The sequence below is a fragment of the Streptomyces aurantiogriseus genome (assembly GCF_014649375.1).
Lineage (GTDB): Bacteria > Actinomycetota > Actinomycetes > Streptomycetales > Streptomycetaceae > Streptomyces > Streptomyces aurantiogriseus.
Genome location: NZ_BMSX01000010.1, coordinates 173,014 through 230,684, shown reverse-complemented (window position 1 = coordinate 230,684; position 57,671 = coordinate 173,014). Strand labels below are relative to the sequence as shown.

Sequence of the window (57,671 nt, the reverse complement as noted above, 5' to 3'; positions counted from 1 at the left end):
GGTGCTTGCCGCGAATCCCAGCTCTGCGGCCAGGGAGTTGCTGTTCTGCGGCCGGTCGGCCACGGTCAAGTACGCCCAGATGAGGCGGGCGTGGGCCGACAGCTCCTGGTCCGTCAGTACCTCACGGACCTCCTCGGCCTCCACCGACTCGGGGGTCAGGCGGGTCATCAGGCGCCCCTCCGGATCATCGAGAAGATCTCGGCCTCGGTGGGCTCGGAGGCGATGGTGCGGAAGGAGACCGGGGCGGCCGGCTCGGCCTTCTGCCTGTTCAGCTTTCGGAGGATGGCCTCACGTCCTCGCGGGGTGACCTTCAGCGTGGTGTGCCAGCAGTCCTCGCAGTTGCGGTGAGGGTTGAGGCCCTCGCTGAGAGAGAGGTAGTCCGTCTTCGACGCGTACGGGCTGTACTGGACGGCTCCGCACTCCGCCTGGGTGACAAAGACCCAGCCCCACTCGTGAACGAGCTTGTTGCGCAGCTCGGTCTCGGTGATGCCCCTCCCCTGCTGCTTCAGGATCTTGACCGTGTCCCGGAGGGTTCGGTCTATCCCGTTGTCGATCAGACGGTCGTAGACCTCGATCTTCGGGGCCGCCGCCTCCAGGGCCGCAGTGGCCTGCTCCAGCTCCCGGGCCTGAGCGGCGGCCAGCTCCAGCGCCTCGGCGAAGGACCGGGGGATCTGGAAGGTGGTCTGCTGCTCCTCCACGTCCAGGAGATAGGTCCGGATCGCCTTGGACACCTTGGACTTGGTGAGGAGCTGGCCGACGTTGAGGACGGCCTTGCGGGTGAAGAGGGCGAGGGACCGGGCCATCGGGCTCAGCCCCAGATTTGCGGGTCCCCCGAAGGGACTCGCAAATTCGGTCAGCTCCGCGCCCTTGAGGACACGGTATCCGCGCTCCTCCAGCTCCGTTCGGTGGTCCTCGACGACGCTCTTGATCGTCTCGACCGGCACCTCGAAGTAGTTGGCCACCATGTCCGTCGTGACGTGGAAGCCGTTCGGCAGGGTGATGAGGGTCTTGACCTTGTCGAGCACGTCCGTGCGTTCGATCGTCTGGTCGCGCATCGAGCGGGACTCGGTGAGCGCCAGCTCGTTCGTGGAAGCGATGGAGGCCATCGGCATTCCTTCCAACTCAACGCTCGGAGGCCATCCCCGAGCGGGGGCCTCCAGCGGAGTCGTATCGCCTCTGGGCGATGAGATGAATATAGCGAATGCCGAGTCGAATATCCACCTCGTGGAGGATTCATTGGCCTCCTCCATTTCTCCAAGAATTCTGTGTGCGAAGGAATCCTGGAGTGAATCTGAGTGTTGGTCAATGCGCTACACGCGTGCGTATCCTGAGCCCAGACACGACGAAACCCCCGGCGGGAACCAGGGGCTCGTCAGCGGCTTTTTAAAAAGCCGGGTTGGTCCGAGAGGGTCCTACACCTCCGAGACCGGCAGTCCCCACGCCACCAAGCGAGATAGGAACCACCTTGAAGCACTTCGCCGATTCTACCGGCCAGGCCGCCTCGGGTCACGTTGACCTTGACGCCGTAAACTCCGCCCACCTCATCGATCTGACCATGCGCTCCGTCGGCCGTCCCGAGGTCCTCGTAGAGACGGCCCTCGCCTGGACCGCCATCACCCGCCCGTACGTGTCCGGGACCCGTGGGATCGCCCGCTGGACCGGGACCACCGACAAAGTCGTCCGGGAGATCTCCGGCCCCACGGGTGGCCTCTCCGCCTCCAGGTTCCTCTGGACTACGACCAGGGGCGTCTCCTCGGCTGTAGCGGAGGACCGGGACTCCATGGAGCTGAGGTACTCGGATACGCGCACTCAGAACCGCAGTACCTCTTCTAACTACCTCAAGCCCTCTGGCCCTGGGGCCCTGGCCCTGGAGGACAAGGAGGTTCTGGAGAAGATCAAGAGCAATGCGGTTCTCAGTGCGCGTATCGGCGACAGGGCCCGAGAGGTCCTGGTCAAGGGCATGAAGACCCTGGCCACCCTGACCGAGATGAACGTCCTCACGGGTCCTGGACAGATTCTGGCGATGCTCGACCCGGGCTTGGACGTCTGGGCCGAGGTGGAAGAGGGCAACGAGGTGAAGGCCGCGGTGCCCCCGCTGGGCCGCCGCGCGTGGTCCCTGGCGGTCCTGTGCGGCCTGGAGGACGTCGTCCTGTCGGTCTCGGACATCGAGGAGCTGACGGGCCTCTCCAGGCGCGGTGTCCAGGCCCTCCTGGCCCGCATGACGAAGGCCGACCCGGTTCTGGTCCAGAAGGTCCGCAAGGGCCGGACGTTCGAGTACGGGATCCACTGGGCCTCGCGCTTCCGCCGCGACGGCGACTGGTGGGACGACTGCTTCGACCGAGACCTGATCCGTAAGGCCCGTGCCGCCAAGGACCGGAAGGTCCAGGAGGCCTCGGCCCGACGGGGCACCCCGGCCGGATGGATCGCCTACCGCCTCTCCACGGCCAACCCGAGGCGTGCCGAGTACCTCGCCGACAACCCCCTCCCGGCGGACGCTGACGAGGCCTGGGGGGCCCTCGTGGAGGCCGGGGACGAGCTGGCCATGTACGAGCACCTGCGGGCCCAGGAGGCCGAGGTGGGGCCCGTCCCGAGCACCCCGGAACGATGCGTTGCTCCTACGGCAACGCATCCCCGTGTCGAGCGGCCGGCTCAGGCCTACTTGAGCGCTGGGACCCAGCGGTTCGCGGAGCAGCCTGCGGCGGTCCAGCAGGAGACCTTGGCCGCCATGCGGCGGAGGATGGCCGGGGTCAGCTCCGCCTGACGTGCGTGGATGACGTGCCAGGACGCCTCGCAGGCGTGGAGGAGGACGACGCCGCCCTCCTCCACGGCCTTGAACGCCTCGTCCAGCAGCTCAGGGAGCACGGACTTGTCAGAGCCGGGGTAGTGCAGGGGCCAGGTGTGCTTGGCGATGGACATCGGTGCCTCCAGGGGATGGTCTTCCGTCACCACCTATCGCTCGGGGGTCCGCAGTAGACAGGAACCTCTGGGCAGAAATTTCGAAAGGCTGCGATCCGGGGGGATGATGGGCGCCTTGAGCAGTGCCGACAAGGGGGGTCACAGCGGTGAGGCGAGATGACTTCGAGATCATGGCGGAGTTCCTCCGGGGCCGTCTGAGCCAGGACGAGACTCTGGCTCGCACAGTGAAAACCGGCAAGGACGAGGGCCTGATGAGGTTGCGGGACCGTGTCCTCGCCGACGTCGAGGCGAAGCGCCGGCTCTTGGACTGGGTGACGGAGCCGCCGCCGCTGCCGGAGGGCGAGGAGCTGTCTGGTTGGCGAGCACATGCTTGGGGCGTGCTCGTGGGCGTTGCCGCCGACTGGAAAGTGGATCGACGGAGTCGGGTGATCTACGAGCTGGTTGCGGCGTATGAAGGCCACGCCGACTTCCGGGACGAGTGGAAGCTGGTCGATGGCCAACCCGAGGGTGAGCCCGTCGCCCACGAGGGGTCTCGGTGAACCCTGAAACCCGCCAGGAGGCCCTGAGGCGCCACGGCCTGACGGAGAGTGCGGACGGCTACGACCTGACCCCGCAGGGCTTCCAGAGGGCTTCCAGGCGTGCTCTGACCCTCCGGGAGCAGGGGGACCGGGAGGCGGCTCGGATGCTGGCCCTGGATCCTTCCAACCCGCTCCGCTGGGAGTACGCCCGGTGCATCCAGATCGATGCGTACACCGCCGAAGTGCACCACTCAGGAATTTAAAAAGGTGAACCGGGAGTTCTGCGTCGAACGAATGCGCCCTGTACCGGAGAGGTCGCTTCCCGTCATTTCAAACGGCTAACATGCTGACGGCCACACGATGAAGGCCCACCTCTGGGGAGAGGTGGGCCTTCGAATTTAAAAATCTCTGGGGAGAGATCAATCGGGTGCTGGGACACCCGAGGTTTGGGGAAACCATGGGCGAGCTTAATGGCATTCGCACAGCAGATCTAGAGGATGAGCTGCACTATTCGCTGTGGGACGCCGTCCGAGCACTGGGATACAGCTCATACGTGGTGGCCCACCGGAAGATTCCCCGCGCCGCGAGAAAGCGTGTCCCGTGGGAGGTCTTCGGTGAGACCGGGCCTCGGGCTCGGACTCTTACCACGGCCGTCACCGAGGTCGGCCTGAAGTACCTGGTGGCGCACTCCAAGCGCGCCTCCGCCCGCGATCTGGCGGCGAAGCTCGGCATGGAGCTGGTGGTCGTCCCCACCCAGGAGTCCGAGGTCCTGCGCATCGTCACCGCGGCCTTGAAGCCGATCGAGGTCGTTGAGGAGTACAAGGTCGGCAGCTACGTGGTGGATGCCTACTGCCCTGGCCTCGGCGTGGTCATCGAGTACGACCGGCTGAGCGATCCGAGGTTCGATCGTGAGGCCGAGTTCTGGAGGCGGGTCATCATCGAGGACCAGCTCGGCTGCGCGTTCGTCACCTTCGACCCGAAGCGCCGGGACTTCAACCCCGGTGACGTCATCAATAAGATCCTGACGATGGAGCTGCCGAAGCGGGCTGAGCAGTCCGCCTAATCTCTCCAAGAAATCCTGGAGGAATTTCACGCAGTCGAGCGGAAGTTGTGCTGTCACCCGTTCGGGTGGCAGCATTTCTGTAGTTCGTCAGGCGCATTGCCGTGAGCGGCCAATGGCACTCCACGCGATGACGGCCTCGTGAAGTTCCATCCAGCGTCGGCAGCCCGGCCTGTGGGCCAAGGAGCCCGACGCGGGCAGGTGAGGAGCATCCATGCAGGACGGCAGCGCGATACGGGCCGAGGAAGCCGGCGAGTGGCTCCGGAGGGTGATGAAGGACGCGCCGGAGCGGCGCAGTGAGCTGATCATCCGCAGTGACGGGGCCATGGACACCACCTCGCGCGAGAGACTGCTGGAGATCCTTTTCGGGCCGCTCTCGTAGCAACTGCCCGCAGGACGGCCCGGGGAGGGCCTGTGAAGTTTCCAGGGTCGTGGAGGGGCTGAGATGAATCGGGGACCCATGGAGGCTGCGGCGACCGCAGATCTGCCCTTGAGCACCGATGACCGCGTAAGGCGCGAGGCGCTCTTCCGTGCCCTGGACGCTGCGGCTCAGGTGGCCGAGCCCGGACAACTCCGGGCCGTTGCGTACCTTCGGGTGTCCACCGAGGACCAGCGGAAGGGGTTCGGCGTCGCCTACACCGGCAGGCGGGTGGTCAAGCACATCGCCCAGAAGGGCTGGGCCTTGGTCGACATTTTCGCCGATGAAGGCTTCAGCGGCAGCCTGGACCACACCCAGCGCCCCGACGTGAAAGAGCTGATGCGCCAGGCCCGCACGACGCCCACGCCGTTCGACGTTGTGGTGGTTTACGAAGACCGTGCCATCGGACGCAAGGGCCGCGCCTTCTGGCCATGGACCTGGGAGTTGCAGGATCTCGGAGTCTTCACGGCCGTCGTGGTCGGCGACTACGACAACACCACCGAAGAGGGCGAGTCCCGGATGCGCAAGGCCGCAGACCGGGCCGAGGACGAGTTGGTCACCATCCGGAACCGCACCCAGGGCGGCCTTCAGGAGAAGGCCGAATTCATGGGCGACGAAGGCGCCTACCTCGGTGGCAACGTCCCCTTCGGATACCGGATCAGGAACAAGGGCATGACGGGCGAAAGCCGCCTTGTTCCCGATGACTGTGAGTGCACCGGCGAATGCGCTACGAACCATGAGACGGACTGCATGCATCTGGCCGTGGAGCGATTCGTCGCCACGCTCTCCTACGAGAAGACCGGGGAAGAGCTGAACAAGGCCGGATTCCGGCGCAAGAACGGCGCCCTCTGGGACTACGGGTCCGTCTGGAACCTGCTGAACTCACGCGTCACCCTGGAGGCAGTGATGGTTCACCGCGGATCCAAGGATGTGGTCTTGGACAAGGAGGGCAAGCCCCGCTACGGCAAGCCGGTAGAGATCAAGCTGAAGCCGATCCTCACGCCCCGGGAACTGGCGGATCTCGCCGAGGCGAAGGCCAAGCGGCCACGCCGCCGGACCCCGAAGACATTCGTCTACACCCTTGCCGGCCGGATCGTGAGCCCCTGCGGGCGCGTCTACGTCGGCAATGGAAAGTCCCGCCAGGGCGACAAGCACGGCCGCAGCCCCTTCAAGGCGATGCGATGCAGCAACGCGGCTGGTTCCGTTCCCAAGACCGAGCGCTGCGATTGCCCCATCATCCGGGCGGAGCCCGTGGAGCGCGAGAGCTGGCGTCTGGTGAAGAGCTTCCTCCAGGACCCGGAGGAGCTTCAGCGTTTGGCGACGGAGGCCCTGGCGAAGAGGGCCCAGACGGGTGCCGACTTCGACGGCAGGTTGAAGGATCTCGGCAGGCGGATCGCCGAGTCCGAGGAGTCCATCGACTTGATGCTGATGGCCGCCACTCAGCAGGCGCGGGCCCGCCGCATGTCGCGGACCGAGGCAGAGGCCTACATCACCCGGATGACGGCTCAGCCGAACGCCGACCTCGCTGACCTCCACAAGCAGCGCGTGGAGATCGAGCGCTGGAAGGCGGACAGTGCGGAGGCGGAGGACACCGCGCAGCAGCTGGCGGCCCTGGCCAAGAAGGCCCGGGTACGCCTGGAGGACAAGACGCTGGAGGAACAAGCGGAGCTGTTCAACCTGCTTCAGACTGAGGTCGAGATCATCGGAGTCGTGCCGTCACGGCCGCTCGGTCGGCCGTGCCAGGCCTGCGCCTTCTTCGTTGAGCGTGGCCTGATGGTGCCGCATCTCACCGATGTGGCGTGGTCGCGGGTTGCGGACATCGTGCCGCAGTTCTCGCCGCGGTACTCGTCCCGGGAGATCCTGGCGGGCTTCTTCCAGAAGGCCCGCACAGGCGTCTCCTGGCGGTCTCTGGACGCCGGTGTGCCGCATACGACCCTGATGAACTACTGGATCCGATGGGGGGCTGCTGGCGGCCTTGAGGCCGTCATGGAGCGCCTGGCGGGCCTGCCCGGCACGCCACCGCCGGATCACGACAAGGTCACGGTGAGAGTGCGCTGCATCATCCTGCCCGATGTGCTGCTGTCCGGTCCCGGGCAAGATGTTAATGGGGCCCTTGGCTCCAGCGACGGTTCGACCGTTGGCGAGATCCGGAGCCGTACGGGATCAGCGGATAGAGTGGCAGGGCGATGACCGCTGACTCCTCTTCCGACGGGCGCCTGGAGCGCGCCCTGGCCAGCCTGCGTGGACTCGCGGTGGGTGACGCGCTGGGCTCACAGTTCTTCGTGCCGGCGAACTACCCGCTGCTGAAGCGCCGCGAGCTGCCGCCCGGCCCCTGGCAGTGGACCGACGACACGGAAATGGCCTGTTCCGTCGTCGCCGTTCTGGCTGCCCATCACCGCATCGACCAGGACGCCCTGGCCCGCTCCTTCGCGGAGCACCACGACTTCGACCGCGGTTACGGCCCCGCCGTCAACCGCTTGCTGAGGCTGGTCCGGGAGGGCGGAGACTGGCGTGAACTGTCCGCCGCTCTGTTCAACGGGCAGGGGTCCTGGGGCAACGGCGCCGCCATGCGGATCGCCCCGCTGGGAGCCTGGTACGCGGATGACCCCGAGCAGGCGACACACCAGGCGGAGATCTCCGCCTACCCCACGCACCAGCACCGGGAGGCCGTGGTCGGCGCCATGGCCGTCGCCGCGGCCGCCGCGCTGGCCGGAGCGCCGGGCGGACCGCCCAGCGCCGAGGCACTGCTGGACGGTGTCATCGCCCTCGTCCCGAAGAGCGCCGTCGGCGCCGGGCTGCGACGCGCCCGGGACATGCTCGACTACGGCGACCCGGCCACCGTCGCCGCCGTGCTGGGCTGCGGACGGCGTACGACGGCCCATGACACCGTCCCGTTCGCGCTCTGGTCCGCCGCTCGCGCCCTGGGCGACTACGAGGAGGCGTTCTGGACGACCGCGCAGGTCGGCGGGGACGTGGACACGACCTGTGCCATCGTGGGCGGGGTACTCGCCTCGGGGAAGACGGGGTCGCCTCCCGGGGCCTGGGTGGAGCAGGTGGAGGCGTTTCCGGACTGGGCGCCTGCATCCGCGTGATTCCGACGTGAGGCACACAGCGTCACCCTGATCGAAGCTCTCTGTGTCCGACGGGAACTCTGCGTGACGAGTCGCTCGTTCTTCGGGCATCCGCTGTGCGAGGTGTGCGTGCACAGAGGTGGATGACCTGAGAGGCGTGGGTGCCTGCGGGAGAGGCGTTGGGGGTGGATCATGCGGTTCGTGCTGTGCCTGACCGTGTTGCTGTCGGCGATGGTGGCGGGAATCCGGGGACGGCCGACTGGGCTGCTGACGGCCACCGTTGCGCCCCTCTCCTGTCCGGCCCGGACAGGTGACCGCGGGAGCGCTCGCACGATGTTCGTCGGCGACAGCCCGCGGTCGGCCCGTGGAGCCCTTTCGTCTCTTCCGTCAGCCGGCCATGGGGCCTGCCGTGCCCGACAAGGCCTCCAGATCGCTCTTGCGGACCCGGATGACCAGCCAGGCCGTCACCAGGGCGAGCGCGGCCATCGCGGCGGCCGGGACGAAGGCCGCCGAGATGCCGTGAGCGAGTACCTCATGGCCCCAGGGAGCGGGGAGTTGGTGCGTCCTGGCGAACTCGGCCTTCTGCTCCGCCGTACCGTCCGCGAGGAAGTTCGGCAGCTGCTTCTCCGCCTCGTCCTTGCTGGCCGAGCCGAACACGGTCGTCAGGATGGCCAGCCCCAGCGAACCACCCACCTGCTGCGTGGCGTTGAGCAGGCCGGACGCGGCGCCCGCCTCGTGCTGGGCGACACCGGACACTGCCGTGACCGTCGCCGTCACGAAGTTCAGGCCCATGCCGAACCCGAACACCAGCATCGGTCCGAGCACCCCGCCCGCGTAGGAGCTGTCGGGGCTGATGAAGGTCTGCCAGACGAGGCCGATCACCACGAGGGCGGAGCCACCGAGCATGAACGGCTTGGGACCCAGGACGGGCAGGAACCGCTGCGACAGACCCGCGCCGACCGCGATCGCCACCGTGACGGGGAGGAAGGCGAGACCGGCCTTGATCGGGCTGTAGCCCAGCACGTTCTGCACGAAGAGGACGATGTAGAAGAACATGCCGAACATGGCCGCGGCGAGGCTCAGCATGATCACGTATGTGCCGGAGCGGTTGCGGTCGGCGAACATCTTCAGCGGAGTGATCGGCTCCTTGGCTCGCATCTCCGTGAACACGAAGGCCACCAGCAGGACCAGGGCGACAGCGAAGGCCCCGACGGTCAGACCGTCACCCCAGCCGTCCTCCGCTGCGCGGATGAAGGCATAGACGAGGGATGCCATGCCGACCGTCGAGGTCAGCGCGCCCGCGATGTCGAAGCGCCCTGGGTGCCGCTCGGACTCGCTGATGTACAGCGGAGCGAGGACCGCGATGAGGACACCGATGGGTACGTTGACGAACAGCACCCAACGCCAGTCGAGCCACTCGGTGAGCATGCCGCCCGCGAGCAGGCCGATGGCGCCGCCGCCTGCGGACACCGCGGCGAAGACGCCGAAGGCCCGGTTCCGTTCCGGGCCTTCGGGAAATGTGGTGGTGATGAGCGCCAACGAGGTGGGCGACGCGATGGCGCCACCTATGCCCTGCAGGGCGCGCGCGGCGAGCAACTGCCAGGGCTCCTGTGCCACTCCACCGAGGAGAGAGGCAAAGGTGAAGAGCAGGATGCCGGCCATGAACACCCGGCGTCGGCCGAGGATGTCACCGGCTCGGGCGCCGAGCAGCAGCAGTCCGCCGAAGGTGAGCGTGTAGGCGCTGACCACCCACGTGAGGTCCGTGGTGCTGAACTTGAGCGCGTCTTGAATGTGCGGGAGCGCGATGTTCACAATCGTCGCGTCGAGTACCACCATGAGTTGGCACGCCGCGATGACGGTGAGCGCGATGCCTGGGTGTCCCTCCCGGCGGGCGGCACCTGGTTTCTGGTTCTGGATCAACTGAGAGGCTGTCACTATGGGTCCCCCACAAATGCGTTAGTGAACGCTGGCGTTCACTGCCGCGTCAACGGTAGTGAGTCCCCAGTAGTGAACGCAAGCGTTCACTTTTGGTGTCACCGGTCGGCCTGTCCCCGCCCGCCGCTGCCGCACGGTGCCTCATCGCTCCCCGGAATCCCCGCCCCTTCTGCTCGCTGGAGACACTCAGATGGTTACTTCGCGCTGGACGGCCGCCCCCGCTCAGGCGGCCCCCTCCCGCCGGCGCGGCGCTGTACTCGAACGCGCGATCCTCGATGCCGCCCTGGATCAACTGGGTACCGTCGGCTGGAACGGCCTCACGATGGAAGGCGTCGCCGCCGGAGCCCAGACCGGCAAGGCGGCTGTGTATCGCCGCTGGCCGTCCAAGGAGGATCTCGTCGCGGACGCCTTGCGTGCCGGACTGCCCCGGCTGGACGCCGTGCCCGACCTGGGGAGCGTGCGCGAGGATCTGTTGGTGCTGTGCCGCACGGCGCGCGACGCGATGTTCTCCCGGCCCGGCTTCGCACTGCGCTCGATCATTCACGAGTGCGATCCATCGCAGGCTGAGCGCTTTCACGCCCTGATCTTCGAAGGGGTGGTGGAGCCGACGGTCAAGGTCCTGCATGAGGTCATCAGTCGGGGAATTGAGCGGGGTGAAGTGCGCCCCGACGCGGCGAACGGCTATGTCCTGGACGCGATCCCGGCCATGATGATGTACCGGTCCAAGATGTGCACCAGTGAATGGAATGATCGAGATCTCGAAGAGATGGTCGACCAGCTCATGCTGCCACTGCTGCGGCCGGAGGCGTGCTGAGCGGGGTTCGGATGCGGTCGTCGTCGGCTCGGGGAACCGGGGTGTCGCGAGGGGATCCCGGCGGCGTACGCTAAGGGCGCCATGCCGTACGAACCACCTACTCACACCGTCGAGCGCTCCCTCCGCGCCACGACCGGAGCGAAGGTCATTGCCGGTGTCGACGAGGTGGGCCGCGGTGCCTGGGCCGGTCCCGTCACCGTCTGTGCGGCGGTCACCGGACTGCGTCGGCCGCCCGTAGGCCTCACCGACTCCAAGCTCCTCTCCGTCAAGCGTCGCAACGAGCTTGCCGTGGAATTGGAGAAGTGGGTGACGTCGTATGCCCTGGGTCACGCCTCTTCGGAGGAGATCGACGATCTGGGGATGACGGCCGCGCTGCGGCTTGCCGCCGTACGCGCTCTGGACGCCCTTCCGATTCGCCCCGATGCGGTGATCCTCGACGGGAAGCACGACTACCTCGGCGCCCCCTGGAAGGTCCGCACGGTGATCAAGGGTGATCGTTCCTGCGTGGCTGTCGCGGCGGCCTCGGTGATCGCCAAGGTTCAGCGCGACAAAATGATGGCCGAACTGGGTATCGACCATGCAGACTTCGGTTTTGCGGACAACGCCGGGTATCCGTCGCCCGTGCACAAGGCCGCACTGGAGGAGCGGGGTCCCACTCCGTACCACCGGTTGTCGTGGGCGTATCTTGATGCGCTGCCCCAGTGGCGGCACCTCAAGAGGGCCCGCAGTTGGGCGGACGGAAGCGTTCCGGAGATCGAGGGTCAGCTCGGCTTCGACTTCTGACGATTCCGCTCGCACTCATGTGCCACCCGCTGGCGCGAGCCGCACCAACGTTTGATAAATAACAGCTCATGCCTCTCATTCCCGAGGAGCCTCAGATTCACGAGAGTGCCCAGGGTCCCCGCGCCACTCCGGCCAGCGGCCGCACCGCGCCGACCCCTCGACCCGTACCCGGTCCCCGTCCCGCGGCTCCGTCGCGTCCCGGTCGTCCTGGTCCCTTCCGGCCCGCGCCGCCGGTGCAACGCACGCCGCGCGACGTCGCCGCCAAGCCCGGGCCTTCGGCCCCGGCCGCCCCCGCCGCTTCCGCACCTGCTTCGGCGACTCCCCAGATCCAGCTGATCCCGGCCTCGGCCGAGGGCGCGCTGGACGCCGCCGAGGAGGCCGTGGACCTGCTCCTGGACTCGGGGCGTGCCCCGGGTGACGTGCTGGTGATCACCACGGGCGAGCAGCACCCCTGGGCCGCCCACGAACTGTCCTTCGGTGAAGCGTCCTACTGGGCGCAGCACGACGCGGGAGACGATGTCTTCTACGCCGACGCCGCCGTCGCGGACCGAGCGGGCGTGCGTCCGGTCGTCGTGGTCGCCGTCAACGGCGGTCCCGCCACCGCTGCCGCCACCGCCCTGCCCTTGGCCCACAAGCGGGCCGACGCCCTGCTGATCGTCTGCGGTGACCCGCAGCAGATCAACGCGGTGCTGGGCGCAGGCGTCTGAGCCGGTTTCCGGTCAGCAGGGGGAGCATCCGGGCATGAGGAGGCGCCGCCGCCGCGGCACCTCCACGGTGGGTCTTGGCGTGCGCGGACGACGGAAGTCTCGGCGCGCGCACCTCGGTATGCCCCGAGACGGGTGCTCTGTGTCGTCCGCCGAGGTGTGCCGCGAGTGCCCCGGCGCGCCGGCGTCGTCCGCGTCGCCGCGGACGGTGCCGTGGCCCAGGCTGCGCGGTGCGCCCGTCTTCCGGGGCCTTCCTCGTGCTTCGTCCTTGCCCTTCGGAGGAGGGACGTTTCTGCCGGGTCCTGTGCCGAGCTGTTCTGTCTCAGCGGGCCGCTGCGCGACGCAGCACCTCTGAAGCGGCACCGCCGCCGGTTCGTGGCAACGGAGGCGGAGCCTCGGACAGCGCGAAGGGCTCCGGAGAGGAATCGGCATGGGGGCGGCGGCCTCCACGTCCCTCACCGAGCACCTGCCAGCCGTCCCGGGTCAGCGTGATGTACGCCCCGCAGCGCAGCCCGTGCAGTGTGCAGGCGTCACGCAGGCCCCACATCCAGGCACCGTCCTCTTCCGTCCAGCGCGCGTCGCCCTCACGGCAGTAGAGCAGCACGGCGGTGCGTACCGGCGTCCGGCGCCGCAGGTCGTGCGGGATGACCCGGCGCAGTTGGGCGAGCACGGCATTGCGGAACATCCAGCCGTCAGCCGTGGCCTGGCGCCGGGTGAACGAGGCGCTGGCCAGCAGCCGTTCATCCGGATCGAGCACGGCCACGACCGCCGTGGACGGCCTGGGCTGGTGGCGCGTGTGCAGCCCGCTGACGACCTCCCGCGGGTTGCGCAGCAGCGGAATGCCGGCCGCGGCCCACTCTGCAGGCTCGAGCAAGCGGTTGGCGGAAGCGGCGGACGTGGACGTCGACAACGATGCCGCCGAGGACGGAGCGAATCCGAAGGTCACGAGCCTCCCTTCGGCTACGGCCCACACTGCGGGCGGGTCGGGTTCGGGGGGAGCGCACACCGCGGCAAAGCCCTACCGGACCACGGCGAGCCGTGCGGGGAGCGGACTTCAATTCTTCCTGTCGAACTTGGATGCGGCAACGAGCAATTGGGGCCACCGACCGTTATGTGACGGTGCATGTCTTATATCCCTACCCGATGATGATGCGGTGACGCGTGTGTCCGCCGTATACCCCTCGTTCACCTCCCATGGTGGCGGTGTTTCACGACATCGCGGCCGATGCGCGGCGAGTCGCCCCCGCCCCGCTCCATCAGGAGTCAGCCCTGCACGGCCAGAACCAGAGGCAACACGCCCTGCGCTCCCGCACGCCGGAGCATCCGGGCCGCGACCGCGAGGGTCCACCCGGTCTCGGTGTAGTCGTCCACGAGGAGCACCGGCCCCCGGGCCTCGGCCAGTGCGGAGGCGAGCGCGGGCGGCACCGCCAGCATGCCGTCGAGTGCCTTGAGGCGCTGGGCACTGTTGCTCCGGGAGACGGGCGAGGCATCACCGGTGTACTCCACGGTGCCCAGCAACGGCAGCCGGCCCACCTCCGCGATGCGTGCGCCCAGCGAGTGGATCAGCCGCGGTCGTGTGCGTGAGGCGACGGTGACCACGCCCGCCGGACGGGGCGGGGCGTCGGCCGCCCCGGAGGCCCAGCCGCCGGGGCCCTTGGCCCAGTCGGCCAGGACACCCACCACGGCCTTGGCCACATCGTCCGGGACAGGCCCGTCAGGTGCCGGAGCGGCCAGCAAGGGCCGGAGCCGGTTGCCCCAGCCGATGTCCGACAGACGCCCCAACGCCCGCCCCGTCGCCGCTTGTTCGCCGACCGGAATGCGCCCCTTGAGCTCCATGCCGATCGCGGGAAGGCCCGTGGGCCACATCCGGCGCGGCTCCACCTCGACGCCCGCACGGCCCAGGTCGACGCGCGCGGCGTCCAGCGCCGTCGCGGACGTCTGGGCGGTGTGGCGCGCACCCGCGCAGTTGTCACAGCGTCCACAGGGTTTGGCCCCGTCGTCGTCGAGCTGGCGCTGCAGGAACTCCATCCGGCAGCCGGTCGTCGACGCGTACTGGCGCATCGCCTCCTGCTCGGCCTTGCGTTGCCGCGCGACCCACTCGTACCGCTCGGTCTCATACGTCCAGGGCTGTCCGGTCGCGATCCAGCCACCCTTGACCCGCTTGACCGCCCCGTCCACGTCCAGCACTTTCAGCATGGTCTCCAGGCGGGAGCGGCGCAGCTCCACCAGGGGTTCCAGCGCGGGCAGCGACATGGGCCCGCCCGCGCGCGCGAGGACGTCGAGCGTGCGGCGGACGAGTTCCTCCGACGGGAAGGCGAGCGACGCGAAGTACTCCCAGATCGCCTCGTCCTCCTTCCCCGGCAGCAGGAGCACCTCCGCGTGCTTGACGCCGCGTCCGGCACGGCCCACCTGCTGGTAGTAGGCGATGGGGGAGGACGGGGAGCCGAGGTGCACGACGAAACCCAGGTCGGGCTTGTCGAACCCCATCCCGAGGGCGGAAGTGGCGACCAGGGCCTTGACCTTGTTGGCGAGCAGGTCGTCCTCGGCCTGCTGTCGGTCGGCGTTCTCCGTCCTGCCCGTGTAGGAGGCGACAGTGTGCCCGCGCTGTCGGAGGAAGGCGGTGACCTCCTCAGCGGCGGCCACGGTGAGCGTGTATATGATCCCGGAGCCCGGCAGCTCGTCCAGGTGGTCGGCGAGCCAGGCCATCCGGTGCGCTGCGTCCGGCAGCGGCAGCACGCCCAGGGTGAGGCTCTCGCGGTCGAGCGAGCCGCGCAGCACCAGGGCGTCCGAGGCTGCACCGGTGCCGAGCTGTTCGGCGACGTCGGCGGTCACGCGCGCGTTGGCGGTCGCAGTCGTCGCGAGCACGGGTACGCCCGACGGGAGGTCGGCGAGCATGGTCCGCAGTCGTCGGTAGTCGGGGCGGAAGTCGTGCCCCCAGTCGGAGATGCAGTGGGCCTCGTCGACCACGAGCAGTCCGGTCGTGGCGGCCAGTTCGGGCAGGACCTGGTCGCGGAAGTCCGGGTTGTTGAGCCGTTCGGGGCTGACCAGCAGGACGTCGACCTCGCCCGCGGCGATCTCGGCCCGGACGGTCTCCCACTCCTCGGTGTTCGAGGAGTTGATGGTCCGGGCGTGGATGCCGGCTCGCGCCGCGGCCTCGACCTGGTTGCGCATGAGGGCGAGCAGAGGGGAGACGATCACGGTGGGACCCGAGCCGCGGGCCCGGAGCAGCGAGGTCGCCACGAAATACACCGCGGACTTGCCCCAGCCCGTGCGCTGGACGACCAGGGCCCGGCGCCGGTCGGCGACCAGCGCCTCGATCGCCCGCCACTGGTCCTCGCGCAGCCGGGCCGAGCCGGTGGCGTCTCCGACCAGGCGGGCGAGGACGGTGTCGGCGTCGGCGCGGAGATCCGCGTTGCTCGTGTGCTCCATGCGTCCATACAACAGGACGGCACTGACAGTCCGGCCGGGGCGGCCGTGGACAGCCACTCTGACGTGTCCCTGATCGGACTTATCCACAGGCGCAAGCGGAACCGTGAGATCCGCGAGATCGTCCCTGCATGAGCAATCACAGCGAAACGACTGGATCCTTCGAAAACGGTGACATCACCGGCCGTGACGGATGTGACGGACCTGCGTCGTACGACGCAGCGGCCGCGTACGAGGGCCATGTCCCGTACGACGAGCGCGCGCCGTACACCGGAGGCCCCGCCGCGCATCAGGTCACCCTGCGTACCCCGGCCGAACTGGCCGACGCCCTTCCCTACCTGCTCGGGTACCGCCCCGAGGACAGCATCGTCCTGGTCGCCCTGCACGACCTGGGCGGACGGGGTCGGTTCGGCGGTCGGGCCCGACTCGGTATTCCCGCGCATCCGGACGACTGGGGCGCCGTGGCCCGGCAGCTCGCGCAGGGACTCGTGACGGGCAGCGAACGCAGGGGTGCCCGCCCCGCGCAGATGGTCGCCTACCTCTGCCAGGAACCGGCGAAGGGCGAGATGGGCCGCCAGGTCATGGAACGCCTGCAGCCCCTTGCCCAGCAGCTGCGAGTCGAATGCGGCCGACTCGACGTCCCGGTGATCGAGGCGCTGTGCATTTCCGACGGCCGTTTCTGGTCGTACTGCTGCGGGGGCGAGGGCTGTTGCCCGGACGAAGGAGTACCGATGGGCCTGCCCGGTACCTCCGTGCTGGCCGCGGCGGCCACCTACGCCGGGATCCAGGTCCGAGGCACTCTGCGGGAGTTGAGGGCCCGCCTGCTTCCCCTGGAGACCGGCCCCGCACTGGAACAGGAGGTCGCACTCGACACCGCCAGCAGGGCGCTGGTCCCCAGGATCCTCGACGACGACAGCCGCGCCGCCGTGGCGGAGGAGACGGTCGAGCTGGCCGGGCGGGTCCTGCGGCGCTTCGCCGAAGCGCCGCACGTGACCGGGGTCCTCATGGCGGACCACCGAGACGACCAACTGCTGGCACCCGACGAAGCCGCGGCTCTCATCCTCGGTCTCCAGGACCGCGTGACGCGCGACCGCGCGGCCGAGTGGATGGAGGGAGACGAGGCCGCTCCCGCGCTGCGCCTCTGGCGCGCGCTGGCACGCCGCTGCGTCGGCCCTTACGGAGAACACGCGGCGGCGCCTCTCACGCTCGCCGGCTGGGTCGCCTGGTCCAGCGGCGACGAGTTGGAAGCCAGGGAAGCCCTCGCCATGGCCCTGGGCGCGGATCCCGGTTACCTCTTCGCCCGCCTCCTGCACCAGGCATGCAACGAGGGACTCGACCCGGAATCGGTTCGACGGTGCCTGCGCGCCGAGCGGGAGGGGCGCGGGCGGAGGGCGGAGGCAGGGGGAGAACGGTCGCCCGACGTCGAGCCCGACGTCGAGAGCGGGGAGGGCAAGGAGCAGCGAGAGGGCGCGGCGCGCGCGGTACGGCTCGAGGGAGCGGATCGGGGCGATCAGGGCGACGGACTTCGTGACGCCGACCGGCCCGACGCGGCGACGGAGGCCGAAGAACCGGACCCGCGGAGCACGACCGCACGGGAGGCCGAGCCGACACCCGCACCGGCGGCGGGCCGCCGACGGCGCCGTACACGTTCCTCCGGTGCTCCCGGCGGTGGCCTCCCGCGAGCGGAGGCGGGCGAGAGGCCTGAATCGCGAGCCGACACCCTGCGCCCCCGTAGGCCGCGTGGCACCCATCCCGTCGTTTCCGGACGGGGTGAGTCCCGCCCGCCCACGCGTGCTGCGGGGAAAGCCGCCACGAGTCGCCGTGGCAGCTGCTCGGAAAGCGTGCAGCCGGACGGTGACGAAGTCAGGGAGAAGGGGTGAGACCCTGCTGGCACCACGCCCGGCGATGCCCTGATGCCTGCAGCCGCCGGTGTGCGCGGCTGGGCCCCTGCCCGGACGGGCCGGGCGACCCGATGTGGTCGGCCACGCTCGGAGGCCGGCCCACCCGCCCGACCTGCGCCGCCATTCGACGGGGCCTCCGCCTCCGGGCGTGACCTGGGGGAGCCCCGCTCCGTTCACCTGAGTGGCGGAACGCCTGCACAGGTGCGCCGCCACATCACACCAGCCCTGCCGGAGTCCTCCGCCGGCGTGACCATGCCCGAGGCGCACAGAGAGCAGAAGAAGTCACCGCATGCATCAGCCGACTCCGCCCTCCACCGCCGGGGGACGCTCCGTCCTCGACAGGTTCGTGCCAGTCCCCGGGGCAGGTGCCGACCTGCCGCCCACGGACGGGCCCGGACGCCCCGGGACCGGATCCCCGAGCAGCAGCGACGCCCGGCGCGCCGCCCCAGCCGTCGGCTCGGAGGGAGCTCCACGCCCGCCCGAAGGCCAGGGGACCCGTGACATGTCCCCCTTGCCGCCACCGGGCACAGCGCGGCGCCCTGCTTCTGGCTCAGCGAAAGGCGCCGCGCCACCGGGCCCGCCGGCGACACCGCGCCGCTCCACCGACCTGCCTTCCACCCATGCGGCGATGATCTGCGTTGCCCTGCCGAGCCTCGCCATCTCCACGGAGCAGGGGCAATTGTCCGGTCGTGGACTGGAGGGGTACTACCGGGCAGGGCGGCGTGTGCTGTCCCGGTGCCAGGTGCGGGTGGCCGGACGCGAACCACTGGTTGTCCAGGCCCGGATGGTCGCGGCTGACCGTGTCCGATTCGTCGGCACCCTGCGGGTCACCCCTCACGGAGGTCCGGACCCGGACGTCGTTGTCGAGTGGACCCGCTCCGCGGATGGTACGGAGCGGATCACACTGCGCAGTGCCGCCCTGCGTCCGCTGCGCCTGCCGGTGGAGGTGGCCCTGGGCACGGACCTCGCCGACCTCGGGGCCATCGCGGCCGGTGCCGTCGGGCCCGAGCTGACCGCCAGCGTCCATGACGCCGGCCTGCGCTGGTCCTGCGCCACGGGGACCTCGTGCGTCACGGCCGACCCACCGCCCGCCGACGCGCTCGCCTCCGCGGGACTTCTGCGCTGGCACTTCGACGTGCCACCCGGCGGCAGCGTGACCGTGGAGCTGCGCGTGCGCCTGGACAGCGCGGGCCCGGTCCGGGCCATGGGCCGCGCGGCGACGAGTCCCTTGGCTCCGGCACGGGCGACGGGGGACGACCCCCGCGTCCCCGTGCTCTTGAGGACGAGCGTCGAGGACCTGCAGGCACTGTTGGTCCGCGACCCGACACACCCCATGGACACGCACCTCGCGGCAGGGGCACCGTGGCGCTGCGGCCTGGCCCCGGCCGAGGCCCTCGCCGCGGCCCGGATGACGCTGCCCCTCGGCACCCGGCTCGCCGCAGGCACGCTCCGCACCCTCTCCCGCACCCAGGTCTCGGGCGGAGGGCCGCAGTCCGGCCTGATCCCCGGACCGAGGCGGGACGCGGGCGCACACCTCCCGCCGGGCTGCACGGGAACGGAGGCCACCCTGCTCTTCCCGGTACTCCTCGCGGAGGCCCGTCGATGGGGACTGCCCGACCAGGAGACGGAGGAACTGATGCCGGCGGCCGAGCGCTGCCTGTCCTGGCTACGAGCAGCCGTGGGCGAGGGCCCTTACCTGCGTGATCCCCAACCCGGCGGTCCCGTCCGCTGCGAGACCCAGGCCCATGCCCACCGCGCGGCACTGCTCGGCTCCGACCTGCTCGACGCCTTCGGCAGACCGGGCGGAGGCGGCCTGCGGGACTGGGCACACAGACTGCGGGCCGCGTTCCGGCAGGACTTCTGGATCGACGATCGGGGCGGCGGCCGGCCCGCCGCCGCCCGCACTCCGGACGGTCGGTCCCTGCCGCACCTGGGCGCGACCACGGTCCACCTGCTCGACACGGGTCTGCTGGGCGGCGGCGAGCACGCTCCCGGGCTGCTGGACAAGGTGCAGACAGAACAGCTCGCCCGGCTCCTCGGCAGCCCGGCGATGGACTCGGGCTGGGGGCTGCGTGGGCTGGGCGCGAAGGAGACGGGCTACAACGCCTTCGGGCACCGCAGCGGTGCCGTACGGGTTCACGAGACGGCGATCGCCGTTGCGGGCCTCACCGCCGCGGGCTACGAGAAGGAGGCCGGTTCGCTGCTGCGGGGCGTACTGGCTGCGGCCGAGGCCTTCGGCCATCGCCTTCCCGAGATGTACGCGGGTGAGCAGCGTACCGAGGGGAGCGCTCCACTGCCGCACCCGGCCGCCTGCCGCCCCGCCGCCACCGCCGCCGCCTCGGGGGTCCTGCTGCTGACCACTCTGGCGGGCATCCGTCCCGATGCCCCGGCCGGGACGGTCACCCTGCGTCCCATGGACAGCGCGCCCCTCGGCGAGATCGGTCTGACCGGACTGCGGGTCGCGGGCGCCCCCTTTTCCGTACGGATCAGCCGCCTCGGACTCGCCATGGTCGAGGAAGCGACCGACGGACTGCAACTGGGAGTGTGACCTCGCATGACGCGGAACAGGGCGGCAACCGGGGCGCAACGGTGACAGCCGTGCCGAACCGGAGTGGATCAGACACTGAAGCGGCCCGTGAATGGAGTGTTTATCGTCAGGAAGACGACTATGATCGCCGCATGCCCTACGACCCGTCAGCCTTTCCGCCTTTCGCCGTCACCGTGGACCTGGTCGTGCTGACCGTGCGCCGCCATGCCCTGTGTGCGCTGGCGGTGCGCAGGGGCGAGCCGCCGTTCCAGGGGCGGTGGGCTCTCCCGGGCGGCTTCGTACGGGCCGACGAGGACCTCGCCCAGGCCGCGGCGCGGGAGCTGGCCGAGGAGACCGGACTGCGCGCCCACGACCCTTCCACCCCGGCCCAGGACAACGGCGCCCATCTGGAACAGCTCGCTACCTACGGCGACCCCAAGCGTGACCCCCGGATGCGGGTCGTCAGCGTCGCCCACCTCGCGCTCGCCCCCGACCTGCCTGCTCCGAGAGCCGGCGGCGACGCCAGCAACGCGCGCTGGGCACCGGTCGAGGAACTGCTGCAACAGGGCGGTTACGGCCGTGACGGCGAACCGGTCGCACCGCTCGCCTTCGACCATGCCCAGATCCTCGCGGACGGGGTGGAACGCGCCCGCTCCAAGATCGAGTACTCCTCGCTGGCGACCGCGTTCTGCCCCACCGAGTTCACCGTCGGCGAGCTGCGCCGCGTCTACGAAGCGGTGTGGGGCGTGGCGCTGGACCCGCGCAACTTCCACCGCAAGGTGACGGGGACCCCTGGCTTCCTGGTCCCCACGGGCGGCACCACCACACGGCAGGGCGGCCGCCCGGCCCAGCTCTTCCGTGCTGGCGGCGCGACCCTGCTCAACCCGCCGATGCTGCGGCCCGAAGTGTGATGCCGGCGCCCCGCGACCACTGACCGTCGCGTGCCGGCTCGGGCGGCACACTTGCCGATTCCCCTTGGCGGCCAGGGTGGTTGGCGTCGGCGACTTGGACCATCGGGGCTTCGATGCTGCCCCGGCCGTTCCCGCACGCGGTCGGCTGACGGTCCCGGCGGCCCGGGCTCCCGCTCAGGTGACGACGGACAGGCATGCGTCCACGTCGATCACGGCCGCACAGCCCGTCGTGCGATACCTGAAAAACCGGACATAGCGCGCTATCTTGCTACGGGTGATCCAGGCCTTCGGACTGACCAGCAATCCCCGCAAGGAGCTTCCGCCCGCCCTCGACGATGTCTCCTTCGAGGCGCGCGCCGGTCGCGTCACCGTGCTGCTCGGCGCGCCGGGCGCGGGCAAGACCACTGCGCTGAGGCTCATTCTCGAACTCCAACAGGGCCGCGGTGTCACCTACTTCAGAGGTCGGCCCTTGCACCGCATTGCCCATCCCTCACGCGAGGTCGGCATCCTCCTGGGCGACGTGCCGGGGCATCCGGCCCGTACCGTCCGTGGCCACCTGCGCATGCTGTGCGCCGCCGCAGGCGTCCCGGTCCGGCGGGCCGACGAAGTCCTCGAAGTCGTCGGTCTGGTCAGCCTGCGCGACGAGCGCCTCGGCACGCTGTCCCGTGGCATGGACCGCCGGCTCGGCCTCGCCTGCGCCCTCCTCGCCGACCCGCACACCCTCGTGCTCGACGACCCGGCCGACGGGCTCTCCGAGCGCGAAAGTCGTTGGCTGCACGGCATGCTGCGCGCGCACGCGGCCCAGGGCGGCACGGTCCTGTCGACCACGTCCGACCCCAAGGAGGCCGCTCGCATCGCCGACCGGGTCGTCACCCTGGACGAGGGCAGGCTCGTCGCCGACCAGGAGGCCACGGACTTCGCCCGCACCCGGCTGCGGCCCCGTATCGCCGTCCGCAGCCCCCATGCCGCCCGTCTGGCCGCGTTGCTCACCAAGGAGGCGCGCACCGCGCAGCGTTCCGTCGAGGTCGTGCAAGAAGACGGCAACCGGCTCTCCGTTTACGGCAGTACATGCGCCGACGTGGGCGAGACGGCGTTCCGGCATGGCATCCTCGTCCACCAACTCGCCGACGAGGTGGGCGACATGGGACCGGGAGCCGGAGACGAGCTCATGGAGGCCCAGGAAGACGGCCGCTCGGCGAGCAAAGCTCGAGAAGCCGTTGCCATCGGCGCGCCGCACACGCCGGAGGCCGAACCAGCGTCCTCGCCCGTGCCGCGCCAGCCGATGGAGCGATCGCCCAGAGGTACGGAGCCAACCCCGGACGAAACCCTGGCAGAGCCCGCCGCGTCGAATGCCGACGACACAGCCTCCGGCAACCCACGCACGGAGCTCATCCCCGCCGTCGCCGAAAGACGACCCGATGCCGACGAGGCACCATCCAGTGCCGCCGACGGTGCCCAGCCCTCCACCGCCGGCCAAGCCCAGCCGCCCTCCACCGCCGGCCAAGCGCAGCGGCCTTTCCCTGCCGGCCAAGCCCAGCCACCCTCCACCGCCGACCAATCGCAGCCGTCCTCCGATCAGGATCCGCAGCCCGCCGCCGACACAGCCACGCTCGCGGATGCCCCTGTCGACCGCCCCCGCCGGCCCGTGGAGGCCCCCACGCGAGCCGGCCACCCCTCCCGCAAGAACGCCCACCACCTCACGTCACCCCGAACTCTCAGGCCCTTGCCTGCTCTCCCACCTCCCATCTCCGTCCGCCCAGCCCCCAGCCCTCTCCGGCCCCTCCGCTACGAACTCCGCCGTGCCACCGGCATCAGCACGGGCTTCGTCACCGTCGTCGTCGTGCTGCTCGTCTCCGCCCTCACCGCGCTCCTCCTGGCCCGCATGGGCCACACCTCGCAGTCGCGACTGCTGGCAGCCTGGCCCGTGGAACTGCCGCTGCCGCCTGCGGCGCTCGGTGCGGGGCTGCTCGGTGCGCTCGCTTTCGGTGACGAGTTCCGCCACCCCGCCCTGGCCGCGGACCGCGGCACCGTGCCCCGCAGGCTGGGCCTGCTGACCGCGAAGCTCCTCGTCACCGCGTTCACAGCGCTGATGCTGGCCTTCCTCACCGTGGGGTGCGACGCCGAAGTGCTCTACCTCGTCTACGGACGGGAGCTCACACAGGTTCCCGCGGACTGGCTTCGGCTGAGCGCGAGTTGGATCGCACTCGTGATCGGCTGTGCCTGGGCCGGTGTCCTGGCGGCAGGTGTCTTCCGGTCCACCACGGCCGGACTCGCCGCGGTCGTCGCCGTGCCGGTGGTGGGCGTACCTCTCGTGCAGAAGGCCGTGGAGAGTGCGTCCGTGCGGGCGGCGGCAGGGTTTTCGGTGCGGTTGCGTGAGGTGTTCCTGTTGCAGTGGCCCTTCGGGGGAGAGCGCTATCTGGCCGCCGCGGTACGTGTGATCGCTCAACCGGTGGGCTGGGCACTGGCGTTGTTGCTGACCGCCCTGCTGTGTGCGTATCTGCTCTCGACCCTGCGAAGCAGGGTCCGATGACGACCGTCCGTACCCATCCGGTCCTGGCTTGTGTGCAACTCCCCGCAGAAAGCACATTTCTTTCCGATAAGGCGTCAATTGCGATGGGGTGAGCGATCACCCTTTCGTGTGCTTTTCACCAAAGACCTCAAGGGAGTTGGAGGCGGCGCCGACAAAGGATCCGTGAGTACCCTTGCGCACACCATGATGACCGCCGCCCGCTCCGCCGACTCCGGTCTGGCCGGCCCGGGCGAACTCGACCGCTACCCCTACGCCGAGGCCCCTGCCGCCGACCGCGTCGGAGCTCCCGTCTGGGAGGGCGCGGACCCCGAGCTGGGCCGTGTGGGCCGACGCGCCGCGGGCAGCCGCGGGCGCGGGTTGCACGGCCAACTCGTCCAGCAGCTGGGCCAGATGATCGTCTCCGGCGATCTGGGCGCCGACCGCCCGCTCGTGCCCGAGGAGATCGGCCAGCGCTTCGAGGTCTCCCGCACCGTCGTCCGTGAGTCGCTCCGTGTCCTGGAGGCCAAGGGACTGGTCAGCGCCCGGCCGAACGTCGGCACGCGCGTGCGTCCCGTGAGCGACTGGAACCTCCTCGACCCGGACATCATCGAGTGGCGGGCCTTCGGTCCACAGCGCGACGACCAGCGGCGCGAGCTGAGCGAGCTGCGCTGGACGATCGAGCCGCTCGCCGCCCGCCTTGCCGCCGGGCACGGGCGTGAGGACGTCCAGCAGCGGCTGGCCGACATGGTCGAGATCATGGGGCATGCCATGGGGCAGGGTGATGCGCTCACCTACTCCCGGGCCGACGCGGAGTTCCATTCGTTGCTCATCCAGATCGCGGGCAATCGCATGCTGGAGCACCTTTCCGGAATCGTGTCGGCCGCCCTCCAGGTGTCCGGTGGCCCGGTCACGGGCTGTGACCGGCCGAGCGAGGTGTCTCTGGCGCACCACGGCAGAATCGTCGACGCCCTGGCCGCGGGCGACGGCGCCGGGGCGGAGGCGGCGATGCGCCAGCTGCTCACCGTCCATCCCGAGGTGGAGCGCGTCGTTCCTGCGCCGCGCGAGCACTGAGCGCAGCCGCCGACGGTGCGGCCGGGGATGTCTTCCCCCTCCTGTGTCATCCCTCGGCCGGTTCCCCGCCTCCCGTCGGACCCCGCAGGACCCGATCATGGGCCTGCGGGGTCCGACGGTGCGACAGGCGGGTTGGGTCGCAGCGGCGTGGGTAGACGTCGCGGGTGACCTCATCTGCCCGTGTCTGACCGTTTTTGAACGCTTACGGGGTGTGACTCGGGCCACGAAGATTAGGCGTAACGCTCGTGGGAACAACGCGATGACCTAAGAGGTGACAGCCGCGGAGGGAATACAGACGCCGTTCAAGGCGCTGTGGAACTTCCCGGCCCCTGCCCGCGCCGTCGGCCCACCCCCAGGCCGGTGGTCGGCTCCTGTCCACAATGGACGGGGCCGGAAGCCGTTTTCCAACGTTCCGAGAGGTTGTTCGTGTCGGCCAGCACATCCCGTACGCTCCCGCCGGAGATCGCCGAGTCCGTCTCTGTCATGGCGCTCATTGAGCGGGGAAAGGCTGAGGGGCAGATCGCCGGCGACGATGTGCGTCGGGCCTTCGAAGCTGACCAGATTCCGGCCACTCAGTGGAAGAACGTACTGCGCAGCCTCAACCAGATCCTCGAGGAAGAGGGTGTGACGCTGATGGTCAGTGCCGCGGAGCCCAAGCGCACCCGAAAGAGCGTCGCAGCGAAGAGTCCGGCCAAGCGCACCGCCACCAAGACGGTCGCGGCGAAGACGGTGACCACCAGGAAGGCCACCGCCAGCACCCCGGCCGCCCCGGCCGTACCCGCTGTGGACGACCCCGCAGAGGAAGCCGCCCCCGCGAAGAAGGCGGCTGCCAAGAAGACGACCGCCAAGAAGGCGGCCGCGAAGAAGGCCGCCCCCGCCAAGAAGACGGCGGCCAAGAAGACGACCGCCAAGAAGGACGACGTCGAGCTCCTCGAGGACGAGGTCCTGGAGGAGGCCCCGAAGGCGGGCGACGAGCCCGAGGGCGCCGAGAGCGCCGGCTTCGTCCTCTCCGACGAGGACGAGGACGACGCCCCCGCGCAGCAGGTCGCCGCGGCCGGCGCCACCGCCGACCCGGTCAAGGACTACCTCAAGCAGATCGGCAAGGTCCCCCTGCTCAATGCCGAGCAGGAGGTCGAACTCGCCAAGCGCATCGAGGCCGGTCTGTTCGCCGAGGACAAGCTGGCCAACGCCGACAAGCTCGCCCCCAAGCTCAAGCGCGAGCTGGAGATCATCGCCGAGGACGGCCGCCGCGCCAAGAACCACCTCCTGGAGGCCAACCTCCGTCTGGTGGTCTCCCTGGCCAAGCGCTACACCGGCCGCGGCATGCTCTTCCTGGACCTCATCCAGGAGGGCAACCTCGGTCTGATCCGCGCGGTCGAGAAGTTCGACTACACCAAGGGCTACAAGTTCTCCACGTACGCCACCTGGTGGATCCGCCAGGCGATCACCCGCGCCATGGCCGACCAGGCCCGCACCATCCGCATCCCGGTGCACATGGTCGAGGTCATCAACAAGCTCGCCCGTGTGCAGCGCCAGATGCTCCAGGACCTGGGCCGCGAGCCCACCCCGGAGGAGCTGGCCAAGGAGCTCGACATGACCCCGGAGAAGGTCATCGAGGTCCAGAAGTACGGCCGCGAGCCGATCTCGCTGCACACCCCGCTGGGTGAGGACGGCGACAGCGAGTTCGGTGACCTCATCGAGGACTCCGAGGCCGTCGTCCCGGCCGACGCGGTCAGCTTCACGCTCCTGCAGGAGCAGCTGCACTCCGTCCTCGACACCCTGTCGGAGCGCGAGGCGGGCGTCGTCTCGATGCGCTTCGGTCTCACCGACGGTCAGCCGAAGACCCTCGACGAGATCGGCAAGGTGTACGGCGTCACGCGCGAGCGGATCCGCCAGATCGAGTCCAAGACGATGTCGAAGCTGCGCCACCCGTCGCGTTCGCAGGTGCTGCGCGACTACCTCGACTGAGGCGCGGTCGTAGGACGACGTCGAAGGCCCGGCTCCCTCAGGGAGCCGGGCCTTCGGCATGGGCGCGCGGGTGCGCGCGGCCGTGAGCTGAATCACTCTGGGTGCCCATCGGTCATTCCAGAGTGAGGAGCGCGTATGCGTCGTCCCCTTGTCCGGGCTCTGACCCGGCCACTGGCCCTGGCGGCCGCGGCAATGGCGATACCGCTGGTCTCCGCCTCTCCGGCGGCCTCCGATGGCGTTGTCGTGGGTGGCTTCCCGGTCGATGTCTCCGTCAGCCCCTGGACCGTCGCATTGTCCAGCCGTGACCGGTTCGGAGGTATGCGGTCGGGGCAGTTCTGCGGGGGAGTGGTGGTCGGCCCCGCCACTGTGCTGACGGCGGCCCACTGTATGGCCAAGGAGGTCCTGGGCTCGCCACGGGTGACCGACTTGACGGTCGTCGCGGGCCGCACCGACCTCTACTCGGACGTGGGCCGAGAGATCCCCGTGGGTGAGGTGTGGGTGAATCCGGCCTACGACAGTTCCAGCAACTCCGGCGACTTCGCCGTGCTCAAGCTCACCGAGGCGCTGCCGCAGTCTTCGGTCATCGGCATGGCCGCAGCGGGCGATCCTGCGTACACGCCTGGAACGGAGGCCACGGTCTATGGCTGGGGCGACACCACGGGAATCGGTTCCTACGCGCACACCCTCAGGGCCGCTCGCCTCCATGTGCTGCCGGACAGCCACTGTGAGGCGGCGTATCCGGGGCCGGCCGAAGGCACGTATGAGGCGGAGACCATGGTGTGCGCCGGGGAGGTACGGGGCGGGCGCGATGCCTGCCAGGGCGACAGCGGCGGACCGCTGGTCGCACAGGGCCGACTGATCGGGCTCGTGTCATGGGGCAGCGGTTGCGGACGGCCGACGAGCCCCGGCGTCTACACGCGCGTGTCCGATCTCATGCGGGTACTGCGCTGGGACACCGGTTCTCGGGAGTCGAACGAGACCGCCTGACGGAGCGGTGCCGTGGGCTTCGCGTAACGAGCAACGAGTGTGGGCGGCCGCCCCTGGGAGCAGGGGCGGCCGCCCATGTGCCGGCCTGTGCCGGGTCTGGCTCGTCGTCGAACGCGAACGGTCAGCGCTCTTCGTCGGAGGCGGATGCGGGAACGGCCGTCAGCCGCTCCGTCTCGTCCTGTATCTCAGCGGCGATCTTCTTGAGTTCCGGCTCGAACTTGCGGCCGTGGTGGGCGCAGAAGAGCAGTTCTCCGCCGCTGAGCAGGACGACGCGCACGTACGCCTGTGCGCCGCAGCGGTCGCAGCGGTCAGCGGCCGTCAGCGGGCTCGCGGGGGTCAGAACAGTAGTCACGTCGCCTCTTCTCTAGCTCGACGAGCTGTCGTACCAGGGTCAACATCCAACCAGCCCCAAAACGTTCCCGCTCGTGGCTTCTCCTCGAAAAAAATCTTCCGAGGCGGCCGTCTGCTGCCGGTTTGGCGGCGAATGTGCCGTATTGCGTGTCTGTTGTGTCTTACGGTTTCGCGCTATCGGTCATGGTCAGGTCCCCCCGGCTGGATTGCCGGTTTGTTCATGAGGACGTGCCCGGAGCCTAAATGGTTCATGCCTCGAAGGGAACGTGATATGTACTTCACTCCATCGAGGGATCGAACACGCATGCGACCCTGGACTAGTGTGAGTTCCAGACGAGGGTGGCGTTACAACGGCTCTACCAGGCCTCGGTACCCTCTTGGCGGCGACCGAAGCCGCGCCCTTCCCCAGGAGGGCCCACCTGAAATTCAGCGAGGAGCGAACCGCGTGACCGCCGAGACGTCCGTGCCGTCCACAGCGCTGCTGGCAGGAGCAGACCGGGACGGTTCCAACTACACCGCGCGGCACCTGCTCGTCCTCGAGGGCCTCGAGGCCGTGCGCAAGCGCCCCGGTATGTACATCGGCTCGACCGACAGTCGTGGTCTGATGCACTGCCTGTGGGAGATCATCGACAACTCCGTCGACGAGGCCCTCGGTGATTACTGCGACCACATCGAGGTGATCCTCCACGACGACGGCTCGGTGGAGGTGCGCGACAACGGCCGGGGCATCCCCGTCGACGTCGAGCCCAAGACCGGTCTCTCCGGCATCGAGGTCGTCATGACCAAGCTGCACGCCGGCGGCAAGTTCGGCGGCGGTTCCTACGCCGCCTCGGGCGGTCTGCACGGCGTCGGTGCCTCCGTGGTGAACGCCCTGTCCGCCCGCCTGGACGTCGAAGTCGACCGTGGTGGGCACACGCACGCGATCAGCTTCCGCCGTGGTGTCCCCGGCGCGTTCGCGGCGGACGGACCGGACGCCAAGTTCGAGGCCAAGGGCGGTCTGCGCAAGACCAAGCGGATCCCCAAGACCCGCACCGGCACGCGCGTGCGGTACTGGGCCGACCGCCAGATCTTCCTGAAGGACGCCAAGCTCTCCCTGGAGACCCTCCACCAGCGCGCCCGACAGACCGCGTTCCTGGTGCCCGGCCTGACCATCGTCGTCCGCGACGAGTACGGCCTCGGTGAGGGCGGCAGCAAGGGCGAGGAGTCCTTCCGCTTCGACGGTGGCATCAGCGAGTTCTGCGAGTACCTGGCCACCGACAAGCCCGTCTGCGATGTCCTCCGCTTCACCGGACACGGCACGTTCAAGGAGACGGTCCCGGTACTGGACGACCACGGTCAGATGACCCCGACCGAGGTCACCCGCGAACTCGGCGTCGACGTGGCGCTGCGCTGGGGCACGGGTTACGACACGACGCTGCGGTCGTTCGTCAACATCATCGCCACCCCCAAGGGCGGCACCCACGTCGCCGGCTTCGAGCAGGCCGTCACCAAGACACTCAACGAGGTCCTGCGCGCCAAGAAGCTGCTGCGCGTCGCCGAGGACGACATCGTCAAGGACGACGCCCTGGAGGGTCTGACCGCCGTAGTCACCGTTCGTCTCGCCGAGCCGCAGTTCGAGGGCCAGACCAAGGAGGTCCTCGGCACCTCGGCGGCCCGCCGGATCGTGAACACCGTGATCTCCAAGGAGCTCAAGGCGTTCTTGACCTCCACGAAGCGGGACGCCGCGGCTCAGGCGCGGGTTGTCATGGAGAAGGCGGTCGCCGCCGCGCGCACGCGTATCGCGGCCCGTCAGCACAAGGACGCGCAGCGCCGGAAGACGGCCCTGGAGTCCTCGTCCCTGCCCGCCAAGCTCGCCGACTGCCGCAGCGACGACGTCGATCGCAGCGAACTGTTCATCGTCGAGGGGGACTCCGCGCTCGGTACGGCGAAGCTCGCCCGGAACTCCGAGTTCCAGGCATTGCTGCCGATCCGCGGCAAGATCCTCAACGTCCAGAAGTCGTCCGTGACCGACATGCTCAAGAACGCCGAGTGCGGCGCGATCATCCAGGTCATAGGAGCGGGCTCGGGACGGACCTTCGACATCGACGCGGCCCGCTACGGCAAGATCATTATGATGACCGATGCCGATGTGGACGGTTCCCACATCCGGTGCCTGCTGCTGACCCTGTTCCAGCGCTACATGCGGCCCATGGTGGAGGCCGGCCGGGTGTTCGCCGCCGTGCCGCCGCTGCACCGCATCGAGCTCATCCAGCCCAAGAAGGGCCAGGACAAGTACGTCTACACGTACTCGGACCGTGAACTGCGCGACAAGCTCATGGAGTTCCAGAGCAAGGGCATCCGGTACAAGGACTCCATCCAGCGCTACAAGGGCCTCGGCGAGATGGACGCCGACCAGCTGGCCGAGACGACGATGGACCCGCGCCATCGCACCCTGCGGCGGATCAACCTCTCCGACCTGGAGGCGGCGGAGCAGGTGTTCGACCTCCTCATGGGCAACGACGTGGCGCCGCGCAAGGAGTTCATCTCCAGCTCGGCGGCGACACTGGACCGCTCGCGCATCGACGCCTAGAGGCTGCGCCGGAGTTGGCGCCGGGCTGTTGCCGGGCAGTTTGGCCGGGGGCTCGAGCGGGGTGTTGCCGGGCGGCGCGGCCTGCGGGGCGTAGGTGGCCGGGCGTGGCCTGCCGGATCGGGTGAAGGGGCTGCTGGGCCTCCGGGGACGATCTGGACGTGCGGTGAGCCGGCGGCGGTAAGTGGACGGCGCCGGCGGGATGGTGGGGCGAGGCAAGCCGTGCCCCGACCCGCCACCCTTGCACGAGCTGGCAGGTTGGGTGCCGGGTGCCGGGTGCCGGGTGCCGGGTGCCGGGTGCTTGCCGACTTGGTGCTCTTCCGTGACGTGCCGTGTCGGCGGTGCTGACCAGCGGCGTTCCAACGCGGCTCCACCCGTGGGTGGAGAACCGAGCCTTCGTGGATCCACCCATGATCCACCCCCGCTCCGATCTGCGGGCCTGCGCGTTTCCGTAGCGTCGAAGGCGTCGGCGGCACTCGCTGCCGGCGGCTCCTTCCCGCGCACGGAGGCTGTGATGTCCGGGCTTGTCAACGCATTGCTGATCGTGGCCGTGGCCGCCCTGGTGATCGTGCGGCAGTTCCGCGCAAGCCGTGTCGACACCGATCGGCGCTGGTGGATTCTGCCCGGGGTCCTGGCCGTCATAGCTCTGCGCGAGCCCGACCTTCTCGATGCTCACCACCAGACCGCGTCGGCTCTGTTGCTGGTCACCGAACTGCTCGTCGGTCTGGCCACAGGAGCCGGCTGGGCCTGCACCACCCGCATATGGGCGGAGGCGGACGGTGCCGTCTGGAGCAGGAGCACCAAGGCGAGCGTGGCTGTCTGGGGCGCCGGCATCGGCTTGCGTGTCGGCCTCTACGCGTGCGGCGCGATGCTGGGCGTCCACCAGGACAGCTCGGCCATGTTGCTGGGACTCGCGGCCACCCTGCTGGTCCGCTCCGGGATCCTGATGTGGCGCGTGCAGTCCCTGAACCGGACGCCCGCGCAGACCACGGCATACGGTGACCACGTGCCCCGGTCCGCGTGGAAGGAGCGCGTGTGACGGAGAATGCCTGGACGCGCTGGCCTTCCAGGGAGGCGCTCGGCCGTGAGGGGATCCCGCGGCCGAGGCGCCTGTTGGCCTGGGCCGTGCGGTTGCTGGTGCTCGGTGTGCTGCTGTGGAGCGCCTTCCATGACAGTCGAGTCCATGGCTGGGGGACGGTCGCCGGTGTCGGCGGAGTCCTCCTGGCGGGCGCGCTGGTCTGGGCGTTCCTCCGGATGACACTCGAGCACCGACTGTGGCCGTCCCTGACGCTGATGGTCCTGCTGCTGGGGCTCACGGCCACCGCCCATGTCAGAGGCTTCGAGTCACCGGCCATCGTCCTGTGGTGCGGTTGTGCCATCGCGGCGCTGGAGCGACTGCCTCTGGCCGCCGCGCTGCCGCTGGCGTCGGTCGGACTCGCCTCGTTCGCTGCGGTCAACGGCGATGGATGGCTGACCACCGCCACCACCACCGGCGGACTGGCCCTCGCCGGGTACGCGCTGCGCCTGGACGCCGAGGCCCGGGGGAACGCCCAGCGGCTGCTCGCCCAGGAGAGAGCGGCGCGGGCGGCCGAGGCGGAGTCGGCCGCTCTGGCGGAGCGGGCCCGTATCACCCGGGAGATCCACGATGTGCTCGCCCACAGCCTGTCGGCGCAGCTCGTGCACCTGGAAGCTGCGCGGCTGCTGATCGAGCAGGACGCGGACCGGGACAAGATCCTCGAACGCGTGGTGGCGGCACGGGGCATGGCCCGCGACGGTCTCGACGAGACCCGGCAGGCGCTCTCTGCGCTGCGCGGCGAGCTGACGCCCCTGGAGGACTTCCTGACCGAACTCGTTCGCACGGTGGACAGTGCCGAGGTCACCGTCGGGGGTGAACGCAGAGCGCTGCCGGCCGAGGCGTCGCAAGCCGTGCGCAGGGTCGCCCAGGAAGCCCTGACGAATGCTCGCAAGCATGCGCCAGGGGCCAAGGTGCACCTGAAGTTGGAGTACGGACCACAGGAAGTGACCCTGGACGTACGGGATTCGGGGGGTTCGCCGGGTGAACTCGCCGAGGTGGGAAGCGGATACGGTCTGCTGGGCATGCGGGAGCGCGCCGAACTGCTGGGCGGCTCGCTCGAGGCCGGGCCGGACGAGGAAGGGTTCGTGGTGACGCTGAAGGTGCCTGTATGACGGAGGTGGCGGAGAGGAGGCCGGCCCGGGTCGTGGTCGCGGACGACCAGACCGTCGTCCGGGAAGGCATCGTGATGCTCCTCGGGTTGTTGCCGGGGATCGAAGTGGTGGGCGCCGCCGGGGACGGGGACGAGGCGGTGAAGCTGGTCGCCGAACTCGCCCCTGACGTGGTCCTGATGGATCTGCGCATGCCCCGGTGCGACGGGGTCGAGGCGACTCGGCGCATCCGGGCGGAGCATCCTGGCACACAGGTCGTGGTGCTCACGACGTTCGCGGACGACGACTCCCTGTTTCCCGCGCTGACAGCGGGGGCGCGGGGATACCTGACCAAGGACGCGGACGGGGACGAGATCGTGCGGGCCGTGCACAGCGTCCTGACCGGCGACGCGGGGCTGTCGCCGAGCGTCCAGCGGCGACTGTTGGAGCGGCTGTCGGCACCCGAGCCGAAGCCGGCGGCACCCGTCGATCCACCCGACGGGCTGACTACGAGGGAAACGGAGGTACTGGCCCTGATCGCCGAAGGTCTCAGCAACCAGGAGATCGCCCGAGAGCTGCATGTGTCCACCGCGACAGTGAAGACCCACATCAACAACCTGTTCGCCAAGACGGGGATCAAGGGACGTGCCCAGGCGGTGCGTTACGCGTACGGGAAGGGCGTGGTGCGGCCGCCGACGGGATGACGAGATGACGGGATGCTTGGTCACCTGATGGGGTGAAGAGCGCGGGGAAGAAGAGTCAGGGATCTGCCCGTTCTGTCCATCCTTGGGCATGCAGCCAAGCAATGGCCGTGCCCGTGGCAGCGGGCACGGTTCCGAGAGTTCGCATGACCAACGGCAAGGCCACGTTTCCGCGTTCGTGGGGGCGTCCGGAGACGTGCGGTACGAGGATCCGTGGTATGACGCGCTCGCCTCGGGCTGGGGCGAGTCGGGCAGCCTGAGTACGCCCGTGGTCGAGGTTCCGACAGCGCGTCGGGAGCGGGAGGACGGGGCCGTGGCGGCGGCCCAGGTCTACCTCGAGGTGCAGCGCAGTGCGGCCTTCCAGGAGGTGCGCGGCCGGTACCGGCGGTTTGTGGTCCCGGCGACCGTCGGCTTCTTCCTCTGGTACGTGGGGTACGTCGTGACCGCGACGACCGCGCCCGATTTCATGGCGCGGCCCGTGGCGGGTGCGGTGAACGTGGCGCTGCTCGCGGGGCTCGGGCAGTTCCTCAGCACATTCCTGCTCACCTGGGCCTACGCTCGGCATGCGCGGCTGCGCAGGGACCGTGCGGCGCTCGAAGTGCGTTGGGACACCCAGGAGCTGACGCGCGAGGCGCGAGGCGGCGGTGGTGCCTGGTGACCGGCAACCATCAGACGCTGGCGTTGCTGCTGTTCAGTGCCTTCGTCGCCGTGACCCTGGGGATCACGACATGGGTGAGCCGTGAGCGGCGGGGTTCGGCGGAGGAGTTCTACGCGGGCGGTCGGCTGTTCACGCCGATGGAGAACGGTTTCGCCATCGCGGGCGACTACATGTCGGCTGCCTCCTTCCTCGGTATCTCCGGGCTCATCGCGCTCTTCGGCTATGACGGGTTGCTGTACTCGGTGGGTTTCCTCGTGGCCTGGCTGGTGGTGCTGTTCCTCGTCGCCGAACTGGTGCGCAACTGCGGGCGGTTCACGCTGGCCGACGTGGTGGCGGCGCGGATGACCGAGCGGCCGGTGCGGATCGCGGCGGGAACCTCCTCGGTCACCGTGTCCGTTCTCTATCTGGTGGCGCAGATGGTCGGTGCGGGCAGCCTGGTCGCACTGCTCCTCGGCAAGACCGGCGAGGCGGCCCAGGCGTGGACGGTCATCGGTGTCGGTGCGCTCATGGTGATCTATGTGTCGTGGGGAGGGATGCGAGCCACCACGTGGATTCAGATCGTCAAGGCGGTGCTGCTGCTCGGTGGCACGGTCACGCTCACCGTGCTCGTCCTGGTGCGCTTCCACGGTGACGTCGACCGGCTGCTGCTCACGGCGGCGGAGCGCAGCGGGCACGGAGCCGCGTTTCTGGCGCCCGGGCTGAAGTACGGCGGGGACTGGACGGCGCGCTGCGACTTCATGAGCCTGGGGCTCGCGCTGGTGCTGGGCACGGCGGGGCTGCCGCACATCCTGTCCCGCTTCTACACCGTGCCGACCGCGCGGGCCGCGCGGCGTTCCGTCGTCTGGTCGATCGGGCTCATCGGCGGCTTCTACCTGATGACGATCGTCCTCGGCTTCGGCGCGGCGGCGATCGTCGGTTCGGACGCCGTACGCAGGTCGAACGCGGCCGGGAACACGGCGGTTCCCCTGCTGGCGCTCGACCTGGGCGGCGGGGCCGATTCCACGGGAGGAACGGTTCTGTTCGCGATCGTGGCAGCCGTCGCGTTCGCCACGATCCTCGCGGTGGTCGCCGGGATCACTCTCGCCTCCTCGGCGTCGGTGGCCCACGATCTGTACGCCTCCCTGCGGCGCAAGCACGCCGCAGCGCGCAGCGAAGTGGCGGTGGCGCGGATCGCCGCTGTCGGAATCGGCGCGATCGCCATCGGGCTGGGCCTGCTGGCCCGCGATCTCAACGTCGCCTTCCTCGTGGGCCTCGCCTTCGCCGTCGCCGCGTCCGCGAATCTGCCCGTCCTGCTGTACTCGCTGTTCTGGCGGGGCTTCACCACACGGGGCGCCGTGTGGGCGGTGTACGGCGGGCTGGTGCCGGCCCTGGTGCTCGTCCTGCTGTCGCCGGTGGTGTCGGGCAGTCCCCAGTCGCTCTTCCCGGACGTCGACTTCCAGTTCTTCCCGTTGCAGAACCCCGGCCTGGTCTCGATCCCGCTGGGCTTCCTCGCGGGCTGGCTCGGCACGGTCACCTCGACCGAGGTCGCCGACGAGGCCAAGCACGCGGAGACCGAGGTGCGGTCGCTGACGGGGGCGGGTGCTGCCTAGGGGCGGTTCAGGCGGGCCGGCGCCGGCGACAGGTGGTTCGGAACCCGGCCGATGGCCGAGAAGCCCTTGGGGCGGCGTACGTATTCAAGGAGGGACACGGTCTTCCCCGCCCTGGGGCCGTTTCCTCAGGCGCGGGTCGCCCACACGTAACGGTGTTCCGGGCGGCCCGCGTCACCGTACTTCAGGGTCAGGCGGGCCCTGCCCGTGCGTTCCAGGAGCTTGAGGTAGCGCTGGGCGGTCTGGCGGCTCACCCCGGTCCGGTCGGCGATCTCCTGGGCCGACAGGGGCCCTTGGGCGTTCATCAGGGACTGGCGTACGAGTTCGGCGGTGGTGGGGGAGTGCCCTTTGGGCAGCCCCGGCTCCGACGGGGCGGACAGCGCACCGAAGATGCGGTCGACGTCGGCCTGTTCGGCCTCACCGCCGCCGTCGAGCGTGCGGCGCAGCTCCGCGTACGCCTCCAGCTTGGCGCGCAGGCCCGCGAAGGCGAACGGCTTGACCAGGTACTGCAGGGCCCCCTGCCGCATCGCCGCCTGCACGGTCGAGACGTCCCGTGCGGCCGTCACCATGATCACGTCTGTCTGGTGACCGCGCCGGCGCATCTCCTGGACGACCTCCAGACCCGTCTCGTCGGGCAGGTAGTGGTCCAGCAGAACGAGGTCCAGGTGGGGCAGCAGCTCCAGCTGACGCAGCGCCTCGGCGGCGCTGTGCGCCTCGCCGGCGACATGGAAGCCCGGCACCTTCTCGACGTAGGCGGCGTTGACCTGGGCGACCCTGGTGTCGTCGTCCACGACCAGGACCTCGATCATCGCGACTCCTTCTCGACAGTGCTCTTCGCGGGTGCGGTCAGGGCGGGTTCCAGGTCGGGCTGGGCCAGCGCCTCGGGCAGGACGACGGTGAACTCGGCGCCGCCGCCGTGGGCTGCGTCGACCGACGCGCTTCCGCCCTGCCGCTCGGCGAGCCGGCGTACCAGCGAGAGCCCGATGCCGCGCTTGCCGTGGGCCGGCGGCTTCTTCGTGGACCAGCCCTCGGTGAAGACCGACTCGCGATGTTCCGCCGGGATCCCGGGTCCCGTGTCGCGTACCCGCAGAACGACGGTGCGTCCCTCGGTGCGCAGTTCGATCTCCACGCGCGCGTGCGGCGTGCCCGCGACGGCGTCGAGTGCGTTGTCCACCAGGTTGCCGACGATCGTGACCAGCCCGCGGGGGTCGACCAGCCGGTCGGGGAGCCGGGTGCGGTCGGAGACCCCCAGGGCGACACCGCGCTCGGCTGCGACGGTGGCCTTGCCGACCAGGAGGGCGGCGAGCAGCGGATCCTCGATCTTCTCGGTCACCTGTTCGGACGTTGCCCGGTGGTCGCCGACCACCTCGCCCACGAAGTCCACGGCGTCGTCGTACATCTCCAGTTCGAGCAGCCCGAGCAGGGTGTGCATGCGGTTGGCGTGCTCGTGGTCCTGGGCGCGCAGCGCGTCGATCAGGCCGCGTGTCGAGTCGAGTTCGCGGCCGAGCTGTTCCAGCTCGGTGCGGTCGCGCAGGGTGGACACGGCGCCGCCGTCGTCGGTGGGCATGCGGTTCGCGACCAGCACACGCTGCCCGCGGACGGTGAGGAGGTCCGTGCCGGTCACCCGGCCGGCCAGGACATCGGCCGTACGGCCCTCGCCGAGCGCCTCGTCGGGCGAGCGGCCCACCGCCTCGTCCCCGATGCCCAGGAGGCGCTGTGCCTCGTCGTTGAGCAGGCGGATGCGCCCGGCGCGGTCCAGGGCGACCACGCCTTCCCGGATGCCGTGCAGCATCGCCTCGCGCTCCGCCAGCAGCGCCGAGATGTCGGAGAAGGCCAGGTCACGGGTCTGCCGCTGGACCCGTCGGGAGATCAGCCAGGCGGCCAGCGCCCCCACGGCGAGCGCGCCTCCGGCGTAGGCGAACAGCCCGGGGATCGCGTGGATCAGCCGGGCGCGCACGCTGTCGTACTCGATGCCGACCGAGACCGCCCCGATGATTCTGCCGTCGCTGTCGTGCAGGGGCACCTTGCCGCGGGCCGAGCGGCCCAGGGTGCCGCTGTCGATCTCCATGACCTCCCGGCCGGCCAGGGCCTGGCTGGGATCCGTCGAGACGTGCCCGCCGACCTCCTCGGGATCGGTGTGCGACCAGCGCGTGCCGTGCAGGTCCATCACCACGACGTACTCGGCGCCGCTGGCCTTGCGGATCCGCTCCGCCTCCCGCTGCACCGGCCCCCCGACCGACGGCTGCGTGTGCTGCAGGTCCTCGGCGATCTGCGGCATCGCCGCCGTGGTCTGCGCGATGGCGAGGGCGCGGCGCATCGCCTGGTCGTCCAGCTGATGGCTGAGAGGGGCGAGGAACAGCCCCGTCGCGAGCACCACGACTCCCGCGGCGATGGCCAACTGCATCAGCAGGACCTGCGAGAACACGCGCCGGGGCATTCCGAGGCGCAGGCGGCGGACGGGGGGAGTGGGGCTCATACCCATGACGGTACGTGGACGGGCCCGCCCAGCCGTAGGGGTGTGTGGCGGGGATCTCCCGACCGGCTCGGGAGGAAACGGTTCGGCCGTCTCCTCAGGAGGACGTCAGCCCGGATGCACCATCTCAGCTCGCCAGTGCCGTCGTCAGTTCGCGCACCGCCACCACGTCCATCCGCGCGGGTGAACCCAGGACCGACGCCCCACAGCTCTCCGGGCGGGGCGGCAGGGACGCACTCGCGGCCACGACGACCATCCAGTGACGCCCGTCGGCGTGCGCGACGGTCACCTCCCAGTGCGGCGCCTCGCCGTGTGTACGGACGACGCCGAGAGCCTCCGCCGCGTACTCGCCGATCGCGGCGCGCACGGCCAGCTCCGCCGCCTGGCCGGGGCGATCCCAGGCCGATCGTCCACGGCACCCCTCCATGGCGATCCGGCCCTCCTGGACGCCGTGCAGCACCTCCTTGACGGTGTGCGCCTCGGCGCGGCCGTACGCGTAGCCGTGCGGCAGGACGAGCACGGTGGGGGAGAAGCGGTGACCTCCCAGATGGGTGACCTCCCAGACGCCGTCCACACCGGAGGCGGTGAGCTCGGCGGCGAGGGGGCGGCCCAGCAGCGCGCAGCAGCGGTCGCGCTTGCCGTTCGTGCAGACGAGAGCGAGCGGGTCGCCGGTGTGCGGTCGGCCCTGGAGCGCGGTGTCGAAGCTGTGCGAGTCGCCCCGGCCGAGCGCGGCGAAGTCGAGGTCCAGCAGCCAGCTCGGGTCGGTGGTCGTGGCGCTGTGCAGCCACACCTGTCCGGGAACGGTGTGGGCCGCGTACACGCGGCGCAGGCGCGGCGTACCGAAGTCCGCGTGGCGTCCCGGGCGCCGGATGAGCGCGACGCGTACGCCCGTGCCCTGCGAGGCGGCCTCCAGGGCGCGGCCCAGGGCTGGGTCGAGGTGGCTCGAAACGAGGGCCTTGGCGCCCCAGGGGCCGGGCTGTTCCAGCAGAAGCCAGGTCCTCGCCGTGGGCGCGGTTGCGGACATGGGCTCGTCAAGGTCCTGCGAGACGGCCGTGCACGTACTCACAGAGGTGAGCCTAACCTGACTTCGGTCGGTGCGGCTTCCGGAGGGTCGTGTGCCCTTCTCGGGCCGCACGCGCGCGCGTGCCGCTCGGGAGCCCGCGGGTGGCTGTCGGCTGTCGCGTGTGGCCTGGTCAGGGCGGCTGCGGAGCCTTGCTCCAGTATGGGCCGGCCGGGCATCCGGCCCGCGCGGAAATCCACTCGGTCGGAGAACGCGTGTGGCCTGGTGCCGTTCTGGCGCCAGGCCTCATTCGGTGGTGATCGAGCAGTGACGGGGTGCCGGGCTGCTCGCCGGTGAACGCCCGGCTTGCTCGACGGTTGTGTGCGGCCGGGGTGTGTGACGGGACGGGTCTGCGGGTGGACGCGTGCTCGTGCGGTGGGTCAGGCGTCGGGGATGTCCGCCTTGGCGCGGATCAGGGTTTCTCTGCTCACGATGACAATGCGTTCGTAGTCGGCTCGTGAAGCGTCCGCGGGTAGTTCACCGTCCAGCGCCTCGGTGGCCTCCGTGCCGATGACGGCGAAGTTGCCGTCGCTGAGTTCGAACACGTCCGGGCAGTTGGCTCCTGAGTTACTGCCTCTGGCACTCGGAGGCACACCGATGCGGCGCACGATCTTCAAGGGGGGTACCAGTCCTTACACAAGTTCGGGCACAGTGGAGGGCAAAACCGTACTGTGGCCGGTGGTGTGTTCGCGTCCACATGGGCAAAAGTCATGCAGGCGTGTCGTCGGCGAGAAGAGTTGACCGGTGTGGCGTCGCGGGACGAGCGTCACTCGGACGGCGGGTTGCCCACGACCCACCACTCGTCCGTATCGGCTTCATCGAGGTCGTGGACGAGGCCGTCCACCATATGGCCGATCCTGGCTTCGTCGGAGGACTGGTTGAGAGTCGCGCGTTGGCTCTTCGACGCCTCCCAGTACTCACGGAAGAGGGGGCTCTGAAAGAACTCACGCAGATACGTGTACAGCCCCTCCCGGTCCAGGATGCCCGCTTGGTAAAGGTGGTAGAGGTGGGTGTACCAGGCGTTGGCGTAGAAGAACTGGCGGCGCTTTTCCGCGGGGATGCTCTTGTCATAGGTGTCGATCACGACGGCGAGGGACGGATCGTCGATGGCCCTGGACAGTAGTTCCCAGTGCATGCGCTGTTGGTGCGCCAGAGCCTTGCGCCGGACCGCCAACTCCTCGAGTTCGAGCCGCCTCTCTTGCAGACGCGCCTCTTCCCGACGCCGTTGACACGCGGCCAGCGTCGCGGCGGCTGTGGCGAGCAGCAGGCCGGCTGCGACAGACCCCAGCCTCCCCGCCTTGTTCCTCTGTGTGGCCATGTCAACCCCCGAATCAGGCGACCGTCAGCCGGTCGTCGGATGCGGGTGGACTGACGGGGACCGGCGAGCGGTGGGTGGCGCTTGCCGTCTCCCAGAGTGCCGAGCGGCTCTGATCGGCGGGGAGGCGGAGGAGAGGCGCACGGAGGGAAGTGAGGGTCGCACGCCACGGCGCCTTGACGAACGTCTGCCCCGCAAGTGCTGCTAACAATCGTTCACTTCGCGGTGATTCTTCCCGCTCGTATCCTGGGTCGGCATTCAGTCCTCGACCGTGCGCCGGGCCCGTGAGCCGGTGCACGCGTAGGTGCCAGAGAGGTCGCACATTGACGCAGAGCCGTACTCCGCAGCAGATTCCGGTCGTCGTTCTCGCCGGGTTCCTCGGCTCCGGCAAGACGACTCTGCTCAACCACCTCCTGCACCGCAGCGGAGGCAGCCGGATCGGCGCGATCGTGAACGACTTCGGTGCCATAGAGATCGACGCCCTGGCCGTGGCCGGCGCGCTCGGCGACTCCACCGTCTCCCTCGGCAACGGCTGTCTGTGCTGCGCCGTCGACGCCAGTGAACTCGACGTCTACCTCGAACGCCTCGCCCGCCCCTCCGCCGGCATCGACGTCATCGTCATCGAGGCCAGCGGGCTCGCCGAGCCCCAGGAACTCGTTCGGATGGTCCTGGCCAGCGAACACCCGGGGATCGTCTACGGCGGACTCGTCGAGCTCGTCGACGCTGCCGAGTTCGACGAGACCCGCGCCAGGCATCCCGAGATCGACCGGCACCTCGCCCTCGCCGATCTCGTCGTCGTGAACAAGCTGGACCGCACGCCCGACGCCGACCGCGTCCTGGGACTCGTCCGCTCCCTCACCGACCGGGCCGCCGTCGTCCCCGCCACCTACGGCCGCATCGACCCCGAGTTCCTCTTCGACTGCCGCCCCGGTGAGGAGCGCGTCGGGCAGCTCTCCTTCGACGACCTGCACCGCCAGGGCGACGACGAGCACGACGACCACGCCGGTCACCTGCACGCCGCCTACGACAGCCTCTCCTTCGCCTCCGAAGTCCCCCTCGACCCGCGCCGGTTGATGCTGTTCCTCGACAGCCGCCCCGAGGGCCTGTACCGGATCAAGGGGTACGTCGACTTCGGCCCGCACGACACCGCCCACCGGTACGCCGTGCACGCCGTCGGCCGCTTCCTGCGCTTCTACCCGGAGCCCTGGGGATCCGCCGGGGAGCGCCTCACGCAGCTCGTCCTGATCGGCTCCGGTATCGACGCGGCCGCCCTCGGCAAGGAACTGGAGGCATGCAAGAGCGACGCCCCACACGCCGACGAGCACGGCATGTGGGGCGTCCTGCGCTACGTACAGAACCCCGAGGACCGCGCCGACGAGGTCTTCGAGGAGGCCTAGACCGGGCCCGCCACCACCGCCACCGTCTTCGCCAGCGAGACGCCCGAGCCGTCGCGGCGCGGGTCCATCTCCGGCAGCTCGGCCGGGGTGCCGTTCTTCTGCGCGGCCCGCGCCGGTGTGGCGCCCGCCCAGGCCAGGGACAGGCAGTCCTCGCCCTTCAGGAACCGCTGGCAGCGCACACCGCCGGTGGCGCGGCCCTTGCGCGGGTACTGGTCGAACGGTGTGAGCTTGGCGGTCGTCTGGACGGAGTCGTCCAGCGTGCCGCGCGAGCCCGCGACCGTGAAGACCACCGCGTCCGCCGCCGGGTCCACCGCCGTGAAGGAGATCACCTTCGCGCCCTCGGCGAGCTTGATGCCCGCCATGCCGCCCGCCGGACGGCCCTGCGGGCGGACCTGCGAGGCCTGGTAGCGCAGCAGCTGGGCGTCGTCCGTGATGAAGACCAGGTCCTCCTCGCCCGTGCGCAGCTCGACCGCGCCGACGATCCGGTCGCCCTCCTTGAGGGTGATGACCTCCAGCTCCTCCTTGTTGGACGGGTAGTCCGGCACCACGCGCTTCACGACGCCCTGCTCCGTACCGAGCGCCAGGCCCGGGGAGGACTCGTCGAGCGTGGTGAGGCAGACCACCGTCTCGTCACCCTCCAGGGAGACGAACTCCGCCAGCGGGGCACCGCCCGACAGGTTCGGCGCCGACGCCGTGTCCGGGAGCTGCGGCAGGTCGATGACGTTGATCCGCAGCAGCCGGCCTGCCGAGGTGACCGCGCCGATCTCCCCGCGCGCGGTGGCCGGCACCGCCGAGACGATCACGTCGTGCTTGGTGCGCCTGCCGTCCGCGTCCTCCGCGAACGGCTCGGCGTTCGCCGTACGGGCCAGCAGGCCCGTCGAGGAGAGCAGCACACGGCAGGGGTCGTCGGCGACCTGGAGCGGTACGGCGGCGACCGGGGTGCCCGCCGACTCCAGCAGGACCGTACGCCGCTCGGTCCCGAACTTCTTGGCCACCGCGGCCAGTTCGGCCGAGACCAGCTTGCGCAGCTCCGCGTCCGACTCCAGGATCCGGGTCAGCTCGGCGATCTCGGCGTTGAGCTTCTCCTTCTCCGCCTCCAGCTCGATACGGTCGTACTTGGTCAGCCGGCGCAGCGGCGTGTCCAGGATGTACTGGGTCTGGACCTCCGACAGGGAGAAGCGCTCCATCAGGCGCTCCTTGGCCTGCGCGCTGTTCTCGCTGGAACGGATCAGGCGGATGACCTCGTCGATGTCGACGAGCGCCGTGAGCAGGCCCTCCACCAGGTGCAGACGGTCACGCCGCTTGCTCCGGCGGAACTCGCTGCGCCGCCGCACGACCTCGAAGCGGTGGTCGAGGTAGACCTCCAGGAGCTCCTTCAGGCCCAGCGTGAGCGGCTGGCCGTCCACCAGTGCCACGTTGTTGATGCCGAAGGACTCCTCCATCGGCGTCAGCTTGTAGAGCTGCTCCAGGACGGCCTCCGGCACGAAGCCGTTCTTGATCTCGATGACCAGGCGCAGGCCGTGCTCACGGTCGGTGAGGTCCTTGACGTCCGCGATGCCCTGGATCTTCTTCGAGCCGACCAGGTCCTTGATCTTGGCGATGACCTTCTCGGGGCCGACCGCGAAGGGCAGTTCGGTGATGACCAGGCCCTTGCGGCGGGCCGTGACGGTCTCCACCGACACCGTGGCGCGGATCTTGAAGGTGCCGCGGCCCGTCTCGTAGGCGTCCCTGATCCCGGAGAGGCCGACGATCCGGCCGCCGGTGGGCAGGTCGGGGCCCGGGACGTGCCGCATCAGGGCGTCCAGATCCGCGTTCGGGTAGCGGATCAGGTGGCGGGCGGCCGCGATGACCTCGCCCAGGTTGTGCGGCGGCATGTTGGTGGCCATGCCGACCGCGATGCCCGAGGAGCCGTTGACCAGGAGGTTCGGGAAGGCGGCGGGCAGCGCCACCGGCTCCTGCTCCTGGCCGTCGTAGTTGGGCGTGAAGTCGACCGTGTCCTCGTCGATCGACTCGGTCATCAGGCTCGTCGCCGCGGCCTGGCGGCACTCCGTGTACCGCATGGCGGCCGGCGGGTCGTCGTTGCCCAGCGAGCCGAAGTTGCCGTGGCCGTCGACCAGCGGCACACGCATGGAGAAGGGCTGGGCCATGCGCACCAGGGCGTCGTAGATCGACGCGTCGCCGTGCGGGTGCAGCTTGCCCATGACCTCGCCGACGACGCGGGCGCACTTCACATAGCCGCGGTCGGGGCGCAGGCCCATCTCGTTCATCTGGTACACGATGCGGCGGTGCACCGGCTTGAGGCCGTCGCGGGCGTCCGGCAGGGCGCGGGAGTAGATGACCGAGTACGCGTACTCGAGGAAGGAGCCCTGCATCTCGTCGACGACGTCGATGTCGAGGATCTTCTCCTCGTACGAGTCGTCGGGCGGCGGGGTCTTCGTGCTGCGGCGGGCCATCGCTGCCGGCTCCTCCTGTTTCCTGGTCGCTCGCCTGGGGGGCGCTCGCCCTTCGGCTCACTCTTGCTGAAGCGTGTGACGGGATCTGATGCCGACCATTGTGGACCGTGGCACTGACAGTCCGGGCCGGGACCCGGGCGTCGGCGTCCGGCCCCGACTGGAGGCGCGCCTCCTCCACGGCTGCCCGCAGGCTACGCGATCTCGCTCTCGGCGTACGTCGTCCGGGAACTTCGCCGACGCTCCGCGCGCTTGCATACAGTGGCAGGACCGGCAGGAAAACCGCGGTTTCGACGACCGCGTCCGCGATCGGAAGGGACGTACATGCCCATGGGTCACACGGCCACAGCCCAGGCAGGCTCCGGGGGCCTGACAGCGACCGAGCACCGCCTGGCCAACGGCCTGCGCGTGGTGCTCTCCGAGGACCACCTGACCCCCGTGGCGGCGGTGTGCCTCTGGTACGACGTCGGTTCGCGCCACGAAGTCAAGGGTCGTACCGGGCTTGCTCACCTTTTTGAGCACTTGATGTTCCAGGGCTCCGCCCAGGTCAAGGGCAACGGCCACTTCGAGCTGGTCCAGGGCGCGGGCGGCTCGCTCAACGGCACCACCAGCTTCGAGCGCACCAACTACTTCGAGACCATGCCCGCCCACCAGCTGGAGCTCGCCCTCTGGCTGGAGGCCGACCGCATGGGCTCGCTGCTGGCCGCCCTGGACGACGAGTCCATGGAGAACCAGCGCGACGTCGTCAAGAACGAGCGCCGCCAGCGCTACGACAACGTCCCCTACGGCACGGCCTTCGAGAAGCTGACCGCCCTCGCCTACCCGGACGGCCACCCCTACCACCACACGCCGATCGGCTCGATGGCCGACCTGGACGCGGCGACCCTGGAGGACGCGCGCGCGTTCTTCCGCACGTACTACGCGCCGAACAACGCCGTCCTGTCGGTCGTCGGCGACATCGACCCCGAGCAGACGCTCGCCTGGATCGAGAAGTACTTCGGTTCGATCCCCCCTCACGACGGCAAGCCCGATCCGCGTGACGGCGCCCTGCCCGACATCATCGGCGAGCAGCTGCGCGAGATCGTCGAGGAAGAGGTCCCCGCCCGCGCCCTGATGGCCGCCTACCGCCTGCCGGAGGACGGCACGCGCGCGTGCGACGCGGTCGACCTGGCGCTCACCATCCTCGGCGGCGGCGAGTCCTCCCGCCTCTACAACCGCCTCGTCCGCCGCGACCGTACGGCGGTGGCGGCGGGCTTCGGTCTGCTGCGGCTCGCCGGAGCGCCCTCCCTGGGCTGGCTGGACGTGAAGACGTCCGGCGAGGTCGAGGTGCCGGTCATCGAGGCCGCCATCGACGAGGAGCTCGCCCGGTTCGCTGAGGAAGGCCCCACGGCGGAGGAAATGGAGCGCGCCCAGGCCCAGTTGGAGCGCGAGTGGCTGGACCGGCTCGGCACGGTCGCCGGCCGTGCCGACGAACTGTGCCGGTACGCCGTGCTGTTCGGCGACCCGCAGCTCGCCCTGACCGCCGTCCAGCGTGTGCTGGACGTCACGGCGGAGGAGGTGCGGGAGGTCGCCCAGGCCCGGCTGCGGCCCGACAACCGGGCCGTGCTGGTCTACGAGCCCGTTGAGGGCGCCGAAAGCACCGAGGACACCGAAAGCACCGAGATCACCGCCGACGAGGACGAGAACGAGGAGGCGGCCAAGTGACCGAGCTCGCCACGATGGACTTCCACCCCCAGCCCCAGGCGGGCGAGGCCCGGCCCTGGGCGTTCCCGGCCCCCGCGCGCGGGACGCTCGACAACGGCCTGACCGTCCTGCACTGCCACCGTCCCGGCCAGCAGGTCGTCGCCGTCGAGGTCCTCCTCGACGCGCCCCTGGACGCCGAGCCGGCCGGCCTCGACGGTGTCGCCACGATCATGGCGCGGGCCTTCTCCGAGGGCACCGACAAGCACTCCGCCGAGGAGTTCGCCGCCGAGCTGGAGCGCTGCGGCGCCACCCTCGACGCACACGCCGACCACCCCGGTGTCCGCCTCAGCCTGGAGGTCCCGGCCTCCCGCCTGGCCAAGGCCCTCGGCCTGATCGCCGACGCCCTCAGGGCGCCCGCGTTCGCCGACAGCGAGGTCGAGCGACTCGTCCGCAACCGTCTGGACGAGATCCCGCACGAGCTGGCCAACCCCTCCCGGCGTGCCGCCAAGGAACTCTCCAAGGAGCTGTTCCCCGCCGACGTGCGCATGTCGCGCCCGCGCCAGGGCACCGCGGAGACCGTCGAGAACATCGACTCGGCGGCCGTCCGCGCCTTCTACGAGAAGCACGTCCGCCCCGCCACGGCCACCGCCGTGGTCGTCGGCGACCTCACCGGCGTCGACCTGGACGCGCTCCTCGGTGACACCCTGGGCGCCTGGACGGGCTCCTCGGCCCAGCCGCGGCCCGTGCCGCCGGTGACCGCCGACGACACCGGCCGGGTCGTCATCGTGGACCGCCCCGGCGCCGTCCAGACGCAGCTGCTGATCGGCCGCGTCGGAGCCGACCGGCACGCGCGCGTGTGGCCCGCCCAGGTGCTCGGCACGTACTGCCTCGGCGGCACCCTCACCTCCCGCCTGGACCGCGTCCTGCGCGAGGAGAAGGGCTACACCTACGGCGTGCGCGCCTTCGGGCAGGTCCTGCGGTCCGCGCCGGACGGCACGGGCGCCGCGATGCTCGCCATCAGCGGCTCCGTCGACACCCCGAACACCGGTCCCGCGCTGGCGGATCTCTGGCAGGTGCTGCGCACCCTCGCCGAGGGGGGCCTGACCGACGCCGAGCGCGACGTCGCCGTGCAGAACCTCGTCGGGGTGGCACCGCTGAAGTACGAGACCGCCGCGGCCGTCGCCGGCACCCTGGCCGACCAGGTCGAGCAGCACCTGCCCGACGACTACCAGGCGGCGCTGTACCAGCAGCTCGCCGCGACCGGCACCGTGGAGGCCACCGCGGCGGTCGTGAGCGCCTTCCCGGTGGACCGCCTGGTGACCGTCCTCGTCGGTGACGCCGCCCAGATCAAGGAGCCGGTCGAGGCCCTCGGTATCGGCGAGGTGAAGGTCGTCTCCGCGGAGTAGGCACCGCGACGGCACACGCGCGTAGGGGCCCTGGTCGACGGAAGCGTCACCAGGGCTCCCTGATGTCCGAATTGAGGGAGAGGTTGCCTGTCTGCCCTGTGGCATGCGCTACAAAAGCCGCGTTCCGTTTGGGGATTGACAGCGGCCGCGTCTAGTTTCATCCGGGCTGTTCGTCGGGCAGTGCGCCGCATCCGCGGCACCGGACAGTCATCGCCGAGTCCCCGTACGGCGCGAGCCAGGGGAGCCGGGGACCCAACTAGGCAGTCCCTGGGGTGAATCGGGCACCCGCGCGTTGCGCGAGGGGGCCCGTAGGAGACCTTCCTGCTCCGAACCCGTCAGCTAACCCGGTAGGCGAGAGGGAAGGAAAGGACCGCTCACTTCATGGCGTTCACCTGCGCCACCGGGAAGCACCGTCGTCCCAGTCGGATGAAGCGCACCACCGCCCGTGCGGCGGGCATCGCGGCGCTCACCACCACCGGCGTCATCGGTACCGCGGCCTCCGGCCCCGCCATGGCCGCGGAGCCCTCCGCCGAGCAGACCGGCCTCATCCCCGTCGTCACCATCGGCGAGACCGTCGCCGCGCAGATCGACGACCAGGCCGCCGCGCAGAAGCAGGCCGCCCAGGAGGAGGCCGCGCGCAAGCTGGCCGCGGAACAGGCCGCCGCGAAGGTCAAGGCGGAGCGCGAGGTCCGGGCCCGCGCCGCCCGGGAGGCCGAGCGCAAGCGCCTCAGCACCTTCGTGTCGCCGATCACCAGCTCCTACGTCTCCACCGGCTACAGGTCCGGCGGCTCCCTGTGGTCCTCCGGCAGCCACACCGGCATCGACTTCCACGCCTCGAGCGGCACTTCCGTGCACGCGGTCGGGCTAGGCACGGTCGTCGAGGCCGGCTGGGGCGGCGCCTACGGCAACCAGGTCGTGATCCGGATGAACGACGGCACGTACACCCAGTACGGCCATCTGTCGTCCATCAGCGTCTCGGTGGGCCAGAAGGTCACCCCGGGCCAGCGGATCGGCCTCTCCGGCGCGACCGGCAACGTCACCGGCCCGCACCTGCACTTCGAGGCCCGTACCACCCCGGAGTACGGCTCGGACATCGACCCGGTCGCCTACCTCCGCAAGCACGGCGTGAACGTCTGAGGACGCACGGCGACAGATCGTCCAGCCCCGGCCCCGAGCGGCCGGGGCTTTCGCCGTTTCACGCGCCCCGCTGTCCAAAAAATATCCCTGGATTCCGGCCTGCCATCGGAAATTCCGGCTCATTGCAATAGAGTCACTGAACACACGTCAATCGTCGACGTTTCACGGGGATTAAGGCGGAGGTCGGTCATGCGTATTCCGGCGCACTCGGTGTGCACGGCCATCCGGGACGACATCGTCGCGGGTGTCTACGAGCGCGGCAGCCGCCTCACCGAGGAACTCCTGGCCCGTCGCTACGGCGTCTCGCGCGTCCCCGTCCGGGAGGCGCTGCGCACGCTGGAGGCGGAGGGCTTCGTCGTCACGCGGCGGCACGCAGGCGCGTGCGTCGCCGAACCGACCGAGCAGGAGGCCGCCGACCTGCTGGAGATGCGCATGCTCCTGGAGCCGCTCGGCGCCGCCCGGGCCGCCCAGCGGCGCACGGAGGCGCACCTGAAGGTGCTCCGTGGCCTCGTCCGGCTGGGCCAGGAGCGCGCCAGGAGGGGCAACAGCGAGGATCTGCGCTCCCTGGGCGGCTGGTTCCACGAGACGCTCGCCCAGGCCTCCGGCAGCCACGCCCTGACCTCGACACTCACCCAGCTGCGCCACAAGATCGCCTGGATGTACGCGGTGGAGGCACCGGCCAACCCCGTGGAGTCCTGGACGGAGCACGGCGCCATCGTGGACGCGGTGGCGCGCGGCGACGGCGAGCGCGCGCGGGCGATCACGGCGCTGCACACCGAGCGCGCGACCTCCGCACACCGGCTGCGCTTTTCCGGCGGGGACCGCCCGGACCGTGTGAGGACTTCGCAACACGTCGTAAACATGTCGGGCCTGCGGCATTAACACGGGGGCCGTATACAAAGAAGGGATATTCGGCGGAGCTGTATTTCCGCTGCCCTTTTCTCGCGCGCCCGGAATTTTCCGGAGACGCGCTCTCGGTGCGCTCGCGGACTTTTCCCGGCATGCCTCCGGCAATTTCTCCGAAGTGCCTGGGCGGAAAACGCGGAGCCGCGCCGCCCGGCAAGGGGCGACGCGGCTCCGCGCGTCCTGTCGGCGAGACTCAGACGGTCTCGGGGAGCTCCTCGAGCCCCTCGGAGACCAGCTTGGCCAGCCGGTCGAGGGCGGCGTCCGCGCCCTCGGCGTCGGAGGCGAGGACGATCTCCTCGCCGCCCTTGGCGCCCAGGCCGAGAACGGCCAGCATGGAAGCCGCGTTGACGGGGGTGCCGCCCGCCTTGGCGATCGTCACCGGGACGCCTGCGGCCGTGGCGGCTCGGACGAAGATGGAGGCGGGGCGGGCGTGAAGGCCCTCGGCCCAGCCGACGTTGACGCGGCGCTCAGCCATGTGATGCTGCCCTTCAGTGTTCAGGTTGTCTAGACCAGTGTTCCACACGTGAAGCGTGGACGGGACGGGTGCTTGCGACCCGTCCCGGTGTGGTCGTCGGACCTCGGCCTCGATCCGACTTCCGTCCTCCACAGACTGCCTCGCGCCGTTGTCGTACGCGAGCCGTACTCTGGGCCCCATGCAGAGCGCCTCGGACCGGCACGAGTACCCCGCCCACTGGGAAGCCGACGTGGTGCTGCGCGACGGCGGCACCGCGCGCATCCGCCCCATCACCGTTGATGACGCCGAGCGCCTGGTCAGCTTCTACGAGCAGGTCTCGGACGAGTCGAAGTACTACCGCTTCTTCGCGCCCTACCCGCGTCTGTCCGCCAAGGACGTCCACCGCTTCACGCACCACGACTTTGTGGACCGGGTGGGACTCGCGGCCACGGTAGGCGGCGAGTTCATCGCCACCGTACGCTATGACCGCATCGGTGCCGACGGTCTGCCCGCCTCCGCGCCCGCCGACGAGGCCGAGGTCGCCTTCCTCGTGCAGGACGCCCACCAGGGCAGGGGCGTGGCCTCCGCACTCCTGGAACACGTCGCGGCCGTCGCACGCGAGCGCGGCATCCGCCGGTTCGCCGCCGAGGTCCTCCCCGCCAACACCAAGATGATCAAGGTGTTCACGGACGCCGGGTACACCCAGAAGCGCAGCTTCGAGGACGGCGTCGTCCGCCTGGAGTTCGACCTCGAACCCACCGAGCGCTCCCTGGCCGTGCAGCGCGCGCGGGAGCAGCGCGCCGAGGCCCGCTCCGTACGGCGGCTGCTGACGCCCGGCTCGGTCGCCGTCGTCGGCACCGGCCGCACCTCCGGCGGCGTCGGCCGCAGCGTCCTCGGCAACCTCCGCCAGGCCGGCTTCACCGGGCGCCTGTACGCCGTGAACAAGGCCTTCCCGCAGGACCTGAAGGAGTTCGACGGGGTGCCCGCCCACCGCTCGGTGCGCGACATCGACGAGCCGGTCGACGTCGCGGTCGTCGCCGTGCCGGCGGACCACGTGCCCGAGGTCGTCGCCGAATGCGGCGAGCACGGCGTGCAGGGCCTCGTCGTCCTCGCCGCCGGCTACGCCGAGAGCGGCCCCGAGGGACGCGAGCGCCAGCGCGAACTCGTGCGGCACGCGCGCGCGTACGGGATGCGGATCATCGGCCCCAACGCCTTCGGGATCATCAACACCTCCCCGGAGGTGCGGCTGAACGCCTCCCTGGCCCCGCAGATGCCGCGGACCGGCCGGATCGGCCTGTTCGCCCAGTCCGGCGCCATCGGCATCGCCCTGCTCTCCCGCCTCCACCGACGCGGCGGAGGCGTCACCGGCGTCACGGGCGTGTCGACGTTCGTCTCCTCCGGCAACCGCGCCGACGTCTCCGGCAACGACGTCCTGCAGTACTGGTACGACGACCCCGACACCGACGTCGCCCTCATGTACCTCGAGTCCATCGGCAACCCCCGCAAGTTCACCCGCCTCGCGCGGCGTACGGCGGCGGCGAAGCCGCTGGTGGTGGTGCAGGGCGCCGGTTCCGCTCCACAGGGCCACACCGTACGGGCCACGCGGCTGCCGCACGCGACGGTGTCCGCGCTGCTGCGGCAGGCCGGCGTGATCCGCGTGGACACCATCACCGAGCTGGTGGACGCGGGCCTGCTGCTCGCCCGCCAGCCGCTGCCGAGAGGTCCACGGGTGGCGATCCTGGGCAACTCCGAGTCGCTCGGCCTGCTGACCTACGACGCCTGCCTCTCCGAGGGGCTGCGCCCGCAGCCGCCGCTGGACCTGACCACGGAGGCGTCGGCGGAGGACTTCCACGCGGCGCTGGCGCGCGCCCTGGGCGACGAGACCTGCGACGCGGTCGTGGTGACGGCGATCCCGGCGATCGGAGAGGCGTCGCCCGGCGACGCGGAACTGGCGGAAGCCCTGCGCTCCGCCGCGGCCACGGGCCCCGCCAAGCCCGTGCTTGTCGTGCACGTGGAGCTCGGCGGCCTCGCGGAAGCCCTGTCGGCCGCGACGAGCACCTCCCCACGCGCGCGGAGCGCGACGCCGGAGGCCGGGACACCACCGGCCCCCGTGACCGAGGCACCCGAGGGCGCCCACCTCATCCCCGCGTACCCCGCCGCCGAACGCGCGGTCCGCGCCCTCGCCGAGGCCGTGAAGTACGCGCAGTGGCGGCGCGAGGCCGCCGACCCCGGCAAGGTGCCCGAGTACGAGGACATCGACGAGAAGGGCGCCGCCGAGCTGATCGGCGGACTCCTCGCGCGCGGGCAGGGCCTCACCCTCGGCACCGACGAGACCTGCGAGCTGCTCGGCCGGTACGGCGTCCCCGTGCGCCGTGCCATCCCCGCGCCGACCCCGGACGAGGCCGCCCGGGCCGCCGGCGCCCTCGGCTACCCCGTCGCCCTCAAGGCCACCGCCCCCCACCTGCGCCACCGCGCCGACCTGGGCGGCGTCCGGCTCGATCTCGCGGACGAGGAGCAACTGCGGCGGGCGTACGCCGAGTTGACCGAGCTGTTCGGGAAGCCGGAGGAGGTGCGTCCGGTCGTCCAGGCCATGGCCCCGCGCGGGGTCGACACCATCGTCCGCGCGGTCATCGACCCGGCGGCCGGAGCCGTGCTGTCGTTCGGCCTCGCCGGGCCGACCTCACAACTGCTCGGCGACATGGCGCACCGCCTGATCCCGGTCACCGACCGCGACGCGACCTCCCTGGTCCGCTCGATCCGGACGGCACCCCTCCTGTTCGGCTGGCGCGGCTCCACACCCGTCGACACCCCCGCCCTGGAGGAGCTGCTGGTGCGGGTGTCCCGCCTGGTCGACGACCACCCGGAGGTCGTCGCGGTCACCCTGGAGCCGGTCGTCGTCGCCCCGCACGGCCTGAGCGTCCTCGGCGCCTCGGTACGCCTCGCGCCCCCGCCCGCCCGCGACGACCTCGGCCCCCGGACGCTCCCCGCGTACTGAAGCGACCGCGAGCGGTCCCTCGCAGTCAGTGGGTCCCCGTAGGATGGACGGCATGGCCAAGACCAGTACGACGACCCAGGGGCTGCGTGCGGCGATCGAGCGCAGCGGCTACTACCCGGCCCTCGTGGCCGAGGCGGTGGAGGCCGCTGTGGGCGGCGAGCCCATGCGGTCGTACCTGGTCCACCAGGAGACCACGTTCGACCAGAACGAGGTGCGCCGGCATGTGACCGTGCTGGTCCTCACCGGCAACCGCTTCATCGTCAGCCACACCGACGAGCAGGCCGCCGACACCACCTCCCCGACGCCGTACGCCACGACGTCCACCGAGTCCGTGAAGCTCGGCCGGATCTCGTCGGTCGTGGTCAGCCGCGTGGTCGCCAACCCGGAGTCGTACACGCCGGGCACGCTGCCGCGCGAGGTCGTGCTGACCATCGGCTGGGGTGCCGTCTCCCGCATCGACCTGGAGCCGGCCGCCTGCGGCGACCCCAACTGCGACGCCGACCACGGCTACACGGGCAACTCGACGGCGGACGACCTCAGCCTGCGCGTCAGCGAGGCCGGGGACGGCCCGGAGACGGTGCGCCAGGCGCTCGCCTTCGCGCAGGCGCTCTCCGAGGCGACCGCGGACCTCACCCGCTGATGTCCCAGCTTGCATCCTGGGACCACCCGGAACCCCTTGCCGTCTCCTCCGCGCCCGTCCCCGAGTACGGCTCCGGCTCCCTCGCCGACCTGCTGCCCACGCTGGCCGCGGGCATGGGCGTACCCGGCCTGACCGCGGGGATTCCGGAACTGACCGCGGCCGACCGCAACTGCGTCTTCCTGATCGACGGACTCGGCTGGGAGCAGATCCAGGCCCACCCGGACGAGGCGCCCTACCTGCACGCGCTCCTCGGCAGCTCGCGCGGCGGCACCGGACGCCCCCTCACCGCCGGCTTCCCGGCGACCACCGCGACCTCCCTCGCCTCCGTCGGCACCGGCCTTCCGCCGGGCGCCCACGGCCTGCCCGGCTACACCGTGCGCGATCCGGCCACCGGCGAGCTGATGAACCAGCTCCGCTGGCAGCCGTGGACCTCGCCGCGCGTCTGGCAGCCGTACCCCACCGTCTTCCAGCTGGCCGACGCGGCGGGTGTGCACGCCGCGCAGGTGTCCTCGCCCGCCTTCGAGAGCACCCCGCTGACCAAGGTGGCGCTCAGTGGCGGAACGTTCCTGGGGCGCCTGACCGGCGAGGAGCGCATGGATGTCGCCGCCGAGCAACTCGCGGCCGGCGACCGCTCCCTGGTCTACACGTACTACGCCGAACTCGACGGCGCCGGCCACCGCTACGGCGTCTCCTCCGACACCTGGCGCGGCCAGCTCATGTACGTCGACCGGCTCGTCCAGCGCCTGGCGGAGCAACTCCCGCCCCGCAGCGCGCTGTACGTCACCGCCGACCACGGCATGGTCGACGTGCCCTTCGACGAACAGCACCGCATCGATTTCGACGAGGACTGGGAACTGCGCGCCGGCGTCGCCCTCCTGGGCGGCGAGGGCCGTGCCCGCCACGTCTACGCCGTACCGGGCGCCGAGAACGACGTCCTGACCTGCTGGCGCGAGGTGCTCGGGGAGCAGTTCTGGGTGGCCTCGCGGGACGAGGCCATCGCCGCGGGCTGGTTCGGGCGGCCCGACCAGGTCGACGAGCGCGTGTACGCCCGTCTCGGCGATGTGATCGCGGCCGCCCGGGACGACGTCCTGATCATCGCCTCCGAGCGGGAGCCGAAGGAGTCGGCGATGGTCGGCAACCACGGCTCGATGACCCCTGCCGAGCAGTTGGTCCCCCTGCTCGAAGTACGCTCCTGAAGCGCGTCCCCTGTTCTCCCTTGCCGAAAGGTGCTCAACTTGCCATGCCCGAGCTGGTGTTCTTCTCCGGAACCATGGACTGCGGGAAGTCGACGCTGGCTCTCCAGATCGAGCACAACCGTTCCGCACGCGGCCTGCAGGGCATGATCTTCACACGTGACGACCGCGCGGGAGAGGGCAAGCTGTCCTCCCGCCTCGGCCTGGTCACCGACGCCGTCGAGGTCAAGGACGGGCAGGACCTGTACGCCTACCTCGTCGACCACCTCTCGCACGGCGGCCGCGCGGACTACGTGATCGCGGACGAGGCGCAGTTCCTCGCGGAGGAGCAGATCGACCAGCTCGCGCGCGTGGTCGACGACCTCGGCATCGACGTCTACGCCTTCGGCATCACGACCGACTTCCGCTCCAAGCTGTTCCCCGGCTCCCAGCGGCTCGTCGAACTCGCCGACCGCGTCGAGGTCCTCCAGGTCGAGGCCCTGTGCTGGTGCGGCGCCCGCGCCACGCACAACGCCCGCACGGTCGGCGGCGTGATGGTCGTCGAGGGCGCCCAGGTCGTCGTCGGAGACGTCAACCAGGCGGACACCATCGGATACGAGGTCCTGTGCCGCCGGCACCACCGGCGCCGGATGACGGCGGCGACCGCCCGGGCGGCGGCGCTGTCACCGGACGTGCTGCCGGTGCAGCGGGCCTAGCGGCCGTCCGCCGGCACGGGTCGGATCAGTGCGGGTCCTGGATCAGTGAGAAGCGGGCGCCCTCGGGGTCGGCCACGGTCGCCACACGCCCGTGAGCGCTGTCCCGGGACGGCTCGAGGACGTGCCCGCCGAGGTCGACGACCCGGGCGACCGCCTCGTCCGCGTCGGCCACCTCGAAGTACGTCATCCAGTGCGGTCCCCGATCCCGGGGCAGCGTGGTGCCCACGCCCTGGATGCCGGCGACCGGGCGGCCGGCGACGTGCAGGGTGACGTAGTCGAAGTCGGCGGACGCCACCGCCTCCTGCTCGTAGCCGAACACGGTCTCGTAGAACTTGGTGACGGCCACGGTCTCGAAGGTCAGCAGCTCGTTCCAGGCGGGGGTGCCGGGCAGGCCGGTGATGTCCGTGCCGAGGTGGGCGGCCGCCTGCCAGATGCCGAAGACGGCGCCGGAGGGGTCGGAGCAGATGGCCAGGCGTCCGGCGTCGGCGGCGTCCAGGGGGCCGACCCCGATCGTGCCACCGCACAGGCGCACCGTTTCAGCGGTCGTGTCCACGTTGTCCGAGGCGAGGTAGGGCGTCCAGGCGATGGGGAGGTGGCGGTCCGCGGGGAGTTGACCGATGCCGGCCACCTCACGGCCGTCGAGCAGGGCCCGCACGTACGGTCCGAGCTGCTGTGGGCCGGGTCGGAACTCCCAGCCGAACAGCTCGCCGTAGAACTCCTGGGTCGCGGCCAGGCCGTGCACCATCAGACTCACCCAGCAGGGTGTGCCGGGCGCGTACCGGGCGTGTGCTTCGCCGCTCAGGCCGGCCGACCCACGTGCCTCGGTCATCGTCACTCTCTCCTCGGCCCCTCGCGGTGGCCGCGTCCATTCCGCCTCGGCCCTCGAGCCGATGCTCGCACCCCCCGAGGTGCCGCGCGTTCCGGGCGCGCCGCCGCACCGTGGGCCCCGTGTCGGGAGGATGCCCGCCGTGCGGTTCCTCGTCCGTGTCCGTGCGATTGCCGACGGATGTCGATCGGATGTACGGGATGTGCCCGATCCCGTACGCCTCGTGATCGGGCCTGTCCGGCGGAGCAGAGTAGCCGGACATGGACGACAGGGCCACCCCGTGCGCAAGGATGGTGGCCATGAACGCCATCATCACCGCATCCGAACTCGCGAGCGAGCTGACGGGTGAGAACCCGCCGGTCGTGCTCGACGTCCGCTGGCAGCTCAGCGTGGCCAAGGCGGCCGGGGAGCCGCCGTTCGACGGCCGGGCCGCGTACGAGGCCGGGCACGTGCCCGGTGCCGTCTACATCGACCTGGACCGGGAGCTGGCCGGCACGCCCGGCACGGGCGGCCGTCATCCGCTGCCGGAGGTGGCTGAGTTCGGCGCGGCGATGCGCCGGGCGGGCGTGTCGGCGGCCCGTCCGGTGGTCGTGTACGACGGCGGGCAGGGCTGGGCGGCGGCCCGCGCGTGGTGGCTGCTGCGCTGGACGGGTCACCCGCACGTGCGGGTCCTCGACGGCGGGTTGCCGTCCTGGGAGGGGGATCTCTCGGTCGACGTACCGGTGCCCGCAGAGGGCGACTTCGAGCCGGTGCCGGCGGTCGGCGGACTCCTCGACGCGGACGGCGCCGCGGCGCTGGCCCGCTCCGGCGTGCTGCTCGACGCCCGTGCGGGGGAGCGGTACCGGGGTGAGATCGAGCCGATCGACCGGGTCGGCGGGCACATTCCGGGAGCCGTTTCCGCGCCGACGACCGAGAACGTGGGCCCGGACGGCCGCTTTCTGCCCGCCGAGGACCTGAAGGACCGCTTCAAGGCGCTGGGGGCGTCCGAAGGCACCGAGGTGGGCGTGTACTGCGGCTCGGGTGTCTCCGCCGCCCACGAGGTGCTGGCGCTGGCGGTGGCGGGCATTCCGGCGGCCCTGTACGTCGGTTCGTGGTCGGAGTGGTCGTCGGACCCGTCCCGGCCGGTCGCCGTGGGCCCCGACCCGCAGTGATCCTCGTCGCGCGGACACGTAAGGGAGGGGCGCACCGAACAGGTGCACCCCTCCCTTACGTATGAACCTGTGTGCGAACCGATGTCCACGAACCGGCGGCCCCGTGGGGCGAGTCGCCCCTCGGCGTCTTACTCCTGCTTCTTGCGCCGGGTGCCGAACACGATCTCGTCCCAGCTCGGCACCGCCGCGCGGCGGCCCGGGCGGACCCCGTCGGCCTCGGCCTGGCGGTCGGTGGCGCCGACGAGGCGGTCGCGGTGACTGCCCACGGAGCGCGGCGGCATGAGGACGTCCGCGTAGGCGGAACCGGCGGACGCGGCGGACGCCGGGGGTTCCTCGGCGGCCGGTT

General features: G+C 70.4%; 49 protein-coding genes and 1 riboswitch (2 of these 50 only partly in view). Of the genes, 33 read left to right on the top strand and 16 right to left on the bottom strand.

From position 1 onward, the window contains the following. Together IE263_RS22305 and IE263_RS22300 are read right to left on the bottom strand one after the other, a co-directional pair. Positions 1–168 carry the 5' portion of a helix-turn-helix domain-containing protein gene (locus IE263_RS22305; RefSeq protein WP_189939371.1) on the bottom strand. 93 nt of this gene lie to the left of the window's left edge, so 168 of the gene's 261 nt are visible here — the first part of the coding sequence; it begins with the start codon at positions 166–168; its stop codon lies beyond the left edge, outside the window. Continuing rightward, entirely contained in the window at positions 168–1,106 is a 939-nt protein-coding gene (locus tag IE263_RS22300) for a phage antirepressor KilAC domain-containing protein (RefSeq protein WP_189939370.1), read from the bottom strand. Before IE263_RS22300 ends, IE263_RS22305 begins: the two co-directional genes overlap by 1 nt. 359 nt (positions 1,107–1,465) lie before the next feature. Here IE263_RS22300 and IE263_RS22295 point away from each other — a divergent pair, with 359 nt between their 5' ends. Further along, a complete protein-coding gene (locus IE263_RS22295) occupies positions 1,466–2,761 on the top strand; it encodes a hypothetical protein (protein WP_189939368.1) in 1,296 nt (431 codons plus the stop codon). On the opposite strand, the gene IE263_RS22290 is transcribed toward IE263_RS22295, so the two are convergent. Next, entirely contained in the window at positions 2,656–2,916 is a 261-nt protein-coding gene (locus tag IE263_RS22290; RefSeq protein ID WP_189939366.1) for a hypothetical protein, read from the bottom strand. The two genes, IE263_RS22295 and IE263_RS22290, sit on opposite strands and share 106 nt — an antisense overlap. A gap of 170 nt (positions 2,917–3,086) precedes the next feature. On the opposite strand from IE263_RS22290, the gene IE263_RS22285 reads away from it, so the two are divergent. The 6 genes from IE263_RS22285 to IE263_RS22260 all read left to right on the top strand — a co-directional run bounded on the left by IE263_RS22285 (position 3,087) and on the right by IE263_RS22260 (position 8,004). Next, complete coding sequence (locus IE263_RS22285) at positions 3,087–3,455, top strand: DUF6221 family protein (RefSeq protein ID WP_189939364.1); 369 nt, start codon at positions 3,087–3,089, stop codon at positions 3,453–3,455. After that, the gene (locus IE263_RS22280) at positions 3,452–3,697 is read left to right on the top strand and encodes a hypothetical protein (RefSeq protein ID WP_189939362.1); all 246 of its coding nucleotides are present in this window, start codon (positions 3,452–3,454) and stop codon (positions 3,695–3,697) included. Before IE263_RS22285 ends, IE263_RS22280 begins: the two co-directional genes overlap by 4 nt. Before the next feature lie 164 nt (positions 3,698–3,861). Further along, the gene (locus IE263_RS22275) at positions 3,862–4,497 is read left to right on the top strand and encodes a hypothetical protein (protein ID WP_189939360.1); all 636 of its coding nucleotides are present in this window, start codon (positions 3,862–3,864) and stop codon (positions 4,495–4,497) included. A gap of 211 nt (positions 4,498–4,708) precedes the next feature. Then, positions 4,709–4,876, top strand: a complete 168-nt coding sequence (locus IE263_RS22270) for a hypothetical protein (RefSeq protein WP_189939358.1) — start codon at positions 4,709–4,711, stop codon at positions 4,874–4,876. A 63-nt stretch (positions 4,877–4,939) separates the two neighbouring features. Continuing rightward, on the top strand, positions 4,940–7,102 hold the full coding sequence (locus IE263_RS22265) for a recombinase family protein (protein WP_308430643.1): 2,163 nt from the start codon (positions 4,940–4,942) through the stop codon (positions 7,100–7,102). Further along, entirely contained in the window at positions 7,099–8,004 is a 906-nt protein-coding gene (locus tag IE263_RS22260) for an ADP-ribosylglycohydrolase family protein (protein WP_189939354.1), read from the top strand. Before IE263_RS22265 ends, IE263_RS22260 begins: the two co-directional genes overlap by 4 nt. A gap of 366 nt (positions 8,005–8,370) precedes the next feature. Here the strand turns inward: IE263_RS22260 and IE263_RS22255 are convergent, their stop codons facing one another. After that, positions 8,371–9,918, bottom strand: a complete 1,548-nt coding sequence (locus IE263_RS22255; RefSeq protein ID WP_189939352.1) for an MFS transporter — start codon at positions 9,916–9,918, stop codon at positions 8,371–8,373. 190 nt (positions 9,919–10,108) lie between these two features. On the opposite strand from IE263_RS22255, the gene IE263_RS22250 reads away from it, so the two are divergent. The 3 genes from IE263_RS22250 to IE263_RS22240 all read left to right on the top strand — a co-directional run bounded on the left by IE263_RS22250 (position 10,109) and on the right by IE263_RS22240 (position 12,222). Further along, the gene (locus IE263_RS22250; protein ID WP_189939350.1) at positions 10,109–10,732 is read left to right on the top strand and encodes a TetR/AcrR family transcriptional regulator; all 624 of its coding nucleotides are present in this window, start codon (positions 10,109–10,111) and stop codon (positions 10,730–10,732) included. Between the two features lie 81 nt (positions 10,733–10,813). Then, on the top strand, positions 10,814–11,515 hold the full coding sequence (gene rnhB / locus IE263_RS22245; protein ID WP_189939348.1) for a ribonuclease HII: 702 nt from the start codon (positions 10,814–10,816) through the stop codon (positions 11,513–11,515). Between the two features lie 68 nt (positions 11,516–11,583). After that, entirely contained in the window at positions 11,584–12,222 is a 639-nt protein-coding gene (locus IE263_RS22240) for a hypothetical protein (RefSeq protein ID WP_189939346.1), read from the top strand. Positions 12,223–12,541: 319 nt separating this feature from the next. Here IE263_RS22240 and IE263_RS22235 read toward each other — a convergent pair whose 3' ends face one another. Together IE263_RS22235 and IE263_RS22230 are read right to left on the bottom strand one after the other, a co-directional pair. Continuing rightward, entirely contained in the window at positions 12,542–13,165 is a 624-nt protein-coding gene (locus IE263_RS22235; protein WP_189939344.1) for a hypothetical protein, read from the bottom strand. 317 nt (positions 13,166–13,482) lie between these two features. Further along, a complete protein-coding gene (locus IE263_RS22230) occupies positions 13,483–15,648 on the bottom strand; it encodes a RecQ family ATP-dependent DNA helicase (protein ID WP_189939343.1) in 2,166 nt (721 codons plus the stop codon). 128 nt (positions 15,649–15,776) lie between these two features. On the opposite strand from IE263_RS22230, the gene IE263_RS22225 reads away from it, so the two are divergent. From IE263_RS22225 to IE263_RS22195, 7 genes are all read left to right on the top strand, one after another. Then, positions 15,777–17,525, top strand: a complete 1,749-nt coding sequence (locus IE263_RS22225; protein ID WP_189939341.1) for a DUF4192 domain-containing protein — start codon at positions 15,777–15,779, stop codon at positions 17,523–17,525. A 649-nt stretch (positions 17,526–18,174) separates the two neighbouring features. Further along, a complete protein-coding gene (locus IE263_RS22220; RefSeq protein WP_229911096.1) occupies positions 18,175–20,094 on the top strand; it encodes a glycogen debranching N-terminal domain-containing protein in 1,920 nt (639 codons plus the stop codon). Positions 20,095–20,225: 131 nt separating this feature from the next. After that, positions 20,226–20,984, top strand: coding sequence for an NUDIX hydrolase (locus IE263_RS22215; RefSeq protein ID WP_189939337.1), 759 nt, complete (start codon positions 20,226–20,228; stop codon positions 20,982–20,984). A 274-nt stretch (positions 20,985–21,258) separates the two neighbouring features. Next, the gene (locus tag IE263_RS22210) at positions 21,259–23,514 is read left to right on the top strand and encodes an ABC transporter ATP-binding protein (protein ID WP_189939335.1); all 2,256 of its coding nucleotides are present in this window, start codon (positions 21,259–21,261) and stop codon (positions 23,512–23,514) included. A gap of 162 nt (positions 23,515–23,676) precedes the next feature. Further along, on the top strand, positions 23,677–24,564 hold the full coding sequence (locus IE263_RS22205) for a FadR/GntR family transcriptional regulator (RefSeq protein WP_189939327.1): 888 nt from the start codon (positions 23,677–23,679) through the stop codon (positions 24,562–24,564). 426 nt (positions 24,565–24,990) lie between these two features. Continuing rightward, positions 24,991–26,532: an RNA polymerase sigma factor gene (locus IE263_RS22200; protein ID WP_189939325.1), complete on the top strand. Its 1,542-nt coding sequence runs from the start codon at positions 24,991–24,993 to the stop codon at positions 26,530–26,532. Between the two features lie 135 nt (positions 26,533–26,667). Next, positions 26,668–27,519: a S1 family serine peptidase gene (locus tag IE263_RS22195; RefSeq protein ID WP_189939323.1), complete on the top strand. Its 852-nt coding sequence runs from the start codon at positions 26,668–26,670 to the stop codon at positions 27,517–27,519. 121 nt (positions 27,520–27,640) lie between these two features. On the opposite strand, the gene IE263_RS22190 is transcribed toward IE263_RS22195, so the two are convergent. Further along, complete coding sequence (locus tag IE263_RS22190) at positions 27,641–27,871, bottom strand: DUF7455 domain-containing protein (protein WP_189939320.1); 231 nt, start codon at positions 27,869–27,871, stop codon at positions 27,641–27,643. 444 nt (positions 27,872–28,315) lie between these two features. On the opposite strand from IE263_RS22190, the gene IE263_RS22185 reads away from it, so the two are divergent. The 6 genes from IE263_RS22185 to IE263_RS22160 all read left to right on the top strand — a co-directional run bounded on the left by IE263_RS22185 (position 28,316) and on the right by IE263_RS22160 (position 35,547). Then, positions 28,316–30,439 carry a DNA gyrase/topoisomerase IV subunit B gene (locus tag IE263_RS22185; RefSeq protein ID WP_189939319.1) on the top strand — a complete coding sequence of 708 codons (2,124 nt, stop codon included), beginning with the start codon at positions 28,316–28,318 and terminating at the stop codon, positions 30,437–30,439. A gap of 511 nt (positions 30,440–30,950) precedes the next feature. Further along, positions 30,951–31,475: a DUF1453 family protein gene (locus IE263_RS22180; protein ID WP_189939316.1), complete on the top strand. Its 525-nt coding sequence runs from the start codon at positions 30,951–30,953 to the stop codon at positions 31,473–31,475. Next, on the top strand, positions 31,472–32,623 hold the full coding sequence (locus tag IE263_RS22175; RefSeq protein WP_189939314.1) for a sensor histidine kinase: 1,152 nt from the start codon (positions 31,472–31,474) through the stop codon (positions 32,621–32,623). Before IE263_RS22180 ends, IE263_RS22175 begins: the two co-directional genes overlap by 4 nt. Next, positions 32,620–33,303, top strand: coding sequence for a response regulator transcription factor (locus IE263_RS22170; protein WP_189939313.1), 684 nt, complete (start codon positions 32,620–32,622; stop codon positions 33,301–33,303). The genes IE263_RS22175 and IE263_RS22170 overlap by 4 nt, the downstream gene beginning before the upstream one ends. An 88-nt stretch (positions 33,304–33,391) precedes the next feature. Further along, on the top strand, positions 33,392–33,958 hold the full coding sequence (locus tag IE263_RS22165; RefSeq protein WP_189939560.1) for a DUF485 domain-containing protein: 567 nt from the start codon (positions 33,392–33,394) through the stop codon (positions 33,956–33,958). Further along, entirely contained in the window at positions 33,955–35,547 is a 1,593-nt protein-coding gene (locus tag IE263_RS22160; RefSeq protein WP_189939311.1) for a monocarboxylic acid transporter, read from the top strand. Before IE263_RS22165 ends, IE263_RS22160 begins: the two co-directional genes overlap by 4 nt. Before the next feature lie 125 nt (positions 35,548–35,672). Here IE263_RS22160 and IE263_RS22155 read toward each other — a convergent pair whose 3' ends face one another. The 5 genes from IE263_RS22155 to IE263_RS22135 form a co-directional block, all read right to left on the bottom strand. Then, entirely contained in the window at positions 35,673–36,353 is a 681-nt protein-coding gene (locus IE263_RS22155; protein WP_189939309.1) for a response regulator, read from the bottom strand. After that, positions 36,350–38,020, bottom strand: coding sequence for an ATP-binding protein (locus IE263_RS22150; protein ID WP_189939308.1), 1,671 nt, complete (start codon positions 38,018–38,020; stop codon positions 36,350–36,352). The genes IE263_RS22155 and IE263_RS22150 overlap by 4 nt, the downstream gene beginning before the upstream one ends. 124 nt (positions 38,021–38,144) lie before the next feature. Beyond that, positions 38,145–39,083, bottom strand: a complete 939-nt coding sequence (locus IE263_RS22145; RefSeq protein ID WP_189939306.1) for a ferredoxin family protein — start codon at positions 39,081–39,083, stop codon at positions 38,145–38,147. 374 nt (positions 39,084–39,457) lie between these two features. Continuing rightward, a complete protein-coding gene (locus IE263_RS22140; protein WP_189939304.1) occupies positions 39,458–39,694 on the bottom strand; it encodes a hypothetical protein in 237 nt (78 codons plus the stop codon). 149 nt (positions 39,695–39,843) lie between these two features. Beyond that, entirely contained in the window at positions 39,844–40,395 is a 552-nt protein-coding gene (locus IE263_RS22135; RefSeq protein WP_189939302.1) for a DUF6082 family protein, read from the bottom strand. Between the two features lie 320 nt (positions 40,396–40,715). On the opposite strand from IE263_RS22135, the gene IE263_RS22130 reads away from it, so the two are divergent. Then, entirely contained in the window at positions 40,716–41,789 is a 1,074-nt protein-coding gene (locus tag IE263_RS22130; protein ID WP_189939299.1) for a CobW family GTP-binding protein, read from the top strand. Here the strand turns inward: IE263_RS22130 and IE263_RS22125 are convergent. Beyond that, complete coding sequence (locus IE263_RS22125) at positions 41,786–44,242, bottom strand: DNA gyrase/topoisomerase IV subunit A (protein WP_189939297.1); 2,457 nt, start codon at positions 44,240–44,242, stop codon at positions 41,786–41,788. The genes IE263_RS22130 and IE263_RS22125 overlap by 4 nt on opposite strands. A gap of 327 nt (positions 44,243–44,569) precedes the next feature. On the opposite strand from IE263_RS22125, the gene IE263_RS22120 reads away from it, so the two are divergent. The 4 genes from IE263_RS22120 (at position 44,570) to IE263_RS22105 (ending at position 49,347) form a co-directional block, all read left to right on the top strand. Beyond that, on the top strand, positions 44,570–45,943 hold the full coding sequence (locus tag IE263_RS22120) for a M16 family metallopeptidase (protein WP_229911107.1): 1,374 nt from the start codon (positions 44,570–44,572) through the stop codon (positions 45,941–45,943). Next, complete coding sequence (locus tag IE263_RS22115; RefSeq protein ID WP_189939293.1) at positions 45,940–47,328, top strand: M16 family metallopeptidase; 1,389 nt, start codon at positions 45,940–45,942, stop codon at positions 47,326–47,328. Before IE263_RS22120 ends, IE263_RS22115 begins: the two co-directional genes overlap by 4 nt. Before the next feature lie 201 nt (positions 47,329–47,529). Next, a riboswitch (cyclic di-AMP (ydaO/yuaA leader) is annotated at positions 47,530–47,697 on the top strand. Between the two features lie 12 nt (positions 47,698–47,709). After that, the gene (locus tag IE263_RS22110) at positions 47,710–48,465 is read left to right on the top strand and encodes a M23 family metallopeptidase (protein WP_189939291.1); all 756 of its coding nucleotides are present in this window, start codon (positions 47,710–47,712) and stop codon (positions 48,463–48,465) included. Positions 48,466–48,654: 189 nt separating this feature from the next. Then, a complete protein-coding gene (locus IE263_RS22105) occupies positions 48,655–49,347 on the top strand; it encodes a GntR family transcriptional regulator (RefSeq protein ID WP_189939289.1) in 693 nt (230 codons plus the stop codon). Positions 49,348–49,564: 217 nt separating this feature from the next. On the opposite strand, the gene IE263_RS22100 is transcribed toward IE263_RS22105, so the two are convergent. Further along, a complete protein-coding gene (locus IE263_RS22100; RefSeq protein WP_189939287.1) occupies positions 49,565–49,846 on the bottom strand; it encodes an HPr family phosphocarrier protein in 282 nt (93 codons plus the stop codon). A 178-nt stretch (positions 49,847–50,024) separates the two neighbouring features. Between IE263_RS22100 and IE263_RS22095 the strand changes: the two genes are divergently transcribed. Genes IE263_RS22095 through IE263_RS22080 form a run of 4 tightly spaced genes read left to right on the top strand, consistent with a single transcriptional unit; the run spans position 50,025 to position 55,348 of the window. Further along, positions 50,025–52,820 carry a bifunctional acetate--CoA ligase family protein/GNAT family N-acetyltransferase gene (locus IE263_RS22095; protein ID WP_189939285.1) on the top strand — a complete coding sequence of 932 codons (2,796 nt, stop codon included), beginning with the start codon at positions 50,025–50,027 and terminating at the stop codon, positions 52,818–52,820. 43 nt (positions 52,821–52,863) lie between these two features. Next, complete coding sequence (locus IE263_RS22090; RefSeq protein WP_189939283.1) at positions 52,864–53,460, top strand: DUF5998 family protein; 597 nt, start codon at positions 52,864–52,866, stop codon at positions 53,458–53,460. Continuing rightward, on the top strand, positions 53,460–54,656 hold the full coding sequence (locus tag IE263_RS22085) for an alkaline phosphatase family protein (RefSeq protein WP_189939282.1): 1,197 nt from the start codon (positions 53,460–53,462) through the stop codon (positions 54,654–54,656). Before IE263_RS22090 ends, IE263_RS22085 begins: the two co-directional genes overlap by 1 nt. A gap of 44 nt (positions 54,657–54,700) precedes the next feature. After that, the gene (locus tag IE263_RS22080; protein WP_189939279.1) at positions 54,701–55,348 is read left to right on the top strand and encodes a thymidine kinase; all 648 of its coding nucleotides are present in this window, start codon (positions 54,701–54,703) and stop codon (positions 55,346–55,348) included. A gap of 25 nt (positions 55,349–55,373) precedes the next feature. On the opposite strand, the gene IE263_RS22075 is transcribed toward IE263_RS22080, so the two are convergent. Further along, the gene (locus tag IE263_RS22075; protein WP_189939278.1) at positions 55,374–56,177 is read right to left on the bottom strand and encodes a VOC family protein; all 804 of its coding nucleotides are present in this window, start codon (positions 56,175–56,177) and stop codon (positions 55,374–55,376) included. A gap of 296 nt (positions 56,178–56,473) precedes the next feature. On the opposite strand from IE263_RS22075, the gene IE263_RS22070 reads away from it, so the two are divergent. Next, positions 56,474–57,325: a sulfurtransferase gene (locus IE263_RS22070; RefSeq protein WP_189939276.1), complete on the top strand. Its 852-nt coding sequence runs from the start codon at positions 56,474–56,476 to the stop codon at positions 57,323–57,325. Between the two features lie 128 nt (positions 57,326–57,453). On the opposite strand, the gene sepH is transcribed toward IE263_RS22070, so the two are convergent. After that, positions 57,454–57,671 carry the final stretch of a septation protein SepH gene (sepH, locus tag IE263_RS22065; protein ID WP_189939274.1) on the bottom strand. Its footprint extends 820 nt past the window's final position, so the window shows 218 of its 1,038 coding nt (coding positions 821–1,038); its start codon lies off the right edge, out of view; the stop codon is at positions 57,454–57,456.

What these genes read in the sequence shown, in the direction of transcription:
- IE263_RS22075 (WP_189939278.1), bottom strand. Translation starts at nt 56,177, where the DNA reads ATGACCGAGGCACGTGGGTCGGCCGGCCTGAGCGGCGAAGCACACGCC.
- IE263_RS22195 (WP_189939323.1), top strand. Translation starts at nt 26,668, where the DNA reads ATGCGTCGTCCCCTTGTCCGGGCTCTGACCCGGCCACTGGCCCTGGCG.
- IE263_RS22110 (WP_189939291.1), top strand. Translation starts at nt 47,710, where the DNA reads ATGGCGTTCACCTGCGCCACCGGGAAGCACCGTCGTCCCAGTCGGATG.
- IE263_RS22180 (WP_189939316.1), top strand. Translation starts at nt 30,951, where the DNA reads ATGTCCGGGCTTGTCAACGCATTGCTGATCGTGGCCGTGGCCGCCCTG.
- IE263_RS22285 (WP_189939364.1), top strand. Translation starts at nt 3,087, where the DNA reads ATGGCGGAGTTCCTCCGGGGCCGTCTGAGCCAGGACGAGACTCTGGCT.
- IE263_RS22120 (WP_229911107.1), top strand. Translation starts at nt 44,570, where the DNA reads ATGGGTCACACGGCCACAGCCCAGGCAGGCTCCGGGGGCCTGACAGCG.
- IE263_RS22150 (WP_189939308.1), bottom strand. Translation starts at nt 38,020, where the DNA reads ATGAGCCCCACTCCCCCCGTCCGCCGCCTGCGCCTCGGAATGCCCCGG.
- IE263_RS22080 (WP_189939279.1), top strand. Translation starts at nt 54,701, where the DNA reads ATGCCCGAGCTGGTGTTCTTCTCCGGAACCATGGACTGCGGGAAGTCG.
- IE263_RS22300 (WP_189939370.1), bottom strand. Translation starts at nt 1,106, where the DNA reads ATGGCCTCCATCGCTTCCACGAACGAGCTGGCGCTCACCGAGTCCCGC.
- IE263_RS22250 (WP_189939350.1), top strand. Translation starts at nt 10,109, where the DNA reads ATGGTTACTTCGCGCTGGACGGCCGCCCCCGCTCAGGCGGCCCCCTCC.
- rnhB (WP_189939348.1), top strand. Translation starts at nt 10,814, where the DNA reads ATGCCGTACGAACCACCTACTCACACCGTCGAGCGCTCCCTCCGCGCC.
- IE263_RS22100 (WP_189939287.1), bottom strand. Translation starts at nt 49,846, where the DNA reads ATGGCTGAGCGCCGCGTCAACGTCGGCTGGGCCGAGGGCCTTCACGCC.
- IE263_RS22135 (WP_189939302.1), bottom strand. Translation starts at nt 40,395, where the DNA reads ATGGCCACACAGAGGAACAAGGCGGGGAGGCTGGGGTCTGTCGCAGCC.
- IE263_RS22225 (WP_189939341.1), top strand. Translation starts at nt 15,777, where the DNA reads ATGAGCAATCACAGCGAAACGACTGGATCCTTCGAAAACGGTGACATC.
- IE263_RS22165 (WP_189939560.1), top strand. Translation starts at nt 33,392, where the DNA reads ATGCAGCCAAGCAATGGCCGTGCCCGTGGCAGCGGGCACGGTTCCGAG.
- IE263_RS22220 (WP_229911096.1), top strand. Translation starts at nt 18,175, where the DNA reads ATGATCTGCGTTGCCCTGCCGAGCCTCGCCATCTCCACGGAGCAGGGG.
- IE263_RS22095 (WP_189939285.1), top strand. Translation starts at nt 50,025, where the DNA reads ATGCAGAGCGCCTCGGACCGGCACGAGTACCCCGCCCACTGGGAAGCC.
- IE263_RS22125 (WP_189939297.1), bottom strand. Translation starts at nt 44,242, where the DNA reads ATGGCCCGCCGCAGCACGAAGACCCCGCCGCCCGACGACTCGTACGAG.
- IE263_RS22230 (WP_189939343.1), bottom strand. Translation starts at nt 15,648, where the DNA reads ATGGAGCACACGAGCAACGCGGATCTCCGCGCCGACGCCGACACCGTC.
- IE263_RS22085 (WP_189939282.1), top strand. Translation starts at nt 53,460, where the DNA reads ATGTCCCAGCTTGCATCCTGGGACCACCCGGAACCCCTTGCCGTCTCC.
- IE263_RS22260 (WP_189939354.1), top strand. Translation starts at nt 7,099, where the DNA reads ATGACCGCTGACTCCTCTTCCGACGGGCGCCTGGAGCGCGCCCTGGCC.
- IE263_RS22155 (WP_189939309.1), bottom strand. Translation starts at nt 36,353, where the DNA reads ATGATCGAGGTCCTGGTCGTGGACGACGACACCAGGGTCGCCCAGGTC.
- IE263_RS22240 (WP_189939346.1), top strand. Translation starts at nt 11,584, where the DNA reads ATGCCTCTCATTCCCGAGGAGCCTCAGATTCACGAGAGTGCCCAGGGT.
- IE263_RS22215 (WP_189939337.1), top strand. Translation starts at nt 20,226, where the DNA reads ATGCCCTACGACCCGTCAGCCTTTCCGCCTTTCGCCGTCACCGTGGAC.
- IE263_RS22090 (WP_189939283.1), top strand. Translation starts at nt 52,864, where the DNA reads ATGGACGGCATGGCCAAGACCAGTACGACGACCCAGGGGCTGCGTGCG.
- IE263_RS22105 (WP_189939289.1), top strand. Translation starts at nt 48,655, where the DNA reads ATGCGTATTCCGGCGCACTCGGTGTGCACGGCCATCCGGGACGACATC.
- IE263_RS22170 (WP_189939313.1), top strand. Translation starts at nt 32,620, where the DNA reads ATGACGGAGGTGGCGGAGAGGAGGCCGGCCCGGGTCGTGGTCGCGGAC.
- IE263_RS22265 (WP_308430643.1), top strand. Translation starts at nt 4,940, where the DNA reads ATGAATCGGGGACCCATGGAGGCTGCGGCGACCGCAGATCTGCCCTTG.
- IE263_RS22270 (WP_189939358.1), top strand. Translation starts at nt 4,709, where the DNA reads ATGCAGGACGGCAGCGCGATACGGGCCGAGGAAGCCGGCGAGTGGCTC.
- IE263_RS22290 (WP_189939366.1), bottom strand. Translation starts at nt 2,916, where the DNA reads ATGTCCATCGCCAAGCACACCTGGCCCCTGCACTACCCCGGCTCTGAC.
- IE263_RS22070 (WP_189939276.1), top strand. Translation starts at nt 56,474, where the DNA reads ATGAACGCCATCATCACCGCATCCGAACTCGCGAGCGAGCTGACGGGT.